Source organism: Methylobacterium terrae (assembly GCF_003173755.1).
Taxonomy (GTDB): domain Bacteria; phylum Pseudomonadota; class Alphaproteobacteria; order Rhizobiales; family Beijerinckiaceae; genus Methylobacterium; species Methylobacterium terrae.
Window position 1 is genome coordinate 3,310,001 of sequence record NZ_CP029553.1, and the last position, 54,935, is coordinate 3,364,935.

Here is a 54,935-nt window from a genome sequence, read left to right on the forward strand (position 1 = left end):
CTGCAGGTGCGGGTGGGTCATCTCCACCACCGTCAGGTCGGCCTTGGCGCCGGGTGCCAGCACGCCGAGATCGGGCCGCCCGATCGCCGCGGCGGCCTCACCCGTCACCGCATCGACGAGGGCGGCGGACTCCGCCACCTCGGCCCGGCCGGCGTCGATCTTCGAGATCAGCGAGGCGGCGTTGAGTTCGCCGAGCAGGTCCATGTTGTAGCCGTCGGTGCCGACCAGCGTGCGGATCCCGTGGCCGGCGAAGCGGCTGAACGCGGCGGTGCGGCCGGCCCGGGCGAAGACCCGCGGGCAGTTCAGCACCGTGGCGCCCCGCGCCGCCATCAGGCGCAGGTCGTCGTCGCTGCTGGCGATGCAGTGGGCGGCGAGCAGGTCCGGCGCCAGCAGGCCGAGCCAGTCGAGGTACTCGGCCGGGCTGCGCCCGCCGTGGCGGGCGCGGATCGTCGCGACCTCGTCGTCGCTCTGGGCGAGGTGGGTGGTGATCGGCACGCCGAGTTCCCGCGCCCGGGCGGCGCAGGCGCGCAGGAGGTCCGGGCCGCAGGTGTCGGTGGCGTGCGGGCTCATCGCGAGGCGAATGCGGCCCTCCGCCCTGCCCTCCCAGCGGGCGTGGAGCGCGTTCCACACGGCGAGGTCGGCGGCGCCGTCGTCGCCGGCATACGACACGCGCCCGTCCGGGCCGGCCTTGGCGTCGGCGGTCGAGAACAGGTAGGGCGCGCCGTAGAAGCGCAGGCCCATCTCCTCGGCGGCCTCGAACATCTCCGGCAGACCGTTGCGGAACGGCTCCATCACCGTGGTGGCGCCGCCCTTGAGCAGTTGCAGGATGCCGAGCCGCGCGACCGCCAGGCGCTCCTGCGGCGACAGCACGGTCGATGCGGTCTTCGAGAGCGGCAGCAGCACCGTGTAGACGATGCTCTTTCCGCCCTTCCGTCCCCGCCCGTCCTCGGTGTGCGAGCGGGCGATCGCCTCGCTGAAGCAGTGGTTGTGCAGGTTCATGAGGCCCGGCAGCACGAGGCGGCCCGGCCGGTCGTAGGTGACGTCCGCCGCCGGCCGGTCCGGCGTGATCGCGGCGATGCGGTCGCCCTCGACCAGCACCCAGCGATCGCGCGCGACCGCGGGTTTGCCGTCGCGGCGGGTGAGGATCCAGGAGCCGAAGAGGGCGACCGTCGTCACGCCGCCCTCTCGTGTGCCAGGAAGTTCTCGGCGATGGCCGCCCCGGTGGTGATCCAGAGATCGGGGCAGCCTCGTGCGTAAGCGAGGAACTCGCGCAGCAGGCGCAGGCGCATCGGCCGGCCGCTGCATTGCGGGTGCAGCACCGTCGTCACCATCGCGCCCCAGTCGCGGACCTCGTCGAGCTCGTCCTTCCACAGCGACAGGACGTGCTCCTTGGGGAAGATCGAGCGCGGGCTGAAGCGGGTCGAGAGGCCGTGCATCCAGTCGTCGTAGCTCGCCGTCACCGGCAGCTCGATCGGGCCGGGGCGGCCGTCCGAGAGGACGTGACGGTAGGGCCGGACGTCGTCGCGGAAGGACGAGGTGTAGACGATGCCGTGCTCGACCAGGATCCGGCGCAAGCCCTCGGTGAACTCGCCGTAGGGGGCGCGGTAGCCCGTCGGCACCACGCCGAGGCGCCGCTTCAGGGTCTCGAACCCGCGCTCCACCTCCTCCTCGATGAAGGGCGCGCCCGGGTCCGGCATCAGGTGGTGGTAGCCGTGATGGCCGATCTCGTGGCCCGCCCTCAGAATCGCCTCCGCCATCGCCGGATAGGCGTCGACGGCCCAGCCGGTGATGAAGAACGTGCCCTTGAGGCCGAGCTGGTCGAGGAGCTCCAGGAGCTTCGGCGTCCCGACCCGCGCCTCGTAGGCGCCGTAGCTCATGGTGACGAGGCGCTCGGCGTGGGCCGCATCCTTGCTGGTCCAGGCGCTCTCGGCATCGACGTCGAAGGAGAGGAACATCGCCGAGCGGTAGGGCGCGGGCCAGGGGTAGTCCGGGGCCGGCGGGGCGAGGTTGGCGGGGGTGAGCGGGATGCTGTCGAGGGCGGCGCGGTTCATGGGCGGGGTCTCTCGGGGGTTGGGCTGGTGCTGTGGGGAGCTTTACGACGCCCGCTTCGTCACCGGATGAGCGCGGGCCTCCTCCTCTCCCCGCCCGCGGGGAGAGGAGATTCTCCTGTGCCTTTTCCCTCCTAGGGGAAATTCCACAGGGAAGACTATGCTCGCGCCTCTTGGTCGCTACTTCGCGCCGTTGATCACGGCCTTCTCGACGCCGTTCTCGGTGAGCTTCCACTTCTCCAGGAGCGCCTTGTAGGTCCCGTCGGCGATCAGCGCGTCGAGGGCGCCGGCCATCGCCTGCTGCAGGCCGGCCTCCTTCACGGGAATGGCGATGCCGGTATATTGCAGCGCGATCGGGGTGCCGAGGGCCATGTAGGTGTTGGGCTCCAGCCCCATCACGTAGGGCAGCGTCTCGTTGCCCTGGACGGCGGCGTCGATGCGGCCCTGCTTGAGCTGGGTGCGGGCATCGGCCGAGCCCTCGGTGCCGATGAACACCACCGGGTTGTCCTTGCAGTTCTGCTCGCTCCAGGCGGCGATCTCGCGCGGGAACGAGGTGCGCCGGCTCGCCCCGGCCTTCTTGCCGCACAAGGACGCCATGTCCTTGAACTCGCCTTCGCGAGCCTTGCGGACGAAGAATTGCGGGCCGCTGCGCAGGTAATCGACGAAGGTCGCGGTCTCGTGGCGGGTCGCGAGGTCGGTCATGCCGGAGAGGATCATGTCGACCCGGCCGGTCGAGAGCGCCGGCATCATCTGGTCGAAGCTCGTCTCCTGCCAGGCGAGCTTGACCCCGAGCTTCTTGCCCAGCGCGTCGCCGAGATCGACGTCGAAGCCGGTGAGCTGGCCGGTCGCCGGATCCTTGAACTCCATCGGGGGATAGTTCGGCACGATCGCGACCTTGAGCGTGCCGCTCTTGACCACGTCCGGCGGCAGGGCCGCTTTAGGCGCGTCCTGCGCCGCGGCGGCGGTCGCCAGGCCGATGAGACCGATCGCGATCAGGCGCTTCACGGAAAAACCTCCTCGTGACTTCTCGAAACACTCTCAGCCGATCACCGCCGAGAGGAAGCTGCGGGTGCGGGCCTCGCGCGGCACGCCCAGAACCTCGGCGGGCGTGCCCGCCTCGACGATCGCGCCCTGGTCCATGTAGACGACGGTGTCGGCGACCTCGCGGGCGAAGTTGAGCTCGTGGGTGACCACCATCATGGTCATGCCGGAGCGCGCGAGCTCGCGCATCACCGCCAGCACCTCGCCGACGAGTTCCGGGTCGAGGGCCGAGGTCGGCTCGTCGAACAGCATCAGCTGCGGCTTCATGGCGAGCGCCCGGGCGATGGCGACGCGCTGCTGCTGCCCGCCCGAGAGCTGCGAGGGGTAGCTGCCCGCCTTGGCGGCGAGGCCGACGCGGGCCAGCAGCGCTACCGCCTCGTCCCGCACCTCCGCCGGCCGGCGGCCCTGGACCTGGATCGGCCCCTCGGTGACGTTCTCGAGCGCCGTCCTGTGCGGGAAGAGGTTGAAGCGCTGGAACACCATGCCGGTCCTGAGGCGCTGGCGCGCCACCTCGCGCTCGCTCAAACGCTGGAGCCGGCCGCCGGATTCCCGCATGCCCAGCAGCTCGCCGTCGAGCCAGATGCCGCCGGAATCGATCCGGGTGAGCTGGTTGACGCAGCGCAGAAGCGTGGTCTTGCCGGAGCCCGAGGCGCCGATCAGGCACATCACCTCGCCGGCGCGCACGTCGAGCGAGACATCGTCGAGGGCCTTGAACGTGCCGAAGCTCTTGGAGACGCAGCGGAAGGCGACGAGAGGGGACGCGCTCATCGGCCGAGCCTCGCGGTGCCGCGGGCGAAGCGGCGCTCGAGCAGCATCTGCAAGGGCGTCAGGGCCGACACGACGAGCAGGTACCAGAGGCCGGCGACGATCAGGAGCTCGATCACCCGGGAATTGGCGTAGTAGATGTTCTCGGCGGCGTGCAGCACCTCCGGGTACTGGATCACGCTGGCGAGCGAGGTCGCCTTGACGAGGCCAATGAACTCGTTGCCGAGCGGCGGCAGCACCACCCGCATCGCCTGCGGCAGGACGATCCGGTGGAGCGCCTTCAACCGGCCCATGCCGATCGCCTGCGCGGCCTCCGACTGCCCGGCATCGACCGAGAGCAGGCCGGCGCGCATCACCTCGGAGGTATAGGCGCCCTGGTTGATGCCGAGCCCCAGCAGCGCGGCGAGGAACGGCGTCATCACCTCGACCGACTTCACCGACCACAGGCCCGGGATGCCGATCACGGGAAAGACCAGCGCCAGGTTGAACCAGAGGAGCAGCTGCAGGATCAGCGGCGTGCCGCGGAACAGCCAGGTGTAGCCGGCGGCCACCCCCTTCAGCACCGGGTTCGGCGACAGCCGCATCACCGCGACGACGAGGCCGAGCACGATGCCGAGGCTCATCGCCAGCACGGCCATCACCAGGGTGTTGGCGATGCCCCGCAGGATCACCGGCACGGTGAGGAAGCGGCCGACGTAAGCCCACTCGATCTGCCCTTCCGCAAAGGCACGCCCGATCAGCGCCAGCACGACCACGATCAGGCCGGCGGCGATCCAGCGGCCCCAATGCGTCCGCCGGGCGGTCGGCAGGCCGGTGAGGTCGGGAAAGCCCTCGGCGAGGGCGCGTCCGCTGCTCATGGATCCCTCGTAGGTTGGCCCGGAGAGGCGCGCGGAGGTCAGGCCGCCGCGGAGGGCGCCGGGTGCGGCGGCTCGATCACGCCGGCCCGCTCGGTGATCGGTCCGTACTGCGCCGGCTGCCGGTGCTGGCCGAAGTTGAACATCTTGTCCTTGCCCTGACGGCAGCGGTCAAGGTCGCACGCGGCCACCACCACCTCGTCGCCGAGGGTCTCGGTCTGCGCGACGATGCGCCCGTCGGGATCGACGATGCAGGAGCCGCCGATCAGGCCCGACCCGTCCTCGTTCCCGGCCTTGGCCACCGCCACCGCCCAGGTGGCGTTCATGTAGGCGTTGGCCTGCGCGACCAGCGTCGAGTGGAAGGTGCGCAGGGCCGCGTCCTCGGTCGTGCCGCCATTGGGGTCGTAGGCGGCCGAGTTGTAGCCGACGCAGACGAGCTCGACGCCCTGCAGCCCCAGCACCCGCCAGGCCTCGGGCCAGCGCCGGTCGTTGCAGATCATCAGCCCCATGATCGCGCCGGACCACGCCTCGCCGGCCCGGAAGGCCGGGAAGCCGGTATCGCCGTAGGAGAAGTAGCGCTTCTCGAGCTGCTGGAAGCGCGCGCCGTCCCGCGGCTCGACCGAGCCCGGCAGGTGGACCTTGCGGTAGCGCCCGAGGATCGACCCGTCCGGCTGGACCAGGATGCTGCTGTTGAAGCGCTCGCCCGACGGCGTCAGCTCGGCATAGCCGATGTTGAACCCGACCCCGAGCTCCCGGGCGCGGTCGAACAGCGGCTGCACCGCGGGGTTGGGCATCGCGCGCTCGAAATACCGGTCGAGGTCGTTCCCGTCGAGCAGCCAGCGCGGGAAGAACGTCGTGAAGGCGAGTTCGGGAAACACCACGAGGGTCGCACCGCGAGCCGCCGCCTCCTCGAGCAGGCGGACCAGCCGGCCGAGGGTGTGGGCACGGGAATCGGCGCGCTGGGTCGGACCCATCTGCGCGGCCGCGACGGTGACGATGCGGGACATCATGACCTCTGAACAGGCACAATGCTTACTCTTGCGGCATTGTGCGGTCGTTGACCGGATCTATGCCCTAATCATGCACATCCCTTACGCCTCCACAATCCAGGGACTTATGATAAATTCCGCCCGACTATAACGCGGAGTGATGATGAACCTGCGGCAGCTGGAGATCCTGCGGGCGGTGGTCCGGCACCGCACCACCCTGGCGGCGGCCGAGGAGCTGGCGGTGTCGCAGCCCGCGGTGAGCAACGCCCTGAAGGCGATGGAGGCGCAGGTCGGCTTCCCGCTCTTCGACCGCATCAACAACCGGCTGTTCCCGACCGCCGAGGCGATGACGCTCTACAAGGAGAGCGAGGCGATCTTCGCGCTCCACGCCAAGCTCGAAGGCCGTCTTCGCGACCTGCGCGAGAAGAACCACGGCCACCTCGCCCTGATGGCGACGCCGCCGCTCGCCTACGGCCTCCTGCCCCGGGCACTCGCCGCCTTCGTGCGGCAGCGGCCGCAGACCCGGCTGTTCTTCGACGTGCGCCGCTACGAGGGGGTGATCGACGGAGTGACCAGCCGGGTCGCCGAGCTCGGCTTCGCGCTCGGCCTGTCGAACCACGTCGGCATCGCCCACGAGATCGTGCACCGGGGCGAGATGGTCTGCGTCATGGCCCCCGACCACCCGTTGAGCGAGCGGGAGGCGGTGTCGCCCGCCGACCTCGCGCGCCATCCCCTCATCGGGCTCGAGCGCGGCACGCGCCTCGGCGAGGCGTTGCGCGACGCCTTCGCGCGGGCGGGCGTGCCGTTTACCGCCACCGTCGAGGTCCGCTACTGCAACACCGCCTGCGTGCTCGCCGGGGCCGGGGTCGGCGTCGCGGTGGTCGACCCGTTCTCGCCCGCGCAGGGCGGCGCGCACCCGGTGGTGGTGCGGCGCTTCGTGCCGGCGACGCCGGTCGAGGCGTTCATGCTGTGGTCGGAGGCCGAGCCTTTGTCGCGCTTGGCGCGGGCCTTCCTGGACGAGGTCCGATGTGCCAGCAAAGTGTCTAGCGCATCGATCGGCTCATAGTATTAGTAGATTACCATCGATTTTCAACATTCGATATGACAGTAATGATAGAAATGATTTGTGTCCAAGATGAATTTGGAATTTTTTAACATCTCTATAAAAACTATTGACATCAAGAACTCAATCAATTTTAAAGGCTTCGAGCGCGCATCCAATTAGTACTCCGAATGTCGAATAGAACGTCCGCGCTCATGCATCGTATGCCTTTCCATCTATTAAAAGATGGAAAGGCGCAAAAATTCAACATTCAACAATCATATTTGTTGATTCAATTTATTTCATCCCTTCCCTGAAATGCAATCTCATCGTAATGCGGTATCAAGACGAGCCTCCTACTTGAGCCAACTGGCAAGTATTTTAGCATTCTATATTTCGTAAGATAGTATTTTAGATTTCCAGCAACAGGAGACAACGCGTTTAGGGCAACAACAGCAAGCTCGTAGCTGTTCATTTGGCTTCGTATAAGATTTGCGTAAAAGTGCTTTTCTTTTTCAGATAAATTCTCTTCCTCGTCAATCTTTCTCATTATAGTAAAAACCGAACGAAAATATGGAGCAAAGCCACTTTCAAATCTATCATGTATTATTTCGTGATATATTTTTTGAGTTTCGGCTAGCGTTATTTGTTTTCCAGATTTATTGAAAAAATACGAAATCTCACGCCAGGCGAATCTTAATGCCTGCGTATCATAAACTGTTTCTCTCTTGCTGTGACCAGTCGCCTGAGCGTAGTTTTCAGTGTACCTAAACTTTACTTCTTTTCTGACTTCGCGAATTAGCTTCATAATCTCAAAGTATAGATTATCAAATCTTTCAAGACGTTGAAATTTTTCTGATGTTGCCATCTGCTGTCTCTGTAGGACAATTGTAGTTGTAATTCCAATGAATCCAAGCAGCGTGAACAGCGAAGTTAGCGCACCAAAACTGTCACCCCATGGGCCGAGTTCACTCGGTAGAAGGTCTGAAATTTCTAGCTTTTTTAAAACGTCTCTTAGAAATGCCCATGACAACCAGATAGCAAACACGGCGACAAACGATAATGATAGCGAAGTAATTCTCCATAATCTATTTGTATTCATGTTAGATCACAATCTTAGAGGTTGCCCTACAATCTAGCTGCTGGAATTTATAATGAAAAGTACGGAAAATAAAAATTCGCCGGAGAGATTTTTTCCTCTCGCAGCGGTTCACCGGCCGCTCGTATAATTCCTGCCTGCACCACTCCTCTGCACTTGCTCATCCTAGCACCCCCGCCCGGGCCACCTCCCCGGCATCCTTGAGCCGGCCGATGTCCCAGGCGAGCGCCATCACCCGGCGAATCTGGGCCTCCGGCAGGATGCCCTCGGCGAGGTCGGCGAACTTGCGCTCGAGGTCGGCATCCGACATCGGGTTCTCGACGCTGCCGACCGCGTGCTCGATGTGGCGCGTCAGGGTGCGCCCGTCGGCGAGCGTGATCGTCAGGTCGACCTGCTCGGGCCGCACCCCGGGCGTCACCACCGGCGCGACCTTGCCGCGCAATTCGGTGATGACGGGATCGCGCACCGCCCGGTCGCTGAACTGCTTCTCGCCGCCCGCCCCCTCGACGAGGGCGACCGCGACGGCGTGGGTGATGCTGAACTTGCCCTCGAGCCCGGTGCGCGGCGCGGTCTTGCCGGTGAGCTCCAGCACCAGCGGGTGGACCTTCAGCTCGACCCGGCGGACCTGGTCCGGTGTCAGGCGGTTCTCGTTGCGGAGCTGGATCGCGGCGTCGATCGCCGGATGCATGACGATGCCGCAGGCGAAGGGCTTGTAGGTGTTCAACGCCGCCTCGTAGCGGGTCCCCAGCCCCTCGGTGATCTCGCGGTAATCCTGCTTCGTCGAGACGGTGTTGGCCCAGCCGCGCCTGGCCTCGATCATTCCGTCGGAACTGGTGAAGTTCCTCTCGGCCAGGATCGCCGCGAACAGCCCGTTGGCGGCGGCGCGGCCGGGATTGAAGCTCTTGTTCATCGAGCCGAACGATTCGCGCAGGCCCACCGGCTGCGAGGCGGCGAGGCCGAGCGCCCAGACCATCTGCTGCTCGGAGAGCCCCATCAGCTTGCCGGCGGCGGCGGCCGCGCCGAACACCCCCGCGGTGCCGGTGATGTGCCAGCCGACGTCGTAGTGGTTGGGATAGACCGCGTTGCCGATCCGGCACTCGGTCTCGATGCCGAGCACCAGGGCGTTGAGGAAGTCGGACCCGGAGACCGGCCGCATCTCGGCGAGCGCCAGGATCGCCGAGGCGACCGGGCCGGCCGGGTGGATCACGGTCTTCAGGTGGGTGTCGTCGTAGTCGAAGATGTGGCTCGACACGCCGTTGAGGAAGGCGGCGTTCATGATGTCGAAGCGCTCGGCACGCCCGAACAGGCCGGCCTGGGGCGGGCCCGAGAAGGGCTTGAGCGCCGACACCGCGACGTCGAGGGTCTCGTGGTGCGAGCCGCCGATGGCGACGCCGACCCAGTTGAGGAAGGTGCGGGTGCCCTCGCGCCGCACCGCCTCGGGCAGGTCCTCGACCTTCGCCCCGACGATGTAGCGCGCGAGCGTCCGGGTGACGTCGCGGGGCGGCACGGGGGCCGCGGGCCGGGCCGGAGCGGACGGCTCGGCGGCGCCCACCCCTTTGGCCGCGAGGGCGAGGCCGGCGGCCCCGATGAGGCTGCGTCGATCGAGCATCATGGCGTTCTCTCCCTGTTCATCCAACGCGACCGGGGCTAAGCAGATTTCGCAAAAGTGGTTGCCGGGTTTGCGACAAAAATCTGCGACAAACCAAGCAACTAAGCGGACGAAGCGTTGGCCTGCCAACGCAAGTCTGCTTAGGCCGGGTCCGCTTCCGGCTCAGGCGGCCCGCGCCGCTCCGTTCCCGGCCCGCCGCCCGAACACCACGCCGGAGGTGAGGCCCGATCCGCCCGGATAGCCGTTGAAGAACACCCCGCCGACCATCTCGCCGCAGGCGTAGAGGCCGGGGATCGGGGTGCCGCTCTCGTGCAGGACCGCGCCGTCCTCGTCGACCTCGACGCCGCCATACGTGAAGGTGATGCCGCCGGTGACCGGGTAGGCCTTGAACGGCCCGGTCTCGATCCGCCGCGCCCAGTTCGATTTCGGCAGCGCGAGGCCCCGGGTGCCGCGCCCGTCCTTCACGGTGGGATCGAAGGGCACGCTCTCGTCCACCGCGTCGTTGAACGCCGCGATCGTCGCCCGCGCCTGCGCCTTGTCGGTGAGGCCGTCGAGCCGGTCGATCAGCGCGTCGAGGGTGTCGGCCTCGACGAAGTGGGCGTCGTGGAACCGGTACTCGCTGTAGAGCAGCGGATCGACCGATGCGTCGAAGATCTGCCAGGCGACGTGGCCGGGCTGCTCCATGATGGCGCGGCCGAACTGCGCGTAGGTGTAATTGCGAAAGTCCCGGCCCTCGTCGACGAAGCGCTCGCCGTCCGCGTTGAGCATCACGCCGAGGAAGTAGCAGATCTTGCGGTAGTGCTTGCGCTCGAGATGCGGCAGGTCGAGGTTGCCGTAGGGCGGGGTGAACAGGTCCATCGGCGTGGCGTGGCAGCCGCCGTAGAAGCCGTGGCGCCGCGCGCCGAGGCGGAACGCCATCGCGAGCCCGTCGCCCTGGTTGTGCGGCGTGCCGCGCACCTTGGCCTCCTCCCAGCCCGGGCCGATGAACTCGGCGCGCATCGCCGCATTGGCCTCGAAGCCGCCGCAGCCGAGCACCACCGCCCGCGCCCGGATCGCGCCCGCGCTCGTGCGCACGCCGCGGACGCGGCCGTCCTCGACGATCAGGTCCTCGGCGGCGCAGTCGTAGCGGATCTCGCCGCCCAGGCCCGCGAAGGCGGCGCGCTCGGCCTCGGCGAGGCCGTGGCCCTCGCCCCGGGTCGCGAGCGTCAGGCCGCCCCAGAAGACGTGGCGCCCGTCCTTCTCGAAGGACTGACGGGAATAGATCGGCTCGAACTTCACCCCGCGCGAGGCGAGCCAGCGCACGGCGTCGTAGCTCTCGGCGATGAGCGTCCGCTGCTCGCGGCTCAACGGGCGGCCGTCGTTGAAGCCGAGGAGATCCGCGGCGAAGCGCTCGGCCGGGTAGGCGCCGAAATCGGTGTGGGGCAGCCGCGGATCGGTCGGGTCCTCGAGCAGCGGCACGAGGTCGTCGGCGCCGTCATAGACGAAGCGCATCGCGCCCGCCGTGTAGGCGGTGTTGCCGCCGGCGAGGTCCGGCCCCGCCTTCTCGATCACCAGGACGCTGCGGCCCTGCTCGCGCCCGGCGATGGCCGCGCTCATCGCGGCGTTGCCGGAGCCGATCACGACGATGTCCCACTCGGTCTGCATGGCGTTCCTCCCAGCCTCGATATGCCATTGTATGCGATTGCATGCAAGAAAGGCGGCTTGTCCGCGGCGGCGCCCTCGCGCACATCCCGGGCGGGGCCGGAGGATGCGGGCGGGGCCGGAGGATGCGGGCGGGATGACGGAGCGGGGATCGGGGGAGCAGCGCGGCGGCCAGAGCGCCTACGACCGGCTGCTCGGCGCCATCGAGGAGGGCGAGCTGCCCCCCGGCAGCCGCCTGCGCGAGGCCGAGCTCGCCGAGCGCTTCGCGATCAGCCGCACGCCGGTGCGCGAGGCCCTGGCGCGGCTGGAGGCGCAGGGGCTGGTGCGGCACGAGCCGCATCGCGGCGCCAGCGTGGCGCGGCTCGACTACGCGCAGGTGACCGAGCTCTACGACCTGCGCGAGGTGCTGGAGGGCACGGCGGCTCGCCTCGCGGCGATCCACGCCAGCGCGATCGAGGTCGAGATCCTGGAGGAGATGATCGAGCGCGACCGCGGGCTCGTCGGCGACGCGGGCGCGCTCGCGCGCACCAACCGCCTCTTCCACCGCCAGATCCACGCCTGCGCCCACAATCGCTTCCTCCAGGGCACGCTGGAGACGATGCGGCTCTCGCTGGTGCTCCTCGCCGGCACCACCCTGGCGCAGGCCGACCGGGCCGGGGCCTCGATCGACGAGCACGCGGCGATCGTGGCGCGCATCCGCGCCCATGACGGCGACGGCGCGGAGGCGGCGGCGCGGACCCACATCCGGGCGGCCTTCAAGGCTCGGATCCGGCTGCACCAGGAGATGTGAGGCTCATCCGGCCCCGCGGTTGCATTTGCATTCCGGCCGGGATCGTGGCTGGTACCGGCGCATCTCGAACCACGATCTTCGAACCTCTGGGGAACGCGCGTGCGCCATGGCATCGACAGGCTTGTCACGCGCGATCGGCGTCTCTGAGCGGTGGACACCCGACCCCGATCCCCGCTCGACCCGCGCACGACCGCGCTCCTCGCCGAGATCGCCGGCCAGGACGGTGCCGCCCTGCGGCATGACGGCCGGCCCCTCGACCTGCGCGAGGCGAACCTGAGCCGGGACCATCTCGCGCCGCTCGCCGGCGGGGCGGCCTGGTGGGACGCGGAGCGCCAGGGCCTGAACCTCGCCGGGGCCGAGATCCCGGGCAGCGACCTCGAACAGGCCGACCTCACCGGCGCCACCCTGAAGCGGGCGCGGCTCGCGGGCGCGCTCGCCCGCTCGGCGGATTTCACCGGGGCGCTGATCGAGGAGGCGGATTTCGGCAAGGCCGACCTCAGCGGCGCCCGCTTCGTCGGCGTCGCCGGCGGCCAGGCCGACTTCACCGAGGCGATGCTCGAAGATGCGAACTTTCGCGACGGGTCCTTACGCTTCGCCCGCCTGCCCCGCAGCCTGCTCGACGGCGCCGACTTCTCCGGCGCCGACCTGTGGGGCGCCGACTTCACCGGGGCGGATGCCGACTACACCAAGTTCCGCGGTGCCCGCCTCGACGAGGTGAACCTCTCCGACACCAACCTCACCCACGCCGATTTCGAGGGCGCGAGCCTGACCAAGGCGCGGCTCACCGGCTCGCGCCTGCGCAGCGCCGTGCTCACGGGGGCCAAGCTCGACGGGGCGGACCTCTCGGGCGCCGACCTCTCGGCCGCGACGCTGGTGCGCCTCGACCTCTCCTCCTGCGCCTTGCGCCACGCGCGCTTCGCCGGCGCCTGGCTCAACGGCACGCGGTTTCGCGCCGCGCAGATCGGCGAGGCGGTGGGCGAGGAGGTCGCGGGCGAGTACGAGGCCGCGAAGGCGAGCTACCTCGCGCTCGAGCAGAACTTCCAGAGCATCGGCAGCCACGACGAGGCCGGCTGGGCCTATCGCCGGCGCCGCCGCATGGGCCGCCTCCATGCCGGCGCCCTGTTCCGGGGCGCCTGGCGCGCCCGCGACCGCAAGGGGATCCTCCGCCACGGCTACCGCTGGCTCGCCGACCACTTCGTCGAGTGGTTGTGCGATTACGGCGAGAGCCTGTCGCGGCTGTTCCGCGCCTTCGCGATCCTGATCGTGGTGTTCGGCGGGCTCTACGGCCTCACCGGCGGGCTGATCCCGGAGGGCGGCACGGCCGCGACCTACAACCTCCTCGACCTGATGAGCTACAGCGCCCTCAACATGATGACCGCGAACCCGCCGGAGATCGGCATCAAGCCGGTCGGCCGGGTGACCAACCTGCTCGTCGGGGTCCAGGGCGGCACCGGGATCGTGCTGATGGGGCTGTTCGGGTTCGTGCTGGGGAACCGGCTGCGGCGGTGAGGTGGACACGTGTTCGACCGAACACCATGCCAACCTCGACGTCATCAACTCGGTTTCGCATCGGGTGCGGGGCTGAGTGGGGTGCGAGGCTGAGGTGATGACGCGGAGCGATGGTGTGGCCGGCTCCCGTCAGGACGCGGTCCGCGGGACCGGAGAGCTTCCCCCCGCCCCCGCCAGCTCCTCCCGGATCACCTGCACCATCGCCTTCAGCTCCGGCGCCGCCCGGTCGCGCGGCTGGGCCGCCGCGATCGCGTGCGCCGCGACGATCCGGCCCGGTGCACCGGCCAGCACCACGACCCGGTCGGCGAGGTAGACCGCCTCCTCGATGTCGTGGGTGACGAACAGGACCGTCTGGCCCGACGCCCGGCAGAGCCGGGCGAGCTCGTCCTGGAGGTTCTCGCGGGTCAGCGCGTCGAGGGCCGAGAACGGCTCGTCCATCAGGAGCACGTGCGGCTCGACGGCCAGCGCCCGGGCGAGCGACACCCGCTGCCTCTGGCCGCCGGAGAGCTGGAACGGCCAGCGCCCGGCGAGATCCGCGAGGCCCACCCGCTCCAGGGCGGCGCGCGCGCGCCGGCGCCGCTCGGCCCTGGCCAAGCGCAGCTTCTCGAGGCCGAACGCGACGTTGTCGAGGACGCGGCGCCAGGGCAGCAGGCGGGAATCCTGGAACACCAGGGCGACCGCCCGGCGGCCGGGTTCGGGCTCGCTGACCGAGACGGTGCCGGCGCTGGGTTTCACCAGGTCGGCGATGACGCGCAGCAGCGTCGACTTGCCGACGCCGGAGGCGCCGACGATCGCCAGGAACTCGCCCGGCTCGATGTCGAGGTCGAGCCCCGACAGCACCGTGGTGCGGGTGCCGTCGCGGGTGAAGGTCAGGGCGAGGCCCTGGATCGCGATCAGGCCCGCCATCTGAGGATCCAGCGTTGGAGGGCGGTGAAGCCGGCGTCGAACACGCCGTAGAGCAGCGCCATGGTGAGCATGTAGACGACGACGATGTCGGTCGCGAGGAGCGTCGAGGCCTGCATCATCCGCTGCCCCAGGCCCGCGACCCCGAAGATCTCGGCCGCCACCACCGCCATCCAGGCCTGTCCGATGGCGGTGCGCACGCCGACGAGGATCCCCGGCATCGCGGCCGGCCACACCACCGTCGTCAGGCGCTCGGGCGCGGAGCGGAAGCCGAAGGCGGCGGCGAGCTCGATCAGGTCGCGGTCGACGCCGCGGATCGCCCCGTGGCTGGCGAAGTAGACGATCCAGAACACCCCGATCGCGACGATGAACAGGGCCGCCTCGGGGCTGACCCCGAACCAGATGATCGCGAAGGGCACCCAGGCGAGGCCCGGGACCGGGCGCAGGACCCGCACCACCCAGGCGGTCAGGCCTTCCGCCGTGCGCGACATGCCGGTCAGCGTGCCGGCCGCGATGCCGAGGACGATGCCGATCGCCAGACCCGCCAGGTAATGCCCGAGGCTTCCCGTGATCGCCGCGAGCCACTGCCCGGAGCGCAGCTCGCGCAGGAACGCCTCCGGCAGCACCGAGGGCGGCGGCAGGAAGGCCGGGTTGACGAGGCCGAGCCGCGGCACGGCCTCCCACAGGGCGAAGAAGGCGGCGAGCCCGAGGGGCGGGAGCAGGAAGGCCGCGTGGTGCCGCCTCATTTCCCCGCGACCGCGCGCTCGTAGAAGCGCGGCTCGAACAGCCCGTCGAGGGGCACCTCGCGCTCCAGCGCCCCGATCTTCACCTGGAAGCGCTGCATCGCCGCCGTGGGCTCGACGATCGGGCGGGGATCGGCGGTGAAGCGCGTCGCCGGCGAGGCGAGCGCCCGCCGGATGGTGGCGGTGTCGACGAGGCCCTTGCCGAGCGCGCCCTCGATGACCGGCGCGACGCGGTCCGGCTCGCGACCGATCAGGTCGACCGCCCGAACCACGCTCGTCACGATCGCCTGGACCGTCTCCGGCTCACGATCGAGAAGCGCGCGGGTCACCGCCACGACGGTGCCGGGCTGGTCGGGGAACATCTCGCCGCCGAGCGCCATCAGGCGGATCGCCGGGTTGCGGCCGGTCACGATCGAGACGGCGGGCTCGCGCAAGGTTCCGCCCTCGACCGCGCCGGCGAGCACCGCCTGCTGGGTCGCGTCGATCCCCATCGAGACGATCGTCACGTCCTTCGGATCGACCTTCGCCACCTCCCACAGCCAGTATTGCAGGGTGGTGTTGGGCACCGAGCCGAGGGGCTGGGTCGCGACCCGCGCCGGGGTGCCGGCGGATTCGCGGTAGCGCTTGAACACGTCCGCCGGTGCGACGCCCTTCTCGGCGAAGCGGGCGAGCTTGGGGCCGGCGACGAAGACGTTCTCCTCGACCGAGGTGGCGGCCACCACCTTCACGTCGATGCCCTTGGAGCGGGCGACGCCCAGCGGCGCCACGCCGGCGACGTAGACGTCGAGGGTGTTCGAGGCGAGCGCCTGGATCATGTTCGGGCCCGACTCGAAGGTCGTCACCGCGAGGGACAGCCCGGCCTGCTTCAGCCAGCCCTCCTTCTCGGCGACGATGATCGGTGCGGCGGCGAGGATCGGGATCACGCCGACCCGCAGGGGCGCCGCGCGCCCTTGGGCCAGCGCCCGCCGGCCACTCAGCGCGGCGCCCGCCGCCAGGACCGGGGCTGCCCCGAGGATGCTGCGTCGCGTGATGGTCATGGCCGGCCGTCTGTGGGGAGGGATCGCGCCCGCTTAGGGCATCCTCCTGCCGCAGAGCAAGAATGGCGCGGATATAAGAAATTACTTCTATATATTGGGTGTACAGGGGAAAAATATGCTGTTGCGGCATGGGGCGGGAGAAGAATGTCCGGACGCGTCGCACCCTGGCCGGCGCCGGTGCGACCCCCGCATGCGCCGGACGGCTTGGCGGCGCCGCGCCTCCCGGTCCATCTTGCCCTCGCCCGGGACGGGAGCGCGCGACGAACGACGCCTCCCCCCGCTCCACCGCACGAGGACACGCCCATGGCCATCACCCGCCCGAGCGCGGCCCAGGTCCGCGAGCTCGCCGCCGGCCTCTACATGTCGCTGTCGCCCGAGGAGGCCGCCGCCTACCGCGCCCTGATGGACGCCTCGTTCGACGCCTACGACGTGATCGACGCCCTGCCGGACTACATCCCGGAGGTGAAGTACCCCCGCACGCCCGGCCGCCGGCCCGGACCGGAGGAGAACCCGCTGGGCGCCTGGTACTGGAAGAGCGAGGTGAAGGGGGCCGGGCACGGCAAGCTCGCCGGCAAGCGCGTGGCGCTCAAGGACAACGTCGCGCTCGCCGGCGTGCCGATGATGAACGGCGCCTCGACCCTCGAAGGCTTCGTGCCGGCGGCGGACGCCACCATCGTGACCCGGATGCTGGACGAGGGCGCGACGATCCTCGGCAAGGCGACCTGCGAGCATTTCTGCCTGTCGGGCGGCAGCCACACCTCGGATCCCGGGCCGGTCCACAACCCGCACCGGCGGGGCTACTCGGCCGGCGGCTCGTCCTCGGGCAGCGGCGCGCTCGTCGCCGCCGGCGAGGTCGACCTGGCGATCGGCGGCGACCAGGGCGGGTCGATCCGCATCCCGGCCGCCTATTGCGGCATCGTCGGCATGAAGCCGACCCACGGCCTCGTGCCCTATACCGGCGTGATGCCGATCGAGACCACGATCGACCATACCGGCCCGATGACCGCGCGCGTCGCCGACAACGCCCTGCTGCTGGAAGTCCTGGCCGGGCCGGACGGCCTCGATCCGCGCCAGGTCGCGCCGCAGGTCGCGCCCTACGCCGAGGCCCTGGGCAGGGGCGCGAAGGGCCTGCGGATCGGGCTCCTGACGGAGGGCTTCGCCGCCCCCGGGATGCAGGAGGCGGTGGCCGAGAAGGTCCGGGCCGGGGCGGCGCGGTTCGAGCGGCTCGGCGCGAGGGTCGAGGAGGTCTCGCTGCCGGCCTACCGGCTCGCCGCCTCGGTCTGGCAGCCGATCGCTCTCGAGGGCCTGACCCAGCAGATGATGCTCGGCAACGGGATGGGCTTCAACTGGAAGGGCGCCTACGACGTCGGCCTGTTCGACGCCCATGCCGGCTGGCGTGGCCGGGCCGACGACCTCTCGGCGACCCTGAAGATCTCGATGCTGATCGGCCAGTGGGGCCTGACCCACTATCGCGGCCGCTACTACGCCAAGGCGCAGAACCTCGCCCGGCAGGTGCGGAAGGACTTTTCAGAAACCTTCCGGACCTACGACCTGCTGCTCTGCCCGACCCTGCCCTGCATCGCGACGAAGCTGCCGGAGCCGGGGGCGCCGCTGGAGGAGGTCATCGTCCGCGCCTTCGAGATGGTCGCCTCGACCTCGCCGATGGACGTGACCGGCAATCCCTCGCTGTCGCTCCCCTGCGGCCTCGTCGACGGGCTGCCGGTCGGCCTGATGCTGACGGCGCGGGACTGGAACGAGAGCGCGATCTACCAGGCCGCCGCCGCCTTCGAGGCGGACGGCGACTGGCGGGGCTTCTGATCACCCCCGCGGCGCCAGCACGATCACCGCCGCGCCGGCGAGGCACAGGAGGGCGCCGGCGCAGTCGAACCGGTCCGGCCGCTGGCCTTCCGCGCCCCACAGCCAGAGCAGCGAGGCCGCGATGTAGACCCCGCCATAGGCCGCGAAGGCGCGGCCCGCGGCATCCGATTCGACGAGCGCGAGCAGGAACGCGAAGGCGGCGAGCGCCAGGACGCCCGGCGCCAGCCACAGGGGCGAGGCGCCGAGCCGCCACCAGGCCCAGACCGAGAAGCACCCGGCGATCTCGGCGAGCGCGGCGGCGGCGTAGAGGAGGAACGTCGGCATGGCGGGGCTTCTCCCACGCCATGCCCCGACGAGGAAGGTCAGGCCCGACGCTTCATCAAGGCCGCGGCGGCGAGGCCGACGCCGGCCATCACCGCCCCGGTGGTGAGGGGATGGAGCTTCGCGCGGGTGTAGGTGCTGGTGTGGCGCACCATCCCGGGATGGTCGCCGCGCACGTGCCCACCCTGGGCCGGCCGGTGGAGCGCGCCGTTCGGGTCGCGCGGCGGCTCGGCGCGCAGCTGCTGGCCCGCCATCACGCCGCCGAGGCGGTCGAAGGTGCCCGGCGCGAGCTTCTTCAGGCCGGTCATGGCGCGCCCGCCCCCGCCGACGATGATCTCGCGCTGCGGGTAGATTGCGGCGTGCAGGATCGCGTGGGCGACCTCGTCCGGGTGGTAGACAGGCGGCGGCAGCTTCGGCTCGCGGTCGAGGTAGTTGCGGGCGTGCTGCGGGAACGGGGTGTCGATCGCCGCCGGCTTGATCAGCGTCACCGAGACGGGAGCCCGGTCGGCCTCCAGCTCCGCCCGGAGCGCGTCGGTGAAGCCGCGGATCGCGTGCTTGCTCGCCGAGTACATGCCCTGCAGCGGGATCGCGAGGTCCGAGGCGATGCTGCCGAGGTTGATGATCGCGCCGCCGCGCCGGCGCAAGTGCGGGGCCGCCACCAGCGAGCCGTAGACCACGCCCCAGAAGTTGGTCTGGAACAGGCGGTCGTGGTCCTCGTCCGAGACCTCCTCCAGGCGGCCGTAGATCGAGATGCCGGCATCGTTGACCCAGGTGTCGAAGCCGCCGAAGCGCTGCACCGCCCTGTCGGCGATGGCCTGCACGTCCTCGCGCCGCCCGACATCGGCGACGACGTGGGTCGCCTCGCCGCCCGCCGCCTCGATCTCCTCCTGGATCGCCGCCAGCGCCTCGGCGTTGCGCGAGGCGAGCACGACCCGCGCGCCGGCCCGCGCCGCCATCCGGGCGGTGGACAGGCCGATGCCGCTGGAGGCGCCGGTGATGACGATCACCTGCTCGTCGAGGGGCTTGTGGGCGTGGCTCATGGAATCCTCCGTACGGGATGGGGGTATCCAGGCGCTAACGATGGGGGGCGTGCTTCGTTCATTCCGGCGCCGCGCCCCCACCCATCCCATATCTCGAAGCTCTGGCACGAGCCCGAACAAGCTATTGGACACGCGGTCGCCGCACCCCCATGATCCGCCCCGCGGCGAGGCCCCCGACGCCACTCTCCAGAGGGGCCCGCCCGCGTGGGAAGTCAGGGAGGAAGCGGATGGCAGGGACGGGTCGTGCCGGGAACGTCACGCGGCGCGAAGCGCTGGTCGGCGCGGGTGCCGCGGGAGCGAGCCTGATGCTGCCGGGCGGTTCGGCCTGGGCACAGGGCGCGGCGAAGCCGGCGGAAATCAAGGTCGGCATCGCCACCTACCTGTCCGGCCCGGCCAGCGTCTTCGGCGTGCCCGGCCGCCAGACCGCCGAGCTGCTGTTCGACGAGATCAACGCGGCCGGCGGCATCGCCGGGGTCAAGGTGCGGCCGATCTTCGTCGACGAGGGCCCGGGCGTCGACCACGTCGTCGGCGAGTACCGCCGGCTGGTGCAGTCGGAGGGCGTGCACCTGATCTTCGCGGCGATCTCCTCGGCCGATTGCATCGCCTGCGCGCCGCTCGCCGACGAATTGAAGCGCCCGACGCTGCTGTGGGATTGCGGCACCCAGCGCATCTTCGAGGACAACCGCTACAACTACGCCTTCCGCACCCAGGCCAACGCCACGCCGGAGATCCTGGCGGCGCTCCTCTACCTCTTGAAGGTCAAGCCGGACTTCAAGTCGATCGCGGTGATCAACCAGGATTACGCCTGGGGCCGCGATTCCTGGGACATCTTCCGCACCGCGATGAACACCCTGAAGCCCGGGGTGAAGGTCTCGGCCGAGCTGTTTCCGCGCTTCGGCGCCACCGATTTCTCGACCGAGATCACCCGCGTGCTCGCGCTGCGGCCCGACGTGGTGCTCTCGACCTCCTGGGGCGGCGACCTCGACGCGCTGATCCGCCAGGCCTCGGACCGCAAGCTGTTCGAGCGCTCGACCTTCGTGATGCCGCTCGCCGAATCCTCGCTCCAGCGGGTCGGCAAGGCGCTGCCGGCCGGCCACATCGTGGGCGCGCGGGGCGACCACTGGTTCCTGCACCCCTCGCCGGCCGACCCCGAGCGGCTGAAGCGCTTCAACGAGAGCTACCGCGCCAAGCACAACGCCTGGCCGATCTATCCCTGCTTCCACATGGCGCAAGCCGTCTCGGCGATGAAGGTCGGCATCGAGAAGGCGGTGGCGGCCAAGGGCGGCGGCTGGCCGACCGACGCCGAGCTGGCGGCCGCGTTCAAGGGCCTCGAATTCCCCTCGCCCACCGCCAGCGTGCGGATCCGCGAGGACGGCCAGGGCCTCGAGAACCAGCTGATCGGCACGACGCTGCACTCGGACAAGTACCCGTTCCCGGTGCTCACCGACATGATCGTCTTCCCGGCCGAGTCCGTGACGACGCCGGTCGGCCAGAAGAGCGCCGACTGGCTGAAGACGCTGACCCCCGACATGGTGGGCAAGCTCCCGCAGGCGCAGGCCTTCAAGAGCTGATGGCCTGGTTGTCGGAGAACGGGATCCTCGTCGGGCTCGCCTTGCTCGACGGGCTGTCCTACGCCGCCGCCGTCTTCATGGTGGCGGTCGGCCTGAACCTGGTGTTCGGCGTGCTGCGGGTGCTCAACGTGGCGCATGGCAGCCTCTACGCCATCGGCGGCTACGCGGCAGCCTCCATCGGGCTGTTCGCGGCCTCCCTCGGCGCCCCGCCCTGGCTCGGCCTGCCGATCCTGCTCGCCGCCGCCGTGCTCGTCGGCGTGGTGCTCGGGCCGCTGATCGAGCGGCTGCTCCTGCGCCGGATGCAGGACCGCGAGCCGGTGCTGCAGCTCCTCGTCACCTTCGCGCTGTTCATGATCCTGGAGGACCTGCAGAAGCTGGTCTGGGGCGTGCAGCCGGTGGTGTTCGATGCGCCGCTGAAGTGGCTCGGCACCGTCGACGTGCCGTTCGGCCAGGACGCGATCCCGTTCACCGCCTACCAGCTCTACGTGCTGCCGGGGGTGGCGCTCGCCACCCTCGCGATCCTCGCGTACGTGCTCCGCTACACGCTCACCGGCCGGATGGTCGTCGCGGTCACGGTCGACCGCGAGGCGGCCCGCGCCATGGGGATCGACGCCGCCAAGGTGACGATGCTCACCTTCACGGTCGGCGCAGGCCTGGCGGCGCTCGGCGGCGCGCTCGCCGCCCCCACCGTGTCGCTGGTGCCGGGGGTCGGCGCCTCGACCATCGTGCTCTCCTTCGCGGTCGTCGCGACCGCCGGCCTCGGCCAGATCGAGGGGGCGGCGGTGGCGGCCCTCCTCATCGGCCTCGGCCGCTCCTTCGCGGTCTACGTCGCTCCCGAATTCGAGGTCGTGGTGCCCTACGCCATCATGGTGGCGGTGCTGCTGTTCCGGCCTCAAGGCCTGTTCGGCGTGGCGGAGACCCGGCGGATATGACCTGCGCTCTCAGTCAAGGAGGGCTGGCGCCGTGACCCGCCGCTCGGAAACGCTCCTCGCCTTCGCGGGCGCCGTGCTGATCGTCGTGCTCGCCTACGCGGTGCCGTGGCTGCGCTTCGTGCTCACCATCGCGCTCGCCAAGGGGCTGGCGGTGCTCGGCATCCTGCTGCTGCTGCGGGCCGGCCAGGTCAGCTTCGGCCACGCGCTGTACCTCGCGCTCGCCGCCTACACGGTCGCGTTCGGGGCGCTCGCCATCCCCGAGGCGCTGCTGCTCCTGCCCCTCGCGGCGATCCTCGCCGGACTGGTCGGCCTGCTGATCGGCCTGTTCGTGGTGCGCTACCGCGAGATCTTCTTCGGCATGCTGAACCTCGCGCTCAGCATGGTGTTCTACTCGGTGCTGGAAAAGTTCTACGCGCTGACCCACGGCGCCGACGGAATCCGGTTGCCCCCCGTCACCGTCCTGGGCCGGCCCCTGGCGGGAGAATCGGGCGAGTGGACGGTGCTGGGGATCGCCCTCGTCCTGGCGCTCGCCTGCGGCGCGCTCGTGCGGGTGGCGCTCGCTTCCCCGCTCGGCGAGGCGCTCGCCGGCATCAAGACCCGCGAGACCCGGCTCGACTTCATGGGCGTGTCCCCGAAGCGCGTGCTGCTCGCCGCCTACGTCGCGTCCGCCGTGATGGCGGGGTTCGCCGGCGCGATCATCGCGCTCACCACCCGCCACGTCACCCCGGCGCTGAGCTACTGGACCACCTCGGGCGAGCTCGTCTTCATCGCGATCCTCGGCGGGGCCGGCAGCGTGATCGGGCCGTTCCTCGGGGCCGCGGCCTACGAGCTGACCCGGGTCTACGCCGCGGCGACCTTCGCCAATGCCTGGCAGATGGTGCTCGGCCTCGTTCTGCTCGGCGTCATCGTGTTCGCGCCGGGCGGGATCTGGGGGATGATCGCGAGCCGCAGGAGGGCCGCATGACCGCGCTTCTCCAGGCCCGGGACCTGCGCCTCGCCTTCGGCGGCCTCAAGGCCGCCGACGGGATCGACCTCGACGTCGAGGACGGCGAGTTCCTGGCGATCATCGGCCCGAACGGCGCCGGCAAGACCACCTTCATCAACATGACGACCGGCTACCTCAAGCCGCAAGGTGGCTCGATCGCCTTCGAGGGCAAGCCGATCCTCGGCCTGTCGCCGCGGCGCATCGTCGGGCTCGGGGTGGCGCGCAGCTTCCAGCTGCCGCAGCTCTTCACCGAGCACACCGTGCTGCAGAACGTGGCGCTCGCGGTCGCGGCCCGCGAGGGCATGTGGTCGGTGCTCAACCCGCTGCTCCGCCCGCGCTTCCGCGACGAGGCGGCGGAGCTGATCGCGCGCTTCGGCCTCGCCCGCATCACCGACGTGCGGGCCGACGCCCTCAACGAGGGCGCGCGCAAGCTCGTCGACATCGCGATGGCGGTGGCGCTCCGCCCCCGCCTCCTCATGATGGACGAGCCGACGAGCGGCGTCGCGGCGGCCGAGAAGATGGCCATCGTCGAGACCCTGGTGCGGGTCCTGCGCGAGGCCCGCGTGACGGCGGTGTTCGTGGAGCACGACATGGAGGTGGTCGGGCGCTTCGCCGACCGGGTGGCGGTGTGGGGCCAGGGCAAGATCGCGGCGCTCGGGCCTCCCGCCCAGATCCTCAACGACCCGGAGGTGCAGCGCACGGTGATCGGCATCGCTCCCGGTGGAGGCGCCCATGCTGCGGCTTGAGGGGGCGGCGGTCGAGATCGCGGGGGCACCGGTCCTGCGCGGCGTCTCGCTCCAGGTGCCGCCGGGGGGCCGCGTGGCGCTGATCGGCCGCAACGGCGCCGGCAAGACCACGACGCTCCGCGCCCTGATGGGGCTGCTGCCCTTGCGCGAGGGGACGATCACGCTCGACGGGCGGGAGGCCGGCGCCGTGCCGGCGCATCACCGCGCCCGGCTCGGGATCGGCTACGCGCCTGAGGAGCGCAAGCTGTTCGGCAGCTTCACGGTGCAGGACAACCTGCTGCTGCCGGCCCAGGTGCTCGGCCTGCCGAAGGCGGAGGTCTCCCGCCGGCTCGATTCCGTCTACGCGCTCCTGCCGGAGCTCAAGGACTTCGCCCCCCGCAAGGCGGCGGGCCTGTCGGGCGGCCAGGGCAAGATGGTGGCGCTCGGCCGCGCGCTCATGGTCGGCACCCGGGCGGTGCTGCTCGACGAGCCGTTCCAGGGCCTCGCCCCGGCGCTGGCCCTTCGCTACGCCGAGGCCCTGGCCCGCCTGCGGGCCGCGCTCCCCGACGTCGCGATCCTGATCACCGAGAGCAGCCCCGACCTGCTGCGGGCGCTCGTCGACACCACCATCCAGATCGAGCGCGGCGAGATCTCGGCCGCCTGACGTTGAAGGAGTGATCCCATGAGGCTGAACGGCAAGGTCGCGATCGTCACCGGCGCCGGCGGCGGCTTCGGCGAGGGCATCGCCAAGCGCTACGCGGCGGAGGGCGCCAGGGTCGCGGTGCTCGACCTGCGCGGCGATGCCGCCGAGCGCGTCGCGGCCGAGATCGGCGCGTCGGCGATCGCCATCGCGGCCGATGTCGGCAGCGCCGCGGACGTCGAGGCGGCGGTCAAGCGCACCACCGAGGCCTTCGGCACGCCCCACATCCTCGTCAACAATGCCGGCACCACCCACCGCAACCAGCCGCTGATGGAGGTCGACGAGGAGGCCTTCGACCGGGTGTTCCGGGTCAACGTGAAGTCGATCTTCCACTTCGTCCGCGCACTGGCGCCGGCGATGCGCGACAACGGCGGCGGCGTGATCCTGAACGTCGGCTCGACCGCCGGCATCCGGCCCCGTCCCGGCCTGACCTGGTACAACGCCTCGAAGGGGGCGGTGAACCTGATGTCGAAGTCGCTCGCCGTCGAGCTGGCGCCCTGGAAGATCCGCGTCAACGCGCTCTGCCCGGTGATGGGCGAGACCGGCCTCCTCGAGGCCTTCATGGGCGTGCCGGACACGCCGGAGAACCGGGCGAAGTTCGTCGCCACGATCCCGCTCGGCCGGATGTCGCGCGCCTCCGACATCGCCAACGTGGCGCTGTTCCTGGCCTCGGACGAGGCCGAGTTCATCACCGGCGTCGAGATGCCGATCGACGGCGGGCGGACGGTCTGACCCGATCGGGCCCGCGCCTCCCGGTCCGGAGGCGCGGGCCCTCCTGCGGCTGGAGCGGCGCCCGATCACGTCGCCATCGGGCGCCGCTCTAGGTCTTCGATTTTGCGCATTTTCTAACGACGAACCGGTATCCGCTTCGTCGGAAGATGCTCTAGCGCGACGCCGGCAGCGGCGTCACGCCGGCGCAGATCTGCCCGATCTCCTCGAAGGAGCGCAGCGACGCCTCGGTGACGGTGCGGGCATCCTCGACCAGGCTCTGCACGCTCTCGCGCATCATCTCGCTCTGGAGCATCGAGAATTCCTGCATCGTGCGGGCCCCTGCGAGCCGCTTCAGCCCCTCGAGGTTGCGCTGCCAGCGCTTCTGGCCGAGCTCGACCGAACTGCGCCAGGCCTCCTGCACGGCGTGATTCATCACCGTGCCGCAGCGGCTGACCGCCTCGGAGTTCTTCCGCGCCTGCTCGGCGAAGCGTTCGCCGTCCTCGTTGCCGACGCCCATCGTCCGCTGCAGTTGCTCGGTGAACTCGCGCGCCGTGCGCGAGACCGTCTCGACGCTCATCTGCACGATCTGCTGCGCGTTGTCGGCGGTTTGACCGCGCAGGGCGCTGGCCTTCTCGACGTTGTCCTTGGCGATGTCGGCCATCTTGGACACCTGCGCGGCGCCGTTGTCGATCCCGTTCGACGCTCCGTCCGGAGCGCTCTTCATCGGCTCGGTCTTCTTGGCCTGTTCGGAGTGCTGGGTCGCAGCCATTTGGATACTCCTCGTCTCTGCCGGACGACGTGCCTGAGCCCCTCTCCTCCCAGGACGTAGTTCAATTTATTGTATTTCTAGGTATAATGTTCGATCGACGTCGCGCTTATTGTCATTTTTGCGACGCGTCGTGCATAAAATACAACTCGGGCGAGAGTGCGATAACATACGATAAGATCGAAAATTTCGTTGGAGGCGGGGATTACGATGCTCGATGGTGGAATGGGCGCGGGAATGGCGCCGTAGCGGATCGGTTGCCGACGAATGCTGTCTCGATCCCGTCGGCAATCCTCCGCGCCGGGTCCGGCGAGGCATCGGGCATCGGCCTCGACGACGCGCCCGCCCCCGCACCGGTAGGAGCCCACCCGGACAACCGGCCGTCTCCACGGGATCCGCGCACCGACCTCGTCGGTGAGCCGCCCGTAACGGGGGAAGCTCACCCGACCGGGCAACGCACGCTCCCTCACCCCGGCTGGCACGTCTCGCAGAAGAACGTCGAGCGCCCCGACTGGACCAGCCGCCGCACCACGCCCCGGCAGCCCTTCGCCGTGCAGGCCAGCCCCTCCCGGTCGTAGACCCGGAAGGCGTGCTGGAACGCGCCCGCGCTGCCGTCGGTGTGGACGTAGTCGCGCAAGGTCGAGCCGCCCGCCGCCACCGCCTCGGTGAGAACGTCGCGGATCACGGTAGCGAGGCGCTTGGCTTTCGCGGTCGGGCGGCCGGCGACGTCGGCCAGCGTTCCGGCGGGTGCTTCCGGGTGGAGACGCGCCCGGTGCAGCGCCTCGCAGACGTAGATGTTGCCCAGACCCGCGATCAGCCGCTGGTCGAGGAGCGCGGCCTTGAGCGGCGTGCGCTTACCCCAGAACAGCCGCGCGATCGTCTCGCCCGAGAGTTCGTTGCCCAAGGGCTCGATGCCCATGCCGGCGAAGTGGCGGCAGGTGGCGAGATCGGCGGACGGCACCAGGTCCATGAAGCCGAAGCGGCGGGCGTCGTTGTAGACGACCCGGGCGCCGTTCGAGAGATCGAACCGGACGTGGTCGTGCTTCGACTGGCCCTGCGCGCCCTCGAGGTAGAAGTCGCCGGGCGACACGTGCCGGCCGTCGGGCAGGTGCACGTCGAAGCGCCCGCTCATGCCGAGATGCATGATCAGCGCCTCGCCGGAGGACAGTTCGGCGACGAGGTACTTGGCGCGCCGCGACAGGGCGGTGACCTCCCGTCCTTTCACCCGCGCGGCGAAGCGGGCTGGGAAGGGGAAGCGGAGGTTCGGCCGGTTCAGCACGACCTCGGTGAAGCGGGCGCCGACCATCGCCGGCTCCAGGCCGCGGCGCACGGTCTCGACTTCGGGGAGTTCCGGCATCTCTCGTCCGTGAAGAAGGGGTGGGCGCGACGAAGCGCACCCCCCGTCGATGCAGGCCAAGATGGTGATTTCCCGTCCGCTTCGCTATGCAGGCCGCCACGACAGGGGACCAGACCGCATGGCCGGCGACGAGACCAGCACCGATTTCGGCTTCGAGCGCGTCCGGCTCGCGGAGAAGCAGGACCGCGTCAACGAGGTCTTCCGCTCGGTGGCCAAGCGCTACGACCTGATGAACGACCTGATGTCGGGCGGCCTGCACCGGGCCTGGAAGAGCGCCTTCGTGTCGACGTTGCGCCCCTCGCGCACCCGGCCGTTCCGCCTGCTCGACGTCGCCGGCGGCACCGGCGACATCGCGTTCCGGACGCTCGAGGCCGGCGGGCCCGACACCAAGGTCACGGTGCTCGACATCAACGAGGCGATGCTCGGCGTCGGCCGCGAGCGCGCCGGGCATCTTTACGGCTCGCGCATCGACTTCGTCGCCGGCAACGCCGAGTCGCTGCCGCTGCCGGGCGACACCTTCGACGCCTACACCATCGCGTTCGGCATCCGGAACGTGCCGCGGATCGAGCACGCGCTGGCGGAAGCCCACCGGGTGCTCAAGGTCGGCGGTCGCTTCCTGTGCCTCGAATTCTCGCATGTCGACGTGCCGGGGCTCGACAAGATCTACGAGGCCTACTCGTTCAAGGTGATCCCGCGCCTCGGCGCGATGGTCGCCGGCGACAAGGAATCCTACCAGTACCTCGTCGAGTCGATCCGCCGCTTCCCGACCGCCGGCAGCTTTGCCCGGATGATCGAGGAGGCGGGCTTCGGTCACGTCACCCACCGGCCGCTCTCGGGCGGCATCTGCGCCATCCATTCCGGCTGGAAGCTCGCGTGAGTCGCCGCCCGTGCTGAGCCTCGTCGCCCACCTCGCGCGGGGCATCCATGTCGGCTGGGTGATGGCGCGCGAGGGCGCGCTCGCCTTCGTCGACGCCGCCGAGCTGCCGCCCCACCTGCGCCTCGTCCTGCGGCTCGGCCGCAAGCTCGAGCGGCCGAATCTCGGCCCCGGCCGCCTGCCCGCGGCGCTCACCCGGCTCGGGCCGTCCTACGTCAAGTTCGGCCAGTTCCTGGCGACCCGGCCCGACATCGTCGGCGTGGCGGCGGCCCGCGACCTCGAACGCCTGCAGGACCGGGTGCCGCCCTTCCCGCAAGACGTCGCGGTCGCGACCCTGGAGGCGACCCTCGGCCGGCCGCTCCACGCGCTGTTCACCTCGTTCAGCGAGCCGATCGCCGCCGCCTCGATCGCCCAGGTGCACAAGGCGCATGTCCGCGAGCCGGACGGCACCGAGCGGGTGGTCGCGGTCAAGATCATGCGGCCGGGGGTGCGCGAGCGCTTCGCCCGCGACATCCAGGCGATGCGCTTCATGGCCCGGGTGGTCGAGGCCCTGCGCCCCGAGGCCGAGCGCCTGCGCCCGCGCGAGGTGGTGGAGACGCTCGCCCGCTCGGTCGCGATGGAGATGGACCTCCGGCTCGAGGCCGCCGCCCTCTCGGAACTCGCCGAGAACATCAAGGACGATCCCGAGTTCCGGGTGCCGCAGCCGGTCTGGGAGCTGACCGGCCGGGACGTGCTGGCGAGCGAGTGGATCGACGGCATCCGCCTCAACGACCGTGAGGCGATCGTGGCGGCCGGCCACGACGTGGCGGCTCTGGGTCAGACTGTGATCCAGTCCTTCCTGCGCCACGCGATCCGGGACGGCTTCTTCCACGCCGACATGCATCCCGGGAACCTGTTCGTCGATCCGGCCGGGCGGCTGGTGGCGGTCGATTTCGGCATCATGGGCCGGCTCGGCATCAAGGAGCGCCGGTTCCTCGCGGAGATCCTGCTCGGCTTCATCCTGCGCGACTACCGCCGGGTGGCGGAGGTGCATTTCGAGGCCGGCTACGTCCCCTCGCACCACTCCGTCGACGATTTCGCGCAGGCCATCCGGGCGATCGGCGAGCCGATCCACCAGCGCCGGGCCGACGAGATCTCGATGGCGAAGGTGCTGACGCTCCTCTTCGACATCACGGCGCTGTTCGACATGAGCACCCGCACCGAGCTGGTGATGCTCCAGAAGACCATGGTGGTGGTCGAGGGCGTCGCCCGCTCCCTCGACCCGCGCCTCGACATGTGGACGAGCGCCGAGCCGGTGGTGCGGTCCTGGCTCGCCCGCAACCTCGGGCCGATCGGCCGGGCCGACCAGGCCCGCCGCGCGGTGCTGACCCTCGCCGACGTCGTCGCCGACGTGCCCGACCTCGCGCAACGCGCCAAGCGCGTGCTGGTGCGCCTCGACGAGGAGGGCCTGCGCGAGGTCTCCCGCGTCGAGCGGCGCATCCGCATCGAGACCAAGCGGATGGTGTGGTCGACCCTGGCCCTGTGGGTGATCGCCGGGTCGCTGCTGGCGATCGCGTTGCGGTAAGGGGAGTCCGGGGATGCTGGCATACGCTTTTTTCCCACCCACGACCCCAAGATGAGGTCGTGGGTGGGATGAGGAGAGAGGCCGTCCCGACTTGCGCCCGGCGCCCTCACCCGCTCTGATGGGTCTCACGGCGCCGTGATCCGCCCAACGAGAGGTGGAAGGCGCCCGGGAGAACGCCCATGCTCAACCCCCTCCGCGCCACGTTGCTCACCGCCGCGGCCCTCTGTGCCCTCGCCGCCCCGACCCGTGCCGCCGAGCCGCGACTCAGCGACGGAAAGGTCAAGCTCGCGGTGCTCAACGACATGTCGAGCGTCTACGCCGATTCCACCGGCCGCGGCTCGGTGATCGCCGCCGAGATGGCGGTGAAGGATTTCGGCGGCAGCCTCGACGGCAAGCCGATCGAGGTCGTCTTCGCCGACCACCAGAACAAGCCCGACGTCGGCTCGAACATCGCCCGGCAATGGTACGACCGCGACGGCGTCGACGTGATCCTCGACGTGCCGACCTCCTCGGTCGCGCTCGCCGTGCAGCAGATCGCCAAGGAGAAGGGCAAGCTCCTGATCGTGTCGGGCGGCGGCACCTCGGACCTGACCGGCGCGCAATGCTCGCCGACCGGCATCCAGTGGACCTACGACACCTACGCGCTGTCCCACGTCTCGGGCAGCGCCGCGGTCAAGCGCGGCCTCGACACCTGGGCCTTCGTCACCGCCGACTACGCCTTCGGCCACGCGCTCGAGCGCGACGCGGTCGCGGAGGTGAAGCGGTCGGGCGGCAAGGTGCTGTCTACGGTGCGGGCGCCCTTCGCCACCGCCGACTTCTCGTCCTTCCTGCTCCAGGCGCAAGGCTCGGGCGCCAAGCTGATCGCCTTCGCCAACGCGGGCGGCGACACCGTCAACGCGATCAAGCAGGCGCACGAATTCGGCATCGTCCAGGGCGGCCAGACCCTGCTGGCCCTGCTCATCAACATCGACGACGTGCACAGCCTCGGCATCGAGGTGGCGCAGAACCTGCTCCTCACCACCGCCTTCTACTGGGACCGCACGCTCGAGACCCGCGCCTTCGCCACCCGCTTCAAGGAGAAGGCCGGGCTGATGCCGACGATGCACCAGGCCGGCGTCTATTCCTCGGTGCTGCACTATTTGAAGGCCGTGCAGGCGGCCGGGACCGACGACGCGAAGACCGTCATCGCCAAGATGCGCGAGACCCCGGTCAACGACATGTTCGCGACGAACGGCCGGATCCGCGAGGACGGCCGCATGGTCCACGACATGTACCTGATGCAGGTGAAGACCCCGAAGGAATCGACCGGCGAGTGGGACCTCTACAAGCTTGTCGCCACCGTGCCGGGGGACCAGGCGTTCCGGCCGCTCAATGAGGGCGGATGCCCGCTGGTGACGGCCGCGAAGTAGCGGGTCAGCGCTGCATGTTGCGCAGGCGGCAGTAGCCCCCGTTGTCCTGGTAGCCCGCCGGGCAGCGCCGCACGCAGGCGCCGGCCGCGAATTTCAGCGGCGGCCGGCAGACCTGGCCGCGGCCGAGCTGCCGGCGCTGGTACATGTAGTCCTGCGCCGGCCCGGCTTGCGCGGGCGTGAGCGGCAGGGCGGCGGCGAGGAACAGGGCGGCGCAGGTCAGGCGGGCGAGCATCGGGGAACTCCGGCGCGGGGCGCGGAGGTAACTGCCTCAGGGGCAGGAAGTTCGCGGCCTGGACGTCGGCGCGTGGCCTCCTCCTCTCCCCGCCCGCGGGGAGGATGCGTTCCGCGCCTCTTCTGTCCGGGGCCGCCCCACGGAAGGGCGGAGACCGACAAGGGCCTTCTACCCCTCCACCACCAGCTCCACCCGGTCGGCCGCGAACAGGCTGCGGGTCGCCTGGATCGGCACGCCCGCCGCGTCGACGTTGACGCTGGTGAGCACGATCAGCACCCGCCCCGGCGCGAGGTCGAGGCGGGCGGCCTCGTCGGCGCTGGCCGGGCGGGCGTGGATGCGGGTGGACAGGCGGGTGTAGTCGGCGATGCCGAACTCCGCATAGGCGCGGGTGAGCGAGCCGAGCGTGGCGTAAGCCTGCGCGAATCCCTCGAAGCGGGGCAGCGGAAGGCAGGTGCGGGCGGTCGAGAGCGGCGTGCCGTCGGCGCGGTGGATGGTCAGCAATTCGAGCATCGGATCACCAGGCGTGAGCCGTAAGGCCTCCGCGGTGGCGGGATCGGCCGGAGCCTTCTCCGCAGCGATCAGGTCGCCCCAGGCCTCGCGACCGGCCTTGCTGACGATCTCCGAGAACCGGGTGCGCCGGCCGATCGGGTAGGCGAGCCGCGTCGTCTCCACGAAGGTGCCGCGCCCCTGGGTCGCCCGCACCAGGCCGCGCTCGGCGAGGACCGCCAGCGCCCGGCGCACGGTGTGACGGTTGACGCCGAACCGCGCCGCGAGCGCGGCTTCCGTCGGCAGCTGCGCGCCCGCGACCAGGCGCCCGGCCTCGATGTCGGCCGCCACGCCGTCCGCGATCTGGCGCCAGGCCGCCAGTCCCTCGCCTCGCGCCAGAACCGTCACCACACCGTCCGTCATTTGGCCGTCGCCGCCCGCATCCATACCGTCATCCAAACTTCATTTGCCCCGGGTTCGTCGGTTGTCTACACCATTAGACAACTGAGATGCCAGCGGACCCCGCGATGCCCGATTCTAGAGCAAACACCGGCGGCACCGAAGCGCCCGACCACGCCGCCCGCCGCGCCGTGATGGCGCTCTGCGGCGAGGCCCGCCCCGAGGAGCTGCGCCGGGCGCTGGCGCAGCTCGGCGCGACCCGGGATTCGGACGACCTCGTCGAGGACCTGCGCCCGCCCGAGACCGGCCTGGTGATGACCCGCGGCCGCATCGGCGGCGACGGTCGCCCGTTCAACCTGGGCGAGGCGACCGTGACTCGGGCGGCGGTGCGCCTTCCGGGCGGCGAGACCGGCTTCGCCTACCATCTCGGCCGCGACCGGGCGAAGGCGCGGCTCGCCGCCACGCTCGATGCCTTGTGGCAGGTGCGAGAGCGGCGCGCGGCGGTGGAGGCGGCACTCGCGCCCGTCGCCGCCCGCCGGGCACAGGAGCGCGCGGCGCAAGCGCGCCGCATCGCGGCGACGCGGGTGAACTTCTTCACCATGGCCAGGGGGGAGGATTGATGCTGGCCCGCGGCTTCCACGACCCCGTCCACGACGCCCAGGGCGTCTTCCGCGCCGTGATGGACGCCCTGGCGCGCCCCGGCACGATCCAGGCGCTCGCGACGGACCTCGCGCCCCCCGGCCCGCTGACCCCCGAGCTCGCGGGGATCGCCCTGGCGCTCGCCGATGCCGACGCGCCGCTCTGGCTCGACGCCGGCCTGGCCCGTGACCCGGCGGTGGCGGACTTCCTGCGCTTCCACACCGGCGCCCGCATCACGGAGGACCCGAGCGAGGCCGCCTTCGCGCTGGTCTCGGATCCCGCCGCCTGCCCGGATTTCGGGGTCTTCGCGCAGGGAATGCCGGCCTATCCCGACCGCTCCGCCACCCTGGTGCTCGCGGTCTCCGACCTCTCCGACCGCGAGGGCTGGCGCCTCGACGGGCCGGGCATCCGCGGGAGCGCCCGCCTCACGGCCGCGCCCCTGCCGGCGGATAGCCTCGCCCGCCTCGCCCGCAACCACGCCGGCTTCCCGCAAGGGGTCGACCTGATCCTCGCCGCAGCCGGACGCCTCGCGGCGCTGCCGCGCTCCACCCGCGTCACCGGAGGCTAGCGCCATGTACGTGGCCGTGAAGGGCGGCGAGGCCGCCATCGCCAGCGCGCACCGGCTGCTGGCCGAGGCCCGCCGGGGCGACACGAGCGTGCCCGAGCTCTCGGTGGCGCAGATCCGCGAGCAGATGGCGCTCCTCGTCGACCGGGTGATGACCGAGGGCTCGCTGCACGATCCCGACCTCGCCGCGCTCGCCCTCAAGCAGGCCCGCGGCGACCTGATCGAGGCGGTGTTCCTGGTGCGGGCCTACCGCACCACCCTGCCCCGCTTCGGCGCCTCCGAGCCGGTCGAGACCGGCGCCATGACCCTGCACCGGCGCGTCTCCGCCACCTACAAGGACCTGCCCGGCGGCCAGGTGCTCGGCCCCACCTTCGACTACACCCACCGGCTGATCGACTTCGCGCTCGCCGCCGGGGGCGAGGTGCCGTCCGCCGAACAGGCCGAGCCGCTGGCCGACGCCGCCCACGCGCCGCGGGTCACCGACCTCCTCGGCCGGGACGGGTTGATCGAGCCCTCCGCCCCCGACGACGGCACACCCCCGGGCGACCTCACCCGCGAGCCGCTCGACTTCCCGGCCGACCGGGCGCTCCGGCTCCAGGCGCTGGCGCGCGGCGACGAGGGCTTCGTGCTCGCCCTCGGCTACTCGACGCAGCGCGGCTACGGCCGCACCCACCCCTTCGTCGGCGAGATCCGGGTCGGGACGGTGGCGGTCGAGTTCGTGCCGGAGGAGCTGGGCTTCGTGGTGCCGCTGGGCGAGATCGACCTCACCGAGTGCCAGATGGTCAACCAGTTCCACGGCAGCGCCGGGGTGCCGCCCCAGTTCACCCGCGGCTACGGCCTCGCCTTCGGCCAGAGCGAGCGCAAGGCGATGGCGATGGCGCTCGTCGACCGGGCCTTGCGCGCCGAGGAGCTGGGCGAGCCGGTCGGCGCCCCGGCGCAGGACCAAGAATTCGTGCTGGCGCATTGCGACGCGCTCCAGGCCACCGGCTTCGTCGAGCACCTGAAGCTGCCCCACTACGTCGATTTCCAGGCCGAGCTGGAGCTGGTGCGGCGGCTGCGCGCCGAGCACGCCGCCCGGCACGCAGGCCCCGAGGCCGAGATGAAGGAGGCCGCCGAGTGAGCGCCAGTTCGGAGACCGGCTACAACTTCGCCTATCTCGACGAGGGCACCAAGCGGATGATCCGCCGGGCGATCCTGAAGGCGATCGCGATCCCCGGCTACCAGGTGCCGTTCGCCTCGCGCGAGATGCCGATGCCCTACGGCTGGGGCACCGGCGGCGTGCAGGTGACCGCCGCGATCCTGGGCCGGCGCGACGTGCTCAAGGTCATCGACCAGGGCTCGGACGACACGACGAACGCGGTCTCGATCCGGGCCTTCTTCGCCCGCACGGCCGGGGTCGCCGTCACCACCCGCACCCGCGACGCGACCGTGATCCAGACCCGCCACCGCATCCCGGAGGCGCCGCTCCACGGGGCCCAGGTGCTGGTCTACCAGGTGCCGATCCCCGAGCCGCTGCGCTTCCTCGAGCCGCGGGAGACCGAGACGCGCCAGCTCCACGCGCTCGCCGAGTACGGCCTGATGCACGTCAAGCTCTACGAGGACATCGCCCGCCATGGCCACATCGCCACGACCTACGCCTATCCGGTCGAGGTCGCGGGCCGCTACGTCATGGATCCCTCGCCGACGCCGAAATTCGACAACCCGAAGATGGACGATTGCCCGGCGCTCCAGCTCTTCGGCGCCGGCCGCGAGAAGCGGATCTACGCCGTGCCGCCCCACACGCGGGTGAGGAGCCTCGACTTCGAGGACCATCCGTTCCGGGTCCAGAGCTTCGACCGCCCCTGCGCGCTCTGCGGCGCCGAGGGCGTCTACCTCGACGAGGTGCTGCTCGACGATGCCGGCGGGCGGATGTTCGTCTGCTCGGACACCGACCATTGCGAGGAGCGCCGGGCGGAAGGCCATGTCGGAACGGAGGCGACGGCGCATGCCTGACCCCACCGTCCGCCGCGCGGGCAAGCCCGACCTCCCGGCCGTGCTCGCCCTCTACGCCGAATTGAACGCCGGCCGGGTCGCGACCCTGGAGCAGGCCGAGGCGCTGCTCGCCCGCCTCGCCTCCTACCCCGATTACGGGCTCTACGTCGCGGAGGTGGACGGCCGGATCGTCGGCACCTTCTGCCTGATCGTTCTCGACAACATCGCCCATTGGGGCACGCCCTCCGCCCTCGTCGAGAGCGTGGTGGTGGCGGACGGCCAGCGCGGCACCGGCCTCGGCCGGCGGATGATGCGGGAGGCCGGCCGGCTCGCGGGCGAGAAGGGCTGCTACAAGCTCGCCCTGTCCTCGAACGTCGACGCCAGGCCCGCCCACCGCTTCTACGAGAGCCTCGGCTTCGAGCGGTACGGCTACAGCTTCCGGCTCGATCCTCCCTTCACGGATGACACGGGGCCGTCCGGCAGCGGAGAAGCCAAGGGCTTCCCCTCTCCCCGCGGGCGGGGAGAGGCTTTCGTCCCCCTCGTCGGGGACGAAAGGAGCGCGACGCGCGAGGGTGAGGGGGTATCTCCGGATGAGGCTCCTCCGGAAGCACCCCCTCACCCTCGCTCCGGCTGCGCCTGCGCTCACTCCGTCGACGACAAGGTCGCCGGAATCCTCTCCCCGCCCGCGGGGAGAGGGGAATTCCCGCGCCTTTCGCTGTCAGCGGACAGCCACGAGGAGACGACCGCATGAGCGCCCCCCTGCTCCAGGCCCGCGGCCTGACCAAGCATTACGGCGACCGCTTGGCCTGCGCCGACGTCTCCTTCGACCTCGATCCCGGCGAGGTGCTGGCGATCGTCGGCGAGTCGGGTTCCGGCAAGTCGACGCTGCTCTCGCTCATCGCCACCGAGCTTCAGCCCGATTCCGGCAGCGTCGCGTATCGGATGCGCGACGGCGCGATGCGCGACCTCGGCCACCTCACCGAGGCCGAGCGCCGGGCCCTGATGCGCACCGACTGGGGCTTCGTGCGCCAGGACGCCGCCAAGGGCCTGCGCATGGCGGTCTCGGCCGGCGGCAATGTCGGCGAGCGGCTGATGGGGGCCGGTGCCCGGCATTACGGCCAGATCCGCGGCACGGCCCTGGACTGGCTCGCCAAGGTCGAGATCGCCGCCGACCGGGTCGACGATCCCCCGACGCGGTTCTCCGGCGGCATGCGCCAGCGGCTCCAGATCGCCCGCAACCTCGTCACCGGCCCGCGCCTCGTGCTGATGGACGAGCCGACCTCCGGCCTCGACGTCTCGGTCCAGGCCCGCCTCCTCGACCTGATCCGCGGCCTCGTCGCCGAGCTCGGCCTCGCCGTGATCATCGTCACCCACGACCTCGCGGTGGCCCGCCTCCTGTCGCACCGGGTGATGGTGATGCGGGCCGGCCGGGTGATCGAGACCGGGCTGACCGACCAGGTGCTCGACGATCCCGCCGAGCCCTACACCCAGCTCCTCGTCTCCTCGGTGCTCGCCGCATGATGCCCGATACGAATCCGCCCGCGCTCGAATTCCGCGACGTGGCCAAGACCTTCACCCTGCACCTGCGCGGCGGGGTGCAACTGCCGGTGATGGGCGGCGCCGACCTCGCCGTCCATCCGGGCGAGTGCGTGGTGCTCGGCGGGCCCTCCGGCGCCGGCAAGTCCTCGCTCCTCAAGATGGCCTACGGCAATTACCGCTGCGACCAGGGGCGGATCCTGGTGCGCGAAGGTGAGACGGTGATCGACGTCGCCGCGGCCTCGCCCCGGGAGGTGCTGTCCTTGCGCCGCCGCACGATCTCCTACGTGTCGCAGTTCCTGCGGGTGATCCCGCGGGTCGGCGCCCGCGAGGTGGTGGCCTCTTCCGGCCGCGAGGGCGGCCTGGCGGGAGATGTCGCACTCGCCCGGGCCGAGGAGCTCCTGTCCCGCCTCAATCTCCCCGAGCGCCTGTGGGACCTGCCGCCCGCGACCTTCTCAGGGGGAGAGCAGCAGCGGGTCAACATCGCCCGCGGGCTGATCGCCGAGCGGCCGATCCTGCTCCTCGACGAGCCGACCGCCTCCCTCGACGCGCGGAACCGCGCCGTGGTGGTGGAGCTGATCCGCGCCCGCCAGGCCGCCGGGGCGGCGCTGCTGGGCATCTTCCACGACACCGACGTGCGCGAGGCGGTGGCGACCCGGGTGGTCGACGTCACGGCCTTCCGCCGGCAGCACGCCGCTTGAGACATACGCTGAGAGAACTGGGGACCTCCATGCAAGACCGGATCCTCGAGAACGCCACCCTGGTGCTGCCCGACCGGGTGCAGAACGGCTGGCTCGCCGTGGTCGACGGCCGCATCGCCGAGATCGGCGAGGGCCGGGCGCCGGAGCGCGGCCTCGACCTCGACGGTGACCACCTGATCCCGGGCCTCGTCGAGCTGCACACCGACCACCTCGAGAGCCACTACGCGCCCCGGCCCAAGGTGCGCTGGCATCCGCTCGGCGCCGTGCTCGCCTACGACGCGCAGATCGCGGCCTCGGGCATCACCACGGTGTTCGATTCGCTGCGCGCCGGCAGCGACCCGGACGGCAGCGGCCTGGGGCCCGAGCTGATGCAGCTCGCCGGCGCGATCGAGACCGCCAAGGGCGCCGACCTGTTCCGGGCCGAGCACCGGACGCACCTGCGCTGCGAGATCCCCTCCGCCGACCTGATGGGCACGGTGCGGGACTTCACCGCGCGCTATCCCGTCGGGCTGATCTCGCTGATGGACCACACGCCCGGCCAGCGCCAGTTCCGCGACATCGAGAAGTACTACACCTACGCCACCCGCGGCGGCCGCTCGATCACGGAGATCCAGGCCAACACCGCGATGAAGATCCGCGACGGCCGGGCCTTCAACGCGGTCAACCGCCCGGCCCTCGTCGCGCTCGCCCGCGAGCACGGCATCGCGCTCGCCAGCCACGACGACACCACCCTCGCCGACGTCGACATGGCGAGGGCCGAGGGCGTGCGGCTCGCCGAGTTCCCGACGACGCTCGAGGCCGCGCAGGCCTCGCGGGAGGCCGGCATCACCGTGATGATGGGCGCGCCGAACCTGATCCGCGGCGGCTCGCATTCCGGCAACGTCGCGGCCGAGGCGCTCGCCCGGGAGGGCCTGCTCGACGTGCTCTCCTCCGACTACGTGCCGGGAAGCCTGGTGATGGCGGCGTTCGCCCTCCCCGGGCGCGTGGGGTCCATCACCCTGCCCGACGCGATCGCCACGGTCACCGCCAACCCGGCCCGGGCGACCGGCCTCGACGATCGCGGCGCCCTCGCCTCCGGCCTCCGGGCCGACCTCGTGCGGGTGCGCCTCGCCGCGGACGTGCCGGTGGTGCGCCAGGTCTGGCGCCAGGGCCGGCGGGTGGCGTGATGGCCGGCGGCTTCGTCCTCGTCGTCGGCCCGAGCGGGGCCGGCAAGGACACCCTGCTGCGGCTCGCCCGCGAGGCCCTGGCGGGGGATCCCCGCTACGTCTTCCCGCGCCGCCTCGTCACCCGCCCGCCCTCGATCCACGAGGACAACGAGGCGATCGGCGAGGAGGAGTTCGCGAAGGGCGAGGCCGAAGGGCGCTTCGCCCTGTCCTGGCGCGCCCACACGCTCGGCTACGCGCTGCCGGCCTCGAGCGCGGCGCTCGCCCTCGACGGGCACGTCGTCGTCTGCAACGTCTCGCGCCGGGTCGTGGCCGAGGCGCGCCGGCGCCTGCCCGGCGTCACCGTCGTCGAGGTCACGGCGCCGCCGGAGGTGCTGGCCGCCCGCCTCGCCGCCCGCGGCCGGCCGGAGGACGGCGACCTCGGGGCGCGGCTCTCCCGCTCGGCCTCGGTCGTCGCCGACCTCGTGGTGGTGAACGATCGTGCGCCGGAGGCCGGGGCCGCACGGCTCCTCGCCCACCTGCGCGCGCGCTGATCTGCGTGGGGCGGTTCCGCGCGGGCAGGCCTTGCGCAACCTTCCGCCTCGTCCATGATTTCCGAACAGCCCGCGCCGCGTCGTGCGGGCCGTCCGCCCGCCGGCGGATCGAACGGGAGATCAGGACCGCCGTGATGAGCGAACCGCGCGAGACCGAGCTGAAGCTGGATGTCGAGGCCTCCGACCTCGCACGCTTGCGGGAGCACCCGCTGCTCGCCGGGGACTGGACCGAGACCGAGCTGACCTCGGTCTACTACGACACGCCCGACGGCCGCCTGCGCGAGGCCGGCTACACCCTGCGGGTGCGCCAGGACGGCGACCGCCACATCCAGACCGTGAAGGCCCGGGGGCCGGCCGCCGCCGGCCTGTTCGACCGGCCGGAATGGGAGGGCGCCGTCGCCGGGCCCGCGCCGGAGCCCGCCTTCTTCGCCGGCACGCCCGTCGCCGAGATCCTCGAGGGCGCGAAGGACCTCGCGCCCCTCTACACCTCGACCGTGACCCGCAGCACCCGCCGCCTCGGCGATACCGGACCCGCCGGCAGCCGCATCGAGGTCGCCCTCGACCGCGGCCGGGTCTGGGGGCCGGACGACCGCGTGTCGCCGATCAGCGAGCTCGAGCTCGAACTGACCGGCGGCGCACCCGCGGCCCTGTTCGACCTCGCCCGCGCGCTCGGCGCCGACGTGCCCCTGCGCCTCGGGGTGCTGAGCAAGTTCGAGCGCGGCGACGCCCTCGTCGCGGGCCGCCTCGGCCGCGCCGTGAAGGCCGAGCCGGTCGCCCTCGACCCGGAGATGTCTGCGGCCGAGGCGTTCCAGGCCGTTGCCTTCGCCTGCCTGCGCCAGATGCGCCTCAACGAGACCGTGCTGCTCGCCCGCCGCGACGTCGAGGCGCTGCACCAGCTGAGGGTGTCCCTGCGCCGCCTGCGCTCGGCCTTCTCGCTGTTCGGCGCGGTGATCGAGGATCGCCGCATGCCGGCGATCAAGGCCGAGCTGAAGCGCCTGAGCGAGCCCTTCGGGCAGGCCCGCAACCTCGACGTCTATCTCGGCAAGACCCTGCCGCGCGAGCGCGAGCGGCGCCCGGACGAGACCGGCCTCCTGATCCTGGAGCGCCATCTCGAGACCGAGCGCGAGACGGCCCACGCCCGGGTGCGGGGGGTGCTGGAGAGCCGGGAGTGGCGCGACCACCTCCTCGACCTCGTCGCCTGGATCGAGGCCGGCCCCTGGCTCGGCCCCGACAACCCGAACGCCGCCCGCCGCGACGGCCCGGCCCGGGCCTTCGCCACCGAGGAGCTGGAGCGCCGCCGCCGCCAGGTGAAGAAGCGCGGCCGCCATCTCGCCGCGCTCGACCCCGAGGCGCGCCACCAGGTGCGGATCGCCGCCAAGAAGCTGCGCTACGGCGCCGAGTTCTTCGCCGCGCTCTACGACGGGAAGAAGGCCACGAAGCGCCACAAGGTGTTCGTCGAGGCCCTGGCCGACCTGCAGGACCATCTCGGCGACCTCAACGACATCGCCACCGCCCACACGCTGGCCCTCGACCTCGCCAGGGGCGCGCCCGAGGGCGCGGTCTTCGCCGCGGGCCTCGCCACCGCCGACACCGAGGCGCGCACCGGGCACCTGCTGGCCGAGGCCGACAAGGCGCACGGGGCCCTGATCGACGTGCGCCCGTTCTGGCGCTGACGCGCCGCGCCCGCGCCTGGCGTCTCAGGCGCGGGGCATGAGGGCGTAGAGGGTGATCGCGGCGGCGTTCGAGACGTTGAGGCTCTGGATCGCGCCGCGGAACGGGATGCGGGCCATCACGTCGCAGCACTCGCGGGTGCGCTGGCGCAGGCCCTTGCCCTCGGCCCCGAGCACCACGACGAGGGGCGTCCGCGGCCCGACCGCGTCGAGGGTCTCCGGCGCCTCCGAATCGAGCCCGACCCGGGTGAAGCCGCGCTCGCCGAGCTCGATCAGGGCCTCGGCGAGGTTGCGCACCACCACGAACGGCACGTGCTCGAGCCCGCCCGAGGCGGATTTCGCCAGCACCCCGGTCACCGTCGGCGAGTGCCGGGCGGTGGTGACGATGGCGGTGACGCCGAACGCCGCCGCGGTGCGGACGATGGCGCCGACATTGTGCGGATCGGTGATCTGGTCGAGGGCGAGCAGCACCGCGTCGTCGGGCAGCGCGTCGAAGGCCGGCCCCGCGAGCGGCTCGGCCTCGAGATAGAGACCCTGATGCACCGCGTCCGGCCCGAGCAGCCCGGTGATGGCGCCGGGCTTGACGATCTCAGGGGTGATGCGCAGCTCCCCCACCTCCTCGGCGAGGCGCAGAGCTGCGTTCTCGGTGGCGAGCAGCCGCCGCAGCTCCCGGTTCGGGTTGCGCAACGCCTCCGAGACCGGGTGCCAGCCGTACAGCACCGCCGGCCCGTCATCCTCGCCCCGCGCCTCGCCGCCGGGCCGGCGCCCCGCCCCGCCCTTCTGCCCGAACCGGCCCTGCCCCGGCTTGCCGTGCCCGAACTTGCCTTGTCCGACCTTGCCCGGCCCACCCGCGCGCGGTCCCTGCCTCGTCGTCATCTCGTCGTCCCGCCCGCGTTCGAGGCCCAATCCGGTGCCGACAAGACCGAGCCCTCGTTCCCCGTCAAGCCCATCAATCCGGTTGCCCTGCCGACGGAACCCCACTATAGCTCCCCTCGCCCCGCTCGAGCGCCCTTCGTCTAGCGGTCTAGGACGTCGCCCTTTCACGGCGAAAACACGGGTTCGAGTCCCGTAGGGCGCGCCAGCAATCTCAATGAGTTAGCTGGCGCTTTGCCACGGTGCGCAGTTGTCGTTGCCGAAATCGTTGCTAAGTGGGTCGCTCTATGACACGCCCCCAGCCAACGATCACAGCGCGTTGGCCGTCCGGCCGAAACGTGCTGCCCGGCCGCGATGCACAAGCGTTCCTGAAGGATGAGGCAGAACGCCTCGGGTTCGATCCAGCCGCGATCATCCGAAGCGTCGAGAAGAACGATCCGTCGGGCCTGATGGTTCTGGCATTGCTGGGGCTGGCCCGAGAAGCCGTTTGCCCGTCGAACCGGCCGAAGGACGTGCCACGAGCACTGCTCATCGTGCGCGTTGTCGATGACCTCGTTGACGAAGGCCGTACGAAGGCTGAGGCATTTTCACTGGCGGGTCGCTACCTCGCCGAGCCCAGCCTCCGGGCTCGGCGTCAGATGGCGATTGAATTTGGGGACGACGTTGTCCTTGGAAAAGGACGAGTTCCCAAGCCGATGACGCCAAGCGCCGTGCGCTCAGCTTACCGATTGGCGAAAGAACTAATCCCTGAGCTCTGGTTCCAGCTGCCCGACGAGCAACATCATATACCTTGATCTGAGCAGGCAGCCGCCTTGGACAGGGTTCTCTTCACTTTTGGCTACCAGGGCGATCTAGACGCCGTCATGCCCCACCAGAAGCGCGAGGTGCTGTTCGGCAGGGGTGAGCTAGCCCGAGGCTGCCTGGACGCCCTACGCGAGGCCACGGTGCCGATAACGAACCGGCAGGTAGCGCAGGCCATCCTCCCGCTCTTGAGACATGATGCGCGTGATCGGAAGCTGATGACGTAGCACACGCGGCGGGTGTCGACGGCGCTTCGCATTCTCAAAGAGGATGGGAGCGTGCGGCAATCGGCGGATGGGCGCGGGAACGTACGGTGGCGACCGGCCTGAAATATATATATATCTATCAATAGCTTGGTGCAAATATTCAGGCAGAAAAGCGCGCGGGCGCGATCCTCACCCTCTTCCTCACGAAGCTGCTCCGCAGCTTCGTGAGGAAGAGGGTGAGGAAGCAGCAGGCCCATGTCAAGCGGGCAGATTGCCGCTTTCCCTCGCCGAAGTGCAATTAATTGCAAAAACGAAAAGCCCCGCCGAAGCGGGGCCCGTCATTGTTCTGAACGTATCGCGGTATACTTACTTACTAGCGGGCTTTGGAGGCGAGCTTCATACGGGCTTTGGCGCGAGCCAACCTCTCCGCGTAGAGCTTGGCAGCCTCCTCGTCCTTCACACGAGAGCCCGTGAAGAGAAGCTCGCTGGTGTAGGTCTCCGCTTCAAGCGGTCTCCTCAATGGCGGCATGGTTCTCTCCTGGCGTTGGCTGATATCTGCTACGTCCGCCCCTACCCTGTCAATGACGCTGGCCGCAGGGCCATGAACCAGAAACGGCGGTCGCATGAGTCCGTTCCCTCGTACACGACGTGGTACCCAGCAGCCTCCGCTGCCACGGTTATCAAAGCGTGTTTCCGCTGTGCTTTCTCGGGCACAGAGGGGGTAAAACTCACGCGATACACATAAGCCGGCTTAACCGTCTGGAGGAGTGCCAAAAGGCACGCCTGGACAATTTGTATCACAATGTCTCGCGCACCTGGAGGAATGAACTCTGATGCCGCGTCTCTATCCATCGTCTCATGGAATGGTGGATTGCACCAATCAGATGAACAAACAAATTTAAAACCAAACTCATAAAAATTAGTTGGTTCGCACCCCTCGCACGCGACTCCGTATCTTTCAGTGAGGTATGCTTCTATGGAGCAATCTCTGCCGTCTTGGGGGGAATAAGAAAAAGGGTAGACGACAGAATAACCTCTGACATCAAATTCAACAACGATCTTGCTGTGGTCGGGGTTGTCTTCACTCTGCAGCTCGAACATATATCACCGATATTCGACACAGAACTAGCGTAGCAAGCTTCTTTATTAAGCTGCTTGTTCCGCAAATCGGCTGCTGACAGAGGGCGAGCGCACTCACGGCGAGCCAAGGCTTCAAACTAATCACCCGAGGGGTCGAACACAATCCGAAGCGTGTGCGTTTCTATCAACGCAAGCACCGCGCTCCCTTGCTCCTTAGGCGGCAGGAGCATTCCGTTCCGACGAGCGACGTTGCCAGTACCCCTTCCAATGGCGCGACACCGGATGCGAGAGCGCGGCCCCTGCCATCACGAGGTACTGGACGCCGTTGCTCTTGCGCCGGTGATCCTCGCGCCAAGCCATCTCACCCGCGTAGGCGCCAAGGTACTGCCCGCTGATGCGGTGATGGATACCCATCTCAGCGCGGCGGAGGCGGGCGAAGTACGACTCGGCTTGGTTGGTGCGGGCCTCGCCGTCGCTGTAGCTCTCTGAGTGGTTGATGCGCTTCGTCAGGAAGCGGGCGTGGAGCTTGTCCCGCGCGGCGGCCGGAACGGTCCGTCTCCACTCCCCTCCCACCCTTTCCGCGAAAGCTGTCGGTTTTGTAGGTCATTGTCGGTTATGTCGGCCGACAATCGGGGGGCTTAACCGACACTCGCAGCGAGCATCATCCCGGCACATTCCGTTGTGCCGAGGATCATGCAATGCCGAAGCCCCCAAACATCCAGACTGACCGCGGCCCAGCGGCGGGCGTCTTCACGATAGACGAAGCCGCCGCCTACTTCAGGATCTCCCGCGCCTCTCTGTACCGGCTTATCGGACGTGGCGAGCTGAAGCGTATCCAGATTGGCGGTCGTTCGCTGATCCGTCGGGCCGACGCCGATACCTTCTTAAGCCGCTGCGCGGGGGAGGTCGCCTGATGGCTGGCAAGATGCTGCATATCTCCGAGGGCTTGTTTCCGAATAGCCTCGATACTGAAACGCTTGATGCACCGGACTATCTTCCCGGTGACGCTCAATTCTTGGATGATGATCCGACGCGAGCATTTCAGATTAGGCCGATCCTCCCATCCGAGATGCTTCCGGGGCGCCACTACACCCCGGCCGATCGAATGGTGGTGGCTAGGGCCAACGGGAAGGTTTGGTTTCGCGGCTTTGTAAGGCTCCCATCGCAAGCGAGGAAAAACACTAGAGCGAACACGAACCTCGCTCTTAAAAAAATGGCCAAGCTCACCCCGCTCGCGACGAAGCTCATCATGGCTTACGCCCGCCAAGGTGGTCCGAAGCCGGTATGAACATGCACCACCCCTCCGGCGTCCAGGAAGCCATCGCGTTCCTGAAGCTGATCGACCCGATCGGCCGCCACCACCTCGACGCCTTCCACCCCGAGACCAACGCGACCGAGGGCCGGACCTTCGAGCCCGAGGCCTGGGACGAGATCGCGGATTGGATCCGTCCGCGGATCGGCCAGCGCAATCTCTACTTCAGCGTCAACGAGCCGAAGCCCGGGGCGCCGCATAAGAAGCTGACCAAGGCCGACATCGTGGCGATCCGTTGCGTGTTCGTCGACGCCGATCCGCACGGCGACCGGGATACTGCCCGGCTCGAACTGGCGCGGCGCGCCGAGGAAGTCGAGAACGGCCCCCTCCCCGCCACCGTGTCGATCGACAGCGGCAACGGGCAGCAATGGTTCTGGAAGCTTGGGGAGAAGATCGGCGCGCTGACCGGCGGCCAGTGGGCGGAGGATCAGAGCCGGACGCTAGGCCGGCTGTTCAAAGGCGACGCGGTCCAGAACATCGACCGCATCATGCGGCTGCCGGGCACCGTCAACCTGCCGACGCCGAAGAAGCTCGCCAAGGGGCTGATGGGCGGCATGGTGCGGGTCACGCACAGCCGAGGCGTCACGTACACCCCGGAGACGCTAGCCGCCTATTGCGCGCCGACTGGTCCGCTGGAGCGCAAGGAGACCGACGCGGCGGTCCGCACCGCGATGGACGACATTGACGTCGACGAGGCTCATTCCCACGGCGATTTTGACGCGTTGCCTGACCCGCTCAAGGCGCGGCTGGTGACCGCCGGTGCGCGAGACGGGCGCTTACGGGGCATCCTGGACGGCACGATCGACCCGCCCGACGATGGGTCCGGGTCAGCCTGGCGAGCCGTGCTGGCTGCCGCAATGGCGCGGCACGGCTTCTCGGCCCAGGACTACGCCAATGTCGTCTGCGCCTGGCCGCTCGGGTACCCGCAGCACAGCGGGCTCGACGGCCTCACGCTGCGGGTCCTGTCGCGGGACTGGGGCCGCTGCGGTGCGCCGGCTTCGCAAGACACGACAGCCGAGCGCTGGTTCGACGGCGGCGCAGCACCCTTCTCCGGAGAGGGGGGAGGGTTGCTGTTCGGCATTAGTGAACCCGGCCAATCCCGGCAGGAGCAAATTGCCTGGATCGACCCGACCACATGGGAGGGCCGGGCTGTTGTCCAGCGCGAATGGGAAGTCGACAACCTGATCCCCCGGCGCGAGGTGACTCTGCTCTACGGCGACGGTGGCATCGGCAAGACCCTCGCCGCCCACCAGTACGCGACATGCGCAGCGGCCGGCGTACCATGGTTCGGCCAGAACACCCGCAAAGCGCGGGTCATGTGCTTCTTTTGCGAGGACGATGCAGACGAGCTTCACAGGCGGCAGGTCGATATCAATCGATCCCTAGGGATCGAATTCGGTGACCTCTCCGACTTAAGGCTCGTGTCGCGAAAGCATCAAGATAATTTTCTAATGACGTTGGGCCGTCACGGCGGCGAGCTGCGCCTCACCGAGGTTTGGCGCCAACTGCTCGCTGACGCGCAGGGTTTTGGTGCCGATGTCATCATCCTAGATACCATCGCAGACATATTTGGCGGTAGTGAGATCGACAGAGTTCAGGTTAACTACTTCGTTAAAACGTGCCTTGGGGGCTTAGCCCAGGGGATTGGTGGATCGGTGATGGCTCTTGGTCACCCATCACAATCTGGAAAGATCGAAGGGACGTCAGGATCTACAGCCTGGAATAACGCTGCTCGCTCCCGACTGTTTCTCCGATATCCCAAGGGCGTCGACCGTGGGGACATTCGCGAGCTTGAAGCGAAGAAGCTCAATTATGGCCCACGTGGATCCTTGCTGAAGCTGCGGTGGAAGCGTGGGGCTTTCGAGGTGATTGGTGCAAGGATGCCTGCAGGCGCCACCATATCCGTTGAGGTGCCGAGGATAGACGATACAGCCGAAGCTGCAGTTGCGGCGGCCATCATGGCTTCGCCTGACGAACGCATGTCGTTAGCTCGAAACAGCAAATACTATGCAGCAACTGTGCTGAGGCAGCGTCACCCGGATTTGCTCGAAGCTCTCACTCACAACGAAGTTCAGGAGGCCGTAGAACGTCTCCGGCAGAGCGGGCAACTGCAAGAAACCATGATAGGACGGGGAGAAAAATCGAGGTCCATAAAAGGATTGCGAATTCTTGAGGCGCTTAAGGTGGGACACGACAGAGAGCACTCAAGCATTTTTTCATAATCTGCCGTTAATACAGTGCCATAGATCCAAAGTTCAGCTAAACAGCATGACCGTTTGAGTTAATCCTGCTTTCAGGAATGTTTCTGCCTATCGCCCTCTCATTTTTTCCGGTGTAAATCCCTGGTAGAGGTTGCACATGCCCTAGATCGTAGCCGATCGCGCCCTCCTCGTTGCTCAATGCCCGGTGGGCTTCGGCAGTAGCGCAGGGCGGCTAGACAAGCCTGTCGCGACGCTCACGCGTCATCACACGGCCGTTGCCGCTCCCGGTCGTGGCTAGGCAATGGGTTCTAGCTGCATGACCCCGGCGGTCTCGGATCGTCCTGCCATTAGGGCTTCTTGATACCGTGGGATTTGATGCGGGATGCAAGCGTCGTAGGGCGAATGCCAAGCAGTTCGGCGGCGCCACCGGGCCCGAACACCTTACCGTCGCACAGGGCCAGCGCCTCGATGATCTCGGCCCGATCGCGGGCGCGCCGCTCCGCCTCGCTGCGCGGAGGATGTCCGGAGGAGGTGCCGGCGTAATCGGGCCGGGCGGCGGCCTCGCTTGGGGCGGACTCCTCCGCCTCCCCCTCGGACAGGTCGAGGCGGAGACGCCCGCGCTGGGCCAGGATGACGCCGCGCTCGATCACGTTCTCCAGTTCGCGCACGTTGCCGGGCCAGCCGTAGCGGATGAGACGGCGAACATCGCCTTCCGTCAGGCGAGGCTCGGGCACACCGAGGCGGTGCGCCGCCCCGGTGAGCATGTGCTGAGCGATGAGGGGGATGTCCTCCGGCCGTTCGCGTAAGGGGGTCGCGCTGATCGGGAAGACGTTGAGGCGGAAGTAGAGATCGCCGCGGAAGCGGCCCTGGCGGACCTCCTCCTTCAGGTCGCGGTTCGTGGCCGCGACGAGGCGCACGTCGACCGCGCGGGTGCGTTCCTCGCCGACGCGTTCGAAAGAGCGCTCCTGGAGCACCCGCAGGAGCTTGCCCTGGAGGTCGAGCGGGATTTCGCCGACCTCGTCGAGGAACAGCGTGCCGCCATCGGCCAGCTCGAAGCGCCCGACGCGGTCGCGCAACGCCCCCGTGAAGGCTCCGCGGGCATGGCCGAAGAACTCGCTCTCGAACAGCTCGCGCGGCACCGCCGCACAGTTCACCCGGATGAGCGGGCGCCCGCGGCGGCGGCTCGCCTCATGGATCGCGCGGGCGATCAGCTCCTTGCCGGTGCCGGACTCGCCGGTGACCAGCACCGTGGCGTCGGTGCCGGCGACGAGATCGATCTGGCGCCGGATCGCCTCGATGGCCGGGCTCTGCCCGATGATGCCTTGGTGATGGCTTCCGGCCCGGATCTCCTCCTTGAGGTAGGCGTTCTCGAGCTCCAGCCGCTCGCGCAGGGATACGACCTCGGCGAGTGCGTGGCGCAGGCGCTCGTCCGCCTCGCGGCGCTGGCTGACGTCGCGAAACACGATCACGGCGCCGACGAGCGCGCCGCGGTCGCGGATCGGGGTCGAGGTGTACTCGACCGGGAACGAGGTGCCGTCGCGGCGCCAGAACACTTCGTCGTCGACCTGATGCACGGCGCCGTCCCGGAAGGCGGCGTAGATCGGGCAGTCCCGGTGCGGATAGTGGCAGCCGTCCGGATGGGTGTGATGCACGGCGGCGTGCATGTCCCGTCCGACGAGGTCGGCGGCGGGCCAGCCCAGCATGCGCTCGGCGGCCGGGTTGACGAAGGTCGTCACCCCCTCGGCATTGACGCCGTAGATGCCCTCGCCCGCGGCGCGCAGGATCAGCTGGTTCTCGTGCTCGATGTCGCGAAAGATCCGCTCCATCCGCTGCCATTCCGAGAGGCCGGCGCGCATGTGGCGGTCGGCCTCTCGGTCGACCTGGCGCTGGCGGCGCTCGTCGAGGTCGAACAGGGTGAAGAGGACGAGCCGGTCCGGCAGGACCGTGCCGACGGTCTCCAGGGTGAGAGACCGCCCAGCCCCGTGCCGGGGCGTGAGCGTGTGGGTCCACCAGCGGCCCTTGGCCTGGACGCCCTGCGTGAACACGATCAGCGCCGCGAGCTGGCCCGGATGCAGCGCGCTCGCCGCCATGCCGCGCAGCGTATCGCGAGTGTGCCCGAGGAGGCGTGAAGCGGCCTCGTTGGCGTCGACGATCCGGTCGGCGTCGGGGTCGAGCACCAGCATGGCCTCGGCGCCGGCCTCGAAGACCGATCCGAAGCCGGCTACGCAACCGCGATCGGCCGTCATCTCCGCAAGGGGGGCGCGCATCACGAGATCTCGTCAGGGCGGCTACGAAATCTCGTTTTACACGAGATCTCGTAATCGCGCATCCTCGAACCAAGTCGCTGATTTATCGAATCTTATTTTTTCGGCCGGCTTGGCACGCGCTTTGCCAATTGTTTCGCGTCCCGAACCCCGCGAGGCGCCGATGGCCCTGTTCGATAACCCCTTCGATGCCAAACGCCGCCTCGCCCGCGGCGGCTGCTCCTGCGGCGCCCATGCGAGCCAAGCCGCCCACGATGCCGCTCACGACGCCGCGCCGACCGGCGAGGCGGCCTTGCAGCGGGCGGTGGATGGCGCGGTGATGCGCGCGCTCTTCCCCCATGACGGCGAACGCCGCGCCTTCCTGCGCAGCGTCGGTGCCGCGACCGCGCTCGCGGCCGTGAGCCAGTTCTTTCCGACCAAGCTCGTCACCGAGGCCTTCGCGCAGGGGGCGAAGCCCGAGAAGACCGACCTGAAGGTCGGCTTCATCCCGATTACCTGCGCCACGCCGATCATCATGGCCAAGCCCATGGGCTTCTACGAGAAGCAGGGCCTGAACGTCGAGGTGGTGAAGACGGCCGGCTGGGCGGTGATCCGCGACAAGACCCTGAACAAGGAATACGACGCCGCCCACATGCTGGCGCCGATGCCGATCGCGATCTCGCTCGGCATCGGCTCCAACCCACAGGCCTACACGATGCCGGCGGTGGAGAACGTCAACGGCCAGGCGATCACCCTGGCGATGAAGCATAAGGACCGGCGCAACCCCAAGGATTGGAAGGGCTTCAAGCTCGCCGTCCCGTTCGACTACTCGATGCACAACTACCTGCTGCGCTACTACCTGGCGGAGGCGGGCGTCGACCCCGACACCGACGTGCAGATCCGCGCCGTGCCGCCGCCCGACATGGTCGCGAACATGCGTGCCGACAACATCGACGGCTTCCTCGCCCCCGACCCGGTGAACCAGCGCGCGGTCTATGACGGCGTCGGCTTCATCCACATCCTGTCGAAGGAGATCTGGGACCGGCACCCGTGCTGCGCCTTCGCGGCCTCGGAGGCCTTCATCAAGGAGATGCCGAACACCTACGCGGCACTCCTGCGGGCGATCATCCAGGCGACCGCCTACGCCTCGAACAAGGACAACCGCAAGGAGATCGCCGCTGCGATCGCTCCGGCGAACTACCTCAACCAGCCGCTGACCGTGGTCGAGCAGGTGCTCACCGGCACCTTCGCGGACGGCTTGGGCCAGGTGCGCCGGGTGCCCGACCGGGTCGATTTCGACGCCTTCCCCTGGCAGTCCTTCGCGGTGTGGATCCTGACCCAGATGAAGCGCTGGGGCCAGCTCAAGGGCGACGTCGACTACGCCGCGGTGGCGCGTCAGGTCTACCTCGCGACCGACGCGGCCCGACTGATGAAGCAGGACGGGTTCACGCCGCCCGAGACCACCACCAAGTCCTTCGTGGTGATGGGTAAGACCTTCGACCCGGCAAAGCCGAGGGAATACCTCGACTCGTTCCCGATCAAGCGGGCTGGCTAAATCATGACACGCTCACTCAACGTTCGAGCCGCTGTCCTCGCGCTGACGCTGCTCGCCGCGATCCTGCTCATCTGGCAGGTCGCGGTGAGCGGGACGGCCAAGACCGAGGCGATGGACCCCGAATACGCTGCCCTGATGGGCGCCACCGCCACCACCGGCAAGTCGGCGATGCCGGGGCCGCTCGACGTCGGCGCGACGATCTGGAAGCACCTGAAGGACCCGTTCTACGACCGGGGCCCGAACGACAAGGGGCTCGGCATCCAGCTCGCCTACTCGATCGGGCGCGTCGCGCTCGGCTACGGGCTCGCGGTGCTGGTCGCGATTCCCGTCGGCTTCCTCATCGGCATGTCGCCGCTGATGAGCCGGGCGCTCGACCCCTACATCCAGATCCTCAAGCCGGTCTCGCCGCTCGCCTGGATGCCGCTCGCCCTCTACACGATCAAGGATTCGGGGCTGTCGGCGATCTTCGTGATCTTCATCTGCTCCTTGTGGCCGATGCTGATCAACACGGTGTTCGGCGTGTCGACCACCCGCAAGGAATGGCTCAACGTCGCCCGCACGCTCGAGGTCGGGCCGGTCCGGCGCGCCTTCACGGTGATCCTGCCGGCCGCCGCCCCGACCATCCTCACCGGCATGCGCATCTCGATCGGCATCGCCTGGCTCGTCATTGTGGCGGCCGAGATGCTCGTGGGCGGCACCGGCATCGGCTACTTCGTCTGGAACGAGTGGAACAACCTCTCGATCACCAACGTGATCACTTCGATCCTGTTGATCGGCCTCGTCGGCATGGTCCTCGACCAGCTGCTCGCCCGCGCTCAGCGCCTCGTCACGTTCCCCGAGTGAGGCGCGAGACCATGAGCAAGCTCCTTCCCTTCATGCGGCGCGGCGTCCCTGCCGTCCCCGACCAGAATGCCGGGACCGGCCGCATGTCCAACTCCGAAAAGTTCATCTCGATCGAGGGGATCGCCCGGCGCTACCCGGCGCCGGGGGGCAAGACCACCACGATCTTCGAGAACCTGTGGCTGCCGATGCGCCGCGGCGAGTTCGTCTGCATGATCGGGCATTCGGGCTGCGGCAAGACCACGGTGCTGAACATCCTGGCCGGGCTCGAGGCGCCGTCCGAGGGTGCGGTGATCGTCGACGGGCAGGCGCTGTCGGGCACCAGCCTCGATCGCGCGGTGATCTTCCAGGGCCACGCCCTGCTGCCCTGGCGTACCGTGCTCGGCAACGTCGCCTACGCGGTGTCGTCACGCTGGCGGAAGGCGCCGAAGGCCGAGATCGAGGCGCGGGCCAGACGCGCCATCGCCACGGTCGGGCTCGCAGGCTCTGAGCACAAGCGGCCTTCCGAACTGTCGGGCGGCATGAAGCAGCGCGTCGGCATCGCCCGCGCCCTGTCGATCGAGCCGAAGATCCTGCTGATGGACGAGCCGTTCTCGGCCCTCGACGCGCTGACCCGCGGCACGCTGCAGGACGAGGTGCGCCGCATCTGCGTGGAGACCGGCCAGACGGTGTTCATGATCACCCACGACGTCGACGAGGCGATCTACCTCGCCGACCGGATCGTCCTGATGACGAACGGGCCGGAGGCGAAGGTCGCGGAGATCGTCGAGAACCCGCTGCCGAAGGACCGCGACCGCACGCAGCTCCACCACGCGCCGGGCTACTACGCGCTCCGCAACCACCTGATCGACTTCCTCGTGTCGCGCTCCAGGACCCTGCGCGACGCGATGCCGGCCGGCTACGACCAGCGCCATCCGCCCGTCATCCGCCCGTCGCTGAGCGAGGCCGATGCCGCCGCGATCGCGGCCGAGCCGCCCTCACGCCGGGCCTGACCCGCGCCACCCGTTCCGGTCCCCGGGCCTGACGCCGCGCCGCCTTGGGCTGCCGGCGCCCGGGACCGTGCCCCGCGGGACGAGGCGGGGGGAGCCGAATCCCCCGCCTCGTCCCGAGCCCCGCCACGCGCCGTCCGCCCGGACGGCTCGAACCCACGGAAGAGACGCCATGAAGCGCGAAGACCTCACCGAGAAGCTGCTCGACATCAAGCGCGAGAAGGGCTGGACCTGGAAGTACATCCAGGAAGAGATCGGCGGCATCTCGCCGATCCTGATCACCGCCGCCTGCATGGGCCAGATGAAGCTGCCGAAGGCCCAGGCCGCCAAGGCCGCCGCCTTGTTCGGCCTCACCCAGGCCGAGGAGCGGATGCTGAACGAGGCGCCCTATCGCGGTTCGATCCCGCAGATGCCCCCGACCGATCCGCTGATCTACCGCTTCTACGAGCTGGTGATGGTCTACGGCACAACCTGGAAAGAGCTGATCCAGGAGGATTTTGGCGATGGCATCATGTCGGCGATCGACTTCAATATGACCATGGAGAGAGAGCCCAATAACAAGGGCGATCGAGTCAAGATGAATCTGTCGGGTAAGTTTTTGCCCTACAAATATTATGGCAATGAAGAAGGTGTGCCAGAATACGGCTTTAAGGAAGGCTGAGACATTGCTGGCTGGCCCTAAATCGGGGCCAGCCAAATATCTTCCTGGTCCTGGGTTAATTGCTCTAATAAATCAGCCGGCTGGCGTGTCATCCACATAATAAATATTCATATAATTATCATATGTATTGCCATTAGACGACTGCGCTCACCATCGGCACCTCGCTTAGTCGCGTCGTAAACTGTGGCGAGCGCATCTCGAACTTTGTCGACCAGGTGCGCTTTTCGACGAGCCCTGCCCGTGCCGGAACCACGGCGCCGCGCCCGAACCGGCTGTTGCAGGCGTCCATGGCCGACATCAGCTTCCCGGACTTCTCCCGGTCGTGCGCATCGAACAGCGGGCGCGGCGCTTCGTTGAGCGGCACGAGGTCGGTCGTCACCAGCCCGGCCTTGCTGTAGCGCCAGGGCGTCGGGCCCTGCTCCTTCCAGGTCTTCGCTACACCGTGGAGGGCGGCCTGGATCAGGTGGCGGCTGTCATTCGTCGCCTCCGGTAGGTGCACCACCGTGGAGACCGACCGCATAGGGTCGCCGCGGTCGTGCTCGCTGGTGTGGTAGAAGACGGTGACGGCCGAGACGGCGAGCCTGTCGCGCCGGAGCTTTTCGCCCAGCCGCGTCGCGTGGGCCGCCACCGCTTGCTCGAGCACCGCCCGCTCGGTGATCCGGCTGGAGAAGCTGCGGGTGACGGCGCAGCCCTTGCGCCGGGCCGGCACGATCTCGAGCGGCAGGCAGGCGCGGCCGCGCAGCTCGTGGATGATGCGCTCGCCCACCACCGTCAGCGAGGCCCGCGCCGGCCGGGGATCGAGGTCGCGCAGGTCCGCCACCGTGTCGACGCCCATGGCCTCCAGGCGGGCGAGCGAGGCGCGCCCGATGCCCCAGACCTCGCCGACCGAGATCCCGACCATCCAGGCGGCGCGCTCTGCTTCGTCGGACAGGTCGCACACGCCCCCGAGTTCCGGGATGCTCTTGGCGATGTGGTTGGCGAGCTTGGCGAGCGTCTTCGTCGGCCCAATCCCGATGCAGGTCGGGAGGCCGGTCCATTGCCGGACGGTCGAGCGGAGATCCCGCGCCAGCGCCACCCGGTCGCGCTCGCGCACGTCGGAGAGGTCGAGGAAGCTCTCGTCGATGGAGTAGATCTCCACGTCGGGCGCGAACTGCCGGTAGACGCTGTTCGCTCGGGCCGACATGTCGCCGTAGAGCGCATAGTTCGAGGAGAACACCCGCACCTTTTGCCGCCGGCACAGGTCGCGGATCTTGAAGTACGGCTCACCCATGCGGATCCCGAGCGCCTTGGCCTCGGCCGTGCGCGCGATGGCGCAGCCATCGTTGTTCGAGAGCACGATCACCGGCGCGCCGGTCAGCTTCGGGTCGAACACGCGCTCGCAGGAACAGTAGAAACTATTGCCGTCGATCAGCGCGATCGCCCGGCTCATCGCTGGA

At 69.4% G+C, this 54,935-nt stretch carries 53 protein-coding genes, 1 tRNA gene and 1 pseudogene (2 of these 55 running past the window's edge); 32 read left to right on the plus strand and 23 right to left on the minus strand.

Annotation, left to right across the window (positions count from 1 at the left end; all coding sequences use genetic code 11):
- The 6 genes from DK419_RS15220 to DK419_RS15245 form a co-directional block, all read right to left on the minus strand.
- Window positions 1-1,176, minus strand: partial view of an amidohydrolase family protein gene (locus DK419_RS15220; RefSeq protein WP_109959817.1) — the 5' portion only. It extends 201 nt beyond the left edge of the window; 1,176 of the gene's 1,377 nt are visible here — the first part of the coding sequence; the start codon lies at window positions 1,174-1,176; its stop codon lies beyond the left edge, outside the window.
- Window positions 1,173-2,051, minus strand: coding sequence for a polysaccharide deacetylase family protein (locus DK419_RS15225; RefSeq protein ID WP_109959818.1), 879 nt, complete (start codon window positions 2,049-2,051; stop codon window positions 1,173-1,175). The genes DK419_RS15220 and DK419_RS15225 overlap by 4 nt, the downstream gene beginning before the upstream one ends.
- A 177-nt stretch (window positions 2,052-2,228) precedes the next feature.
- Window positions 2,229-3,053: an ABC transporter substrate-binding protein gene (locus tag DK419_RS15230; protein ID WP_425352585.1), complete on the minus strand. Its 825-nt coding sequence runs from the start codon at window positions 3,051-3,053 to the stop codon at window positions 2,229-2,231.
- A 33-nt stretch (window positions 3,054-3,086) separates the two neighbouring features.
- Window positions 3,087-3,857 (minus strand): amino acid ABC transporter ATP-binding protein, encoded by a 771-nt coding sequence (locus DK419_RS15235; RefSeq protein WP_109959819.1) that lies wholly within the window; start codon window positions 3,855-3,857, stop codon window positions 3,087-3,089.
- Window positions 3,854-4,711 (minus strand): amino acid ABC transporter permease, encoded by an 858-nt coding sequence (locus tag DK419_RS15240; protein WP_109959820.1) that lies wholly within the window; start codon window positions 4,709-4,711, stop codon window positions 3,854-3,856. The genes DK419_RS15235 and DK419_RS15240 overlap by 4 nt, the downstream gene beginning before the upstream one ends.
- Window positions 4,712-4,749: 38 nt before the next feature.
- Window positions 4,750-5,682, minus strand: coding sequence for an N-carbamoyl-D-amino-acid hydrolase (locus DK419_RS15245; protein WP_245443018.1), 933 nt, complete (start codon window positions 5,680-5,682; stop codon window positions 4,750-4,752).
- Between the two features lie 178 nt (window positions 5,683-5,860).
- Here DK419_RS15245 and DK419_RS15250 point away from each other — a divergent pair, with 178 nt between their 5' ends.
- Entirely contained in the window at window positions 5,861-6,763 is a 903-nt protein-coding gene (locus tag DK419_RS15250; RefSeq protein WP_109962327.1) for a LysR family transcriptional regulator, read from the plus strand.
- 268 nt (window positions 6,764-7,031) lie between these two features.
- Here DK419_RS15250 and DK419_RS15255 read toward each other — a convergent pair whose 3' ends face one another.
- From DK419_RS15255 to tcuA, 3 genes are all read right to left on the minus strand, one after another.
- Window positions 7,032-7,787 (minus strand): putative phage abortive infection protein, encoded by a 756-nt coding sequence (locus DK419_RS15255; RefSeq protein ID WP_162561240.1) that lies wholly within the window; start codon window positions 7,785-7,787, stop codon window positions 7,032-7,034.
- Between the two features lie 211 nt (window positions 7,788-7,998).
- Complete coding sequence (locus DK419_RS15260) at window positions 7,999-9,450, minus strand: MmgE/PrpD family protein (RefSeq protein WP_109959823.1); 1,452 nt, start codon at window positions 9,448-9,450, stop codon at window positions 7,999-8,001.
- 159 nt (window positions 9,451-9,609) lie between these two features.
- A complete protein-coding gene (tcuA, locus tag DK419_RS15265) occupies window positions 9,610-11,091 on the minus strand; it encodes an FAD-dependent tricarballylate dehydrogenase TcuA (protein WP_109959824.1) in 1,482 nt (493 codons plus the stop codon).
- A gap of 133 nt (window positions 11,092-11,224) precedes the next feature.
- Here tcuA and DK419_RS15270 point away from each other — a divergent pair, with 133 nt between their 5' ends.
- A complete protein-coding gene (locus tag DK419_RS15270) occupies window positions 11,225-11,878 on the plus strand; it encodes a GntR family transcriptional regulator (protein WP_109959825.1) in 654 nt (217 codons plus the stop codon).
- Window positions 11,879-12,028: 150 nt separating this feature from the next.
- The gene (locus DK419_RS15275; protein WP_109959826.1) at window positions 12,029-13,387 is read left to right on the plus strand and encodes a pentapeptide repeat-containing protein; all 1,359 of its coding nucleotides are present in this window, start codon (window positions 12,029-12,031) and stop codon (window positions 13,385-13,387) included.
- A 129-nt stretch (window positions 13,388-13,516) separates the two neighbouring features.
- On the opposite strand, the gene DK419_RS15280 is transcribed toward DK419_RS15275, so the two are convergent.
- Genes DK419_RS15280 through DK419_RS15290 form a run of 3 tightly spaced genes read right to left on the minus strand, consistent with a single transcriptional unit; the run spans window position 13,517 to window position 16,070 of the window.
- Window positions 13,517-14,293 (minus strand): ABC transporter ATP-binding protein, encoded by a 777-nt coding sequence (locus DK419_RS15280; protein ID WP_109959827.1) that lies wholly within the window; start codon window positions 14,291-14,293, stop codon window positions 13,517-13,519.
- The gene (locus DK419_RS15285; protein WP_109959828.1) at window positions 14,281-15,036 is read right to left on the minus strand and encodes an ABC transporter permease; all 756 of its coding nucleotides are present in this window, start codon (window positions 15,034-15,036) and stop codon (window positions 14,281-14,283) included. The genes DK419_RS15280 and DK419_RS15285 overlap by 13 nt, the downstream gene beginning before the upstream one ends.
- Window positions 15,033-16,070, minus strand: coding sequence for an ABC transporter substrate-binding protein (locus DK419_RS15290; protein WP_109959829.1), 1,038 nt, complete (start codon window positions 16,068-16,070; stop codon window positions 15,033-15,035). The genes DK419_RS15285 and DK419_RS15290 overlap by 4 nt, the downstream gene beginning before the upstream one ends.
- Before the next feature lie 303 nt (window positions 16,071-16,373).
- Here DK419_RS15290 and DK419_RS15295 point away from each other — a divergent pair, with 303 nt between their 5' ends.
- A complete protein-coding gene (locus DK419_RS15295) occupies window positions 16,374-17,888 on the plus strand; it encodes an amidase (RefSeq protein WP_109959830.1) in 1,515 nt (504 codons plus the stop codon).
- Here DK419_RS15295 and DK419_RS15300 read toward each other — a convergent pair whose 3' ends face one another.
- Window positions 17,889-18,212 carry a YnfA family protein gene (locus DK419_RS15300; protein ID WP_109959831.1) on the minus strand — a complete coding sequence of 108 codons (324 nt, stop codon included), beginning with the start codon at window positions 18,210-18,212 and terminating at the stop codon, window positions 17,889-17,891.
- 38 nt (window positions 18,213-18,250) lie between these two features.
- Window positions 18,251-19,249, minus strand: a complete 999-nt coding sequence (locus DK419_RS15305) for an SDR family oxidoreductase (RefSeq protein WP_109959832.1) — start codon at window positions 19,247-19,249, stop codon at window positions 18,251-18,253.
- 227 nt (window positions 19,250-19,476) lie between these two features.
- Between DK419_RS15305 and DK419_RS15310 the strand changes: the two genes are divergently transcribed.
- Genes DK419_RS15310 through DK419_RS15335 form a run of 6 tightly spaced genes read left to right on the plus strand, consistent with a single transcriptional unit; the run spans window position 19,477 to window position 24,894 of the window.
- On the plus strand, window positions 19,477-20,820 hold the full coding sequence (locus tag DK419_RS15310; protein ID WP_109959833.1) for an ABC transporter substrate-binding protein: 1,344 nt from the start codon (window positions 19,477-19,479) through the stop codon (window positions 20,818-20,820).
- On the plus strand, window positions 20,820-21,752 hold the full coding sequence (locus DK419_RS15315; protein WP_109959834.1) for a branched-chain amino acid ABC transporter permease: 933 nt from the start codon (window positions 20,820-20,822) through the stop codon (window positions 21,750-21,752). The genes DK419_RS15310 and DK419_RS15315 overlap by 1 nt, the downstream gene beginning before the upstream one ends.
- A 31-nt stretch (window positions 21,753-21,783) precedes the next feature.
- Window positions 21,784-22,716, plus strand: coding sequence for a branched-chain amino acid ABC transporter permease (locus tag DK419_RS15320; RefSeq protein WP_109959835.1), 933 nt, complete (start codon window positions 21,784-21,786; stop codon window positions 22,714-22,716).
- Complete coding sequence (locus DK419_RS15325; RefSeq protein ID WP_109959836.1) at window positions 22,713-23,483, plus strand: ABC transporter ATP-binding protein; 771 nt, start codon at window positions 22,713-22,715, stop codon at window positions 23,481-23,483. Before DK419_RS15320 ends, DK419_RS15325 begins: the two co-directional genes overlap by 4 nt.
- Window positions 23,470-24,126 carry an ABC transporter ATP-binding protein gene (locus DK419_RS15330; protein ID WP_109959837.1) on the plus strand — a complete coding sequence of 219 codons (657 nt, stop codon included), beginning with the start codon at window positions 23,470-23,472 and terminating at the stop codon, window positions 24,124-24,126. The genes DK419_RS15325 and DK419_RS15330 overlap by 14 nt, the downstream gene beginning before the upstream one ends.
- An 18-nt stretch (window positions 24,127-24,144) precedes the next feature.
- Complete coding sequence (locus DK419_RS15335; protein WP_109959838.1) at window positions 24,145-24,894, plus strand: SDR family oxidoreductase; 750 nt, start codon at window positions 24,145-24,147, stop codon at window positions 24,892-24,894.
- Between the two features lie 151 nt (window positions 24,895-25,045).
- Here the strand turns inward: DK419_RS15335 and DK419_RS15340 are convergent, their stop codons facing one another.
- Window positions 25,046-25,642, minus strand: coding sequence for a phasin family protein (locus tag DK419_RS15340; protein WP_109959839.1), 597 nt, complete (start codon window positions 25,640-25,642; stop codon window positions 25,046-25,048).
- A 463-nt stretch (window positions 25,643-26,105) separates the two neighbouring features.
- A complete protein-coding gene (gene mutM, locus DK419_RS15345) occupies window positions 26,106-26,996 on the minus strand; it encodes a bifunctional DNA-formamidopyrimidine glycosylase/DNA-(apurinic or apyrimidinic site) lyase (RefSeq protein ID WP_109959840.1) in 891 nt (296 codons plus the stop codon).
- A 118-nt stretch (window positions 26,997-27,114) separates the two neighbouring features.
- Here mutM and ubiE point away from each other — a divergent pair, with 118 nt between their 5' ends.
- The 3 genes from ubiE (at window position 27,115) to DK419_RS15360 (ending at window position 30,843) form a co-directional block, all read left to right on the plus strand.
- Window positions 27,115-27,873 (plus strand): bifunctional demethylmenaquinone methyltransferase/2-methoxy-6-polyprenyl-1,4-benzoquinol methylase UbiE, encoded by a 759-nt coding sequence (ubiE, locus tag DK419_RS15350; RefSeq protein WP_109959841.1) that lies wholly within the window; start codon window positions 27,115-27,117, stop codon window positions 27,871-27,873.
- 10 nt (window positions 27,874-27,883) lie between these two features.
- The gene (gene ubiB, locus DK419_RS15355) at window positions 27,884-29,434 is read left to right on the plus strand and encodes a 2-polyprenylphenol 6-hydroxylase (protein ID WP_109959842.1); all 1,551 of its coding nucleotides are present in this window, start codon (window positions 27,884-27,886) and stop codon (window positions 29,432-29,434) included.
- 179 nt (window positions 29,435-29,613) lie between these two features.
- On the plus strand, window positions 29,614-30,843 hold the full coding sequence (locus DK419_RS15360; protein ID WP_109959843.1) for an ABC transporter substrate-binding protein: 1,230 nt from the start codon (window positions 29,614-29,616) through the stop codon (window positions 30,841-30,843).
- Window positions 30,844-30,847: 4 nt separating this feature from the next.
- On the opposite strand, the gene DK419_RS15365 is transcribed toward DK419_RS15360, so the two are convergent.
- Window positions 30,848-31,075 (minus strand): hypothetical protein, encoded by a 228-nt coding sequence (locus tag DK419_RS15365; protein WP_109959844.1) that lies wholly within the window; start codon window positions 31,073-31,075, stop codon window positions 30,848-30,850.
- Between the two features lie 168 nt (window positions 31,076-31,243).
- Entirely contained in the window at window positions 31,244-31,984 is a 741-nt protein-coding gene (phnF, locus tag DK419_RS15370; protein WP_109962328.1) for a phosphonate metabolism transcriptional regulator PhnF, read from the minus strand.
- Between the two features lie 170 nt (window positions 31,985-32,154).
- Between phnF and phnG the strand changes: the two genes are divergently transcribed.
- The 10 genes from phnG (at window position 32,155) to DK419_RS15420 (ending at window position 40,741) form a co-directional block, all read left to right on the plus strand.
- Entirely contained in the window at window positions 32,155-32,580 is a 426-nt protein-coding gene (phnG, locus tag DK419_RS15375) for a phosphonate C-P lyase system protein PhnG (protein ID WP_245443019.1), read from the plus strand.
- Entirely contained in the window at window positions 32,580-33,167 is a 588-nt protein-coding gene (gene phnH, locus DK419_RS15380; protein WP_109959846.1) for a phosphonate C-P lyase system protein PhnH, read from the plus strand. Before phnG ends, phnH begins: the two co-directional genes overlap by 1 nt.
- A gap of 4 nt (window positions 33,168-33,171) precedes the next feature.
- Window positions 33,172-34,284 carry a carbon-phosphorus lyase complex subunit gene (locus DK419_RS15385; RefSeq protein ID WP_109959847.1) on the plus strand — a complete coding sequence of 371 codons (1,113 nt, stop codon included), beginning with the start codon at window positions 33,172-33,174 and terminating at the stop codon, window positions 34,282-34,284.
- On the plus strand, window positions 34,281-35,156 hold the full coding sequence (locus DK419_RS15390) for an alpha-D-ribose 1-methylphosphonate 5-phosphate C-P-lyase PhnJ (protein WP_109959848.1): 876 nt from the start codon (window positions 34,281-34,283) through the stop codon (window positions 35,154-35,156). The genes DK419_RS15385 and DK419_RS15390 overlap by 4 nt, the downstream gene beginning before the upstream one ends.
- The gene (locus DK419_RS29490) at window positions 35,149-35,886 is read left to right on the plus strand and encodes a GNAT family N-acetyltransferase (RefSeq protein WP_245442454.1); all 738 of its coding nucleotides are present in this window, start codon (window positions 35,149-35,151) and stop codon (window positions 35,884-35,886) included. The genes DK419_RS15390 and DK419_RS29490 overlap by 8 nt, the downstream gene beginning before the upstream one ends.
- Window positions 35,883-36,656: a phosphonate C-P lyase system protein PhnK gene (phnK, locus tag DK419_RS15400; RefSeq protein ID WP_109959849.1), complete on the plus strand. Its 774-nt coding sequence runs from the start codon at window positions 35,883-35,885 to the stop codon at window positions 36,654-36,656. The genes DK419_RS29490 and phnK overlap by 4 nt, the downstream gene beginning before the upstream one ends.
- Window positions 36,656-37,372, plus strand: a complete 717-nt coding sequence (gene phnL / locus DK419_RS15405) for a phosphonate C-P lyase system protein PhnL (RefSeq protein WP_109962329.1) — start codon at window positions 36,656-36,658, stop codon at window positions 37,370-37,372. The genes phnK and phnL overlap by 1 nt, the downstream gene beginning before the upstream one ends.
- Before the next feature lie 29 nt (window positions 37,373-37,401).
- On the plus strand, window positions 37,402-38,538 hold the full coding sequence (locus DK419_RS15410) for an alpha-D-ribose 1-methylphosphonate 5-triphosphate diphosphatase (RefSeq protein ID WP_109959850.1): 1,137 nt from the start codon (window positions 37,402-37,404) through the stop codon (window positions 38,536-38,538).
- Entirely contained in the window at window positions 38,538-39,068 is a 531-nt protein-coding gene (phnN, locus tag DK419_RS15415; RefSeq protein ID WP_208642200.1) for a phosphonate metabolism protein/1,5-bisphosphokinase (PRPP-forming) PhnN, read from the plus strand. The genes DK419_RS15410 and phnN overlap by 1 nt, the downstream gene beginning before the upstream one ends.
- Before the next feature lie 134 nt (window positions 39,069-39,202).
- Window positions 39,203-40,741 (plus strand): CYTH and CHAD domain-containing protein, encoded by a 1,539-nt coding sequence (locus DK419_RS15420; protein ID WP_109959852.1) that lies wholly within the window; start codon window positions 39,203-39,205, stop codon window positions 40,739-40,741.
- A gap of 24 nt (window positions 40,742-40,765) precedes the next feature.
- On the opposite strand, the gene rlmB is transcribed toward DK419_RS15420, so the two are convergent.
- The gene (gene rlmB, locus DK419_RS15425; protein WP_109962330.1) at window positions 40,766-41,614 is read right to left on the minus strand and encodes a 23S rRNA (guanosine(2251)-2'-O)-methyltransferase RlmB; all 849 of its coding nucleotides are present in this window, start codon (window positions 41,612-41,614) and stop codon (window positions 40,766-40,768) included.
- Between the two features lie 129 nt (window positions 41,615-41,743).
- Between rlmB and DK419_RS15430 the strand changes: the two genes are divergently transcribed.
- Both DK419_RS15430 and DK419_RS28630 read left to right on the plus strand, forming a co-directional pair.
- Window positions 41,744-41,819 (plus strand) — tRNA-Glu (locus tag DK419_RS15430).
- A gap of 79 nt (window positions 41,820-41,898) precedes the next feature.
- On the plus strand, window positions 41,899-42,405 hold the full coding sequence (locus DK419_RS28630) for a hypothetical protein (RefSeq protein WP_162561241.1): 507 nt from the start codon (window positions 41,899-41,901) through the stop codon (window positions 42,403-42,405).
- A gap of 1,506 nt (window positions 42,406-43,911) precedes the next feature.
- Here DK419_RS28630 and DK419_RS15440 read toward each other — a convergent pair.
- Window positions 43,912-44,229, minus strand: a pseudogene (locus DK419_RS15440) (transposase); the annotation flags it as partial.
- 167 nt (window positions 44,230-44,396) lie between these two features.
- On the opposite strand from DK419_RS15440, the gene DK419_RS15445 reads away from it, so the two are divergent.
- From DK419_RS15445 to DK419_RS15450, 3 genes are read left to right on the plus strand one after another with little or no spacing between them, the layout of a single operon-like run.
- Entirely contained in the window at window positions 44,397-44,612 is a 216-nt protein-coding gene (locus DK419_RS15445) for a helix-turn-helix domain-containing protein (protein WP_109959854.1), read from the plus strand.
- A complete protein-coding gene (locus DK419_RS28635; RefSeq protein ID WP_162561242.1) occupies window positions 44,612-44,986 on the plus strand; it encodes a hypothetical protein in 375 nt (124 codons plus the stop codon). Before DK419_RS15445 ends, DK419_RS28635 begins: the two co-directional genes overlap by 1 nt.
- Complete coding sequence (locus DK419_RS15450) at window positions 44,983-47,232, plus strand: AAA family ATPase (RefSeq protein WP_109959855.1); 2,250 nt, start codon at window positions 44,983-44,985, stop codon at window positions 47,230-47,232. The genes DK419_RS28635 and DK419_RS15450 overlap by 4 nt, the downstream gene beginning before the upstream one ends.
- Window positions 47,233-47,558: 326 nt before the next feature.
- Here the strand turns inward: DK419_RS15450 and DK419_RS15455 are convergent, their stop codons facing one another.
- Window positions 47,559-49,394, minus strand: coding sequence for a sigma-54 interaction domain-containing protein (locus DK419_RS15455; RefSeq protein ID WP_245443021.1), 1,836 nt, complete (start codon window positions 49,392-49,394; stop codon window positions 47,559-47,561).
- Window positions 49,395-49,638: 244 nt separating this feature from the next.
- On the opposite strand from DK419_RS15455, the gene DK419_RS15460 reads away from it, so the two are divergent.
- From DK419_RS15460 to cynS, 4 genes are all read left to right on the plus strand, one after another.
- A complete protein-coding gene (locus DK419_RS15460; RefSeq protein ID WP_109959856.1) occupies window positions 49,639-51,009 on the plus strand; it encodes a CmpA/NrtA family ABC transporter substrate-binding protein in 1,371 nt (456 codons plus the stop codon).
- A gap of 3 nt (window positions 51,010-51,012) precedes the next feature.
- A complete protein-coding gene (ntrB, locus tag DK419_RS15465) occupies window positions 51,013-51,852 on the plus strand; it encodes a nitrate ABC transporter permease (RefSeq protein ID WP_109959857.1) in 840 nt (279 codons plus the stop codon).
- Window positions 51,853-51,863: 11 nt separating this feature from the next.
- Window positions 51,864-52,841, plus strand: coding sequence for an ABC transporter ATP-binding protein (locus DK419_RS15470; RefSeq protein ID WP_162561243.1), 978 nt, complete (start codon window positions 51,864-51,866; stop codon window positions 52,839-52,841).
- A 169-nt stretch (window positions 52,842-53,010) separates the two neighbouring features.
- Window positions 53,011-53,499 (plus strand): cyanase, encoded by a 489-nt coding sequence (gene cynS / locus DK419_RS15475; RefSeq protein WP_109959858.1) that lies wholly within the window; start codon window positions 53,011-53,013, stop codon window positions 53,497-53,499.
- Between the two features lie 133 nt (window positions 53,500-53,632).
- On the opposite strand, the gene DK419_RS15480 is transcribed toward cynS, so the two are convergent.
- Both DK419_RS15480 and DK419_RS15485 read right to left on the minus strand, forming a co-directional pair.
- Window positions 53,633-54,928, minus strand: coding sequence for a Y-family DNA polymerase (locus tag DK419_RS15480; RefSeq protein ID WP_109959859.1), 1,296 nt, complete (start codon window positions 54,926-54,928; stop codon window positions 53,633-53,635).
- A protein-coding gene (locus DK419_RS15485) for a LexA family protein (RefSeq protein ID WP_208642201.1) crosses the window boundary here: on the minus strand, window positions 54,925-54,935 show its final stretch. Its footprint extends 454 nt past the window's final position; the window shows 11 of its 465 coding nt (coding positions 455-465); the start codon falls outside the window, past its right edge; its stop codon occupies window positions 54,925-54,927. Before DK419_RS15485 ends, DK419_RS15480 begins: the two co-directional genes overlap by 4 nt.

What these genes read in the sequence shown, in the direction of transcription:
- DK419_RS15325 (WP_109959836.1), top strand. Translation starts at nt 22,713, where the DNA reads ATGACCGCGCTTCTCCAGGCCCGGGACCTGCGCCTCGCCTTCGGCGGC.
- DK419_RS15460 (WP_109959856.1), top strand. Translation starts at nt 49,639, where the DNA reads ATGGCCCTGTTCGATAACCCCTTCGATGCCAAACGCCGCCTCGCCCGC.
- DK419_RS15455 (WP_245443021.1), bottom strand. Translation starts at nt 49,394, where the DNA reads ATGCTGGTGCTCGACCCCGACGCCGACCGGATCGTCGACGCCAACGAG.
- DK419_RS15300 (WP_109959831.1), bottom strand. Translation starts at nt 18,212, where the DNA reads ATGCCGACGTTCCTCCTCTACGCCGCCGCCGCGCTCGCCGAGATCGCC.
- phnH (WP_109959846.1), top strand. Translation starts at nt 32,580, where the DNA reads ATGCTGGCCCGCGGCTTCCACGACCCCGTCCACGACGCCCAGGGCGTC.
- phnF (WP_109962328.1), bottom strand. Translation starts at nt 31,984, where the DNA reads ATGACGGACGGTGTGGTGACGGTTCTGGCGCGAGGCGAGGGACTGGCG.
- cynS (WP_109959858.1), top strand. Translation starts at nt 53,011, where the DNA reads ATGAAGCGCGAAGACCTCACCGAGAAGCTGCTCGACATCAAGCGCGAG.
- DK419_RS15340 (WP_109959839.1), bottom strand. Translation starts at nt 25,642, where the DNA reads ATGGCTGCGACCCAGCACTCCGAACAGGCCAAGAAGACCGAGCCGATG.
- DK419_RS15270 (WP_109959825.1), top strand. Translation starts at nt 11,225, where the DNA reads ATGACGGAGCGGGGATCGGGGGAGCAGCGCGGCGGCCAGAGCGCCTAC.
- DK419_RS15260 (WP_109959823.1), bottom strand. Translation starts at nt 9,450, where the DNA reads ATGATGCTCGATCGACGCAGCCTCATCGGGGCCGCCGGCCTCGCCCTC.
- DK419_RS15245 (WP_245443018.1), bottom strand. Translation starts at nt 5,682, where the DNA reads ATGGGTCCGACCCAGCGCGCCGATTCCCGTGCCCACACCCTCGGCCGG.
- phnK (WP_109959849.1), top strand. Translation starts at nt 35,883, where the DNA reads ATGAGCGCCCCCCTGCTCCAGGCCCGCGGCCTGACCAAGCATTACGGC.
- phnG (WP_245443019.1), top strand. Translation starts at nt 32,155, where the DNA reads ATGGCGCTCTGCGGCGAGGCCCGCCCCGAGGAGCTGCGCCGGGCGCTG.
- DK419_RS15310 (WP_109959833.1), top strand. Translation starts at nt 19,477, where the DNA reads ATGGCAGGGACGGGTCGTGCCGGGAACGTCACGCGGCGCGAAGCGCTG.
- DK419_RS15330 (WP_109959837.1), top strand. Translation starts at nt 23,470, where the DNA reads ATGCTGCGGCTTGAGGGGGCGGCGGTCGAGATCGCGGGGGCACCGGTC.
- DK419_RS29490 (WP_245442454.1), top strand. Translation starts at nt 35,149, where the DNA reads ATGCCTGACCCCACCGTCCGCCGCGCGGGCAAGCCCGACCTCCCGGCC.
- DK419_RS15360 (WP_109959843.1), top strand. Translation starts at nt 29,614, where the DNA reads ATGCTCAACCCCCTCCGCGCCACGTTGCTCACCGCCGCGGCCCTCTGT.
- DK419_RS15295 (WP_109959830.1), top strand. Translation starts at nt 16,374, where the DNA reads ATGGCCATCACCCGCCCGAGCGCGGCCCAGGTCCGCGAGCTCGCCGCC.
- DK419_RS15225 (WP_109959818.1), bottom strand. Translation starts at nt 2,051, where the DNA reads ATGAACCGCGCCGCCCTCGACAGCATCCCGCTCACCCCCGCCAACCTC.
- DK419_RS15285 (WP_109959828.1), bottom strand. Translation starts at nt 15,036, where the DNA reads ATGAGGCGGCACCACGCGGCCTTCCTGCTCCCGCCCCTCGGGCTCGCC.
- DK419_RS15420 (WP_109959852.1), top strand. Translation starts at nt 39,203, where the DNA reads ATGAGCGAACCGCGCGAGACCGAGCTGAAGCTGGATGTCGAGGCCTCC.
- DK419_RS15385 (WP_109959847.1), top strand. Translation starts at nt 33,172, where the DNA reads ATGTACGTGGCCGTGAAGGGCGGCGAGGCCGCCATCGCCAGCGCGCAC.
- phnL (WP_109962329.1), top strand. Translation starts at nt 36,656, where the DNA reads ATGCCCGATACGAATCCGCCCGCGCTCGAATTCCGCGACGTGGCCAAG.
- DK419_RS15480 (WP_109959859.1), bottom strand. Translation starts at nt 54,928, where the DNA reads ATGAGCCGGGCGATCGCGCTGATCGACGGCAATAGTTTCTACTGTTCC.
- DK419_RS15280 (WP_109959827.1), bottom strand. Translation starts at nt 14,293, where the DNA reads ATGGCGGGCCTGATCGCGATCCAGGGCCTCGCCCTGACCTTCACCCGC.
- tcuA (WP_109959824.1), bottom strand. Translation starts at nt 11,091, where the DNA reads ATGCAGACCGAGTGGGACATCGTCGTGATCGGCTCCGGCAACGCCGCG.
- DK419_RS15335 (WP_109959838.1), top strand. Translation starts at nt 24,145, where the DNA reads ATGAGGCTGAACGGCAAGGTCGCGATCGTCACCGGCGCCGGCGGCGGC.
- rlmB (WP_109962330.1), bottom strand. Translation starts at nt 41,614, where the DNA reads ATGACGACGAGGCAGGGACCGCGCGCGGGTGGGCCGGGCAAGGTCGGA.
- ubiE (WP_109959841.1), top strand. Translation starts at nt 27,115, where the DNA reads ATGGCCGGCGACGAGACCAGCACCGATTTCGGCTTCGAGCGCGTCCGG.
- DK419_RS15250 (WP_109962327.1), top strand. Translation starts at nt 5,861, where the DNA reads ATGAACCTGCGGCAGCTGGAGATCCTGCGGGCGGTGGTCCGGCACCGC.
- DK419_RS15365 (WP_109959844.1), bottom strand. Translation starts at nt 31,075, where the DNA reads ATGCTCGCCCGCCTGACCTGCGCCGCCCTGTTCCTCGCCGCCGCCCTG.
- DK419_RS15450 (WP_109959855.1), top strand. Translation starts at nt 44,983, where the DNA reads ATGAACATGCACCACCCCTCCGGCGTCCAGGAAGCCATCGCGTTCCTG.
- DK419_RS15240 (WP_109959820.1), bottom strand. Translation starts at nt 4,711, where the DNA reads ATGAGCAGCGGACGCGCCCTCGCCGAGGGCTTTCCCGACCTCACCGGC.
- mutM (WP_109959840.1), bottom strand. Translation starts at nt 26,996, where the DNA reads ATGCCGGAACTCCCCGAAGTCGAGACCGTGCGCCGCGGCCTGGAGCCG.
- phnN (WP_208642200.1), top strand. Translation starts at nt 38,538, where the DNA reads ATGGCCGGCGGCTTCGTCCTCGTCGTCGGCCCGAGCGGGGCCGGCAAG.
- ntrB (WP_109959857.1), top strand. Translation starts at nt 51,013, where the DNA reads ATGACACGCTCACTCAACGTTCGAGCCGCTGTCCTCGCGCTGACGCTG.
- DK419_RS15470 (WP_162561243.1), top strand. Translation starts at nt 51,864, where the DNA reads ATGAGCAAGCTCCTTCCCTTCATGCGGCGCGGCGTCCCTGCCGTCCCC.
- DK419_RS28630 (WP_162561241.1), top strand. Translation starts at nt 41,899, where the DNA reads ATGACACGCCCCCAGCCAACGATCACAGCGCGTTGGCCGTCCGGCCGA.
- DK419_RS15410 (WP_109959850.1), top strand. Translation starts at nt 37,402, where the DNA reads ATGCAAGACCGGATCCTCGAGAACGCCACCCTGGTGCTGCCCGACCGG.
- DK419_RS15290 (WP_109959829.1), bottom strand. Translation starts at nt 16,070, where the DNA reads ATGACCATCACGCGACGCAGCATCCTCGGGGCAGCCCCGGTCCTGGCG.
- DK419_RS15315 (WP_109959834.1), top strand. Translation starts at nt 20,820, where the DNA reads ATGGCCTGGTTGTCGGAGAACGGGATCCTCGTCGGGCTCGCCTTGCTC.
- DK419_RS15445 (WP_109959854.1), top strand. Translation starts at nt 44,397, where the DNA reads ATGCCGAAGCCCCCAAACATCCAGACTGACCGCGGCCCAGCGGCGGGC.
- DK419_RS15305 (WP_109959832.1), bottom strand. Translation starts at nt 19,249, where the DNA reads ATGAGCCACGCCCACAAGCCCCTCGACGAGCAGGTGATCGTCATCACC.
- DK419_RS15235 (WP_109959819.1), bottom strand. Translation starts at nt 3,857, where the DNA reads ATGAGCGCGTCCCCTCTCGTCGCCTTCCGCTGCGTCTCCAAGAGCTTC.
- DK419_RS28635 (WP_162561242.1), top strand. Translation starts at nt 44,612, where the DNA reads ATGGCTGGCAAGATGCTGCATATCTCCGAGGGCTTGTTTCCGAATAGC.